The 55,371-nt window shown below is 70.9% G+C and carries 57 protein-coding genes (2 of these 57 running past the window's edge); 40 read left to right on the top strand and 17 right to left on the bottom strand.

Annotation, left to right across the window (positions count from 1 at the left end; genetic code table 11):
• Positions 1 to 103: the 3' portion of an iron ABC transporter ATP-binding protein gene (locus O1W71_RS07930; RefSeq protein ID WP_269267337.1), read on the top strand. Its footprint begins 656 nt before the window's first position; 103 of the gene's 759 nt are visible here — the last part of the coding sequence; its start codon lies off the left edge, out of view; the stop codon is at positions 101 to 103.
• A 95-nt stretch (positions 104 to 198) separates the two neighbouring features.
• Here the strand turns inward: O1W71_RS07930 and O1W71_RS07935 are convergent, their stop codons facing one another.
• From O1W71_RS07935 to O1W71_RS07945, 3 genes are all read right to left on the bottom strand, one after another.
• Entirely contained in the window at positions 199 to 417 is a 219-nt protein-coding gene (locus tag O1W71_RS07935; protein WP_112616669.1) for a hypothetical protein, read from the bottom strand.
• Positions 418 to 443: 26 nt separating this feature from the next.
• Positions 444 to 1,427, bottom strand: coding sequence for a DNA-3-methyladenine glycosylase family protein (locus O1W71_RS07940; protein ID WP_442924039.1), 984 nt, complete (start codon positions 1,425 to 1,427; stop codon positions 444 to 446).
• 76 nt (positions 1,428 to 1,503) lie between these two features.
• Positions 1,504 to 2,196, bottom strand: a complete 693-nt coding sequence (locus tag O1W71_RS07945) for a winged helix-turn-helix domain-containing protein (RefSeq protein ID WP_269267339.1) — start codon at positions 2,194 to 2,196, stop codon at positions 1,504 to 1,506.
• Between the two features lie 401 nt (positions 2,197 to 2,597).
• On the opposite strand from O1W71_RS07945, the gene O1W71_RS07950 reads away from it, so the two are divergent.
• The 8 genes from O1W71_RS07950 to O1W71_RS07985 all read left to right on the top strand — a co-directional run bounded on the left by O1W71_RS07950 (position 2,598) and on the right by O1W71_RS07985 (position 10,144).
• Complete coding sequence (locus tag O1W71_RS07950) at positions 2,598 to 3,164, top strand: toxin (protein ID WP_258524630.1); 567 nt, start codon at positions 2,598 to 2,600, stop codon at positions 3,162 to 3,164.
• Positions 3,161 to 3,454, top strand: coding sequence for a GNAT family N-acetyltransferase (locus O1W71_RS07955; RefSeq protein WP_112616677.1), 294 nt, complete (start codon positions 3,161 to 3,163; stop codon positions 3,452 to 3,454). The genes O1W71_RS07950 and O1W71_RS07955 overlap by 4 nt, the downstream gene beginning before the upstream one ends.
• 102 nt (positions 3,455 to 3,556) lie before the next feature.
• Positions 3,557 to 3,787, top strand: coding sequence for a hypothetical protein (locus O1W71_RS07960; protein ID WP_064956107.1), 231 nt, complete (start codon positions 3,557 to 3,559; stop codon positions 3,785 to 3,787).
• Positions 3,784 to 4,143, top strand: coding sequence for a hypothetical protein (locus O1W71_RS07965; protein WP_269267340.1), 360 nt, complete (start codon positions 3,784 to 3,786; stop codon positions 4,141 to 4,143). Before O1W71_RS07960 ends, O1W71_RS07965 begins: the two co-directional genes overlap by 4 nt.
• Positions 4,144 to 4,275: 132 nt before the next feature.
• Positions 4,276 to 5,739: an MFS transporter gene (locus tag O1W71_RS07970; RefSeq protein WP_269267341.1), complete on the top strand. Its 1,464-nt coding sequence runs from the start codon at positions 4,276 to 4,278 to the stop codon at positions 5,737 to 5,739.
• A gap of 62 nt (positions 5,740 to 5,801) precedes the next feature.
• Positions 5,802 to 6,950, top strand: a complete 1,149-nt coding sequence (locus O1W71_RS07975; protein WP_269267342.1) for an exonuclease SbcCD subunit D — start codon at positions 5,802 to 5,804, stop codon at positions 6,948 to 6,950.
• Positions 6,947 to 9,952: an AAA family ATPase gene (locus tag O1W71_RS07980; RefSeq protein ID WP_269267343.1), complete on the top strand. Its 3,006-nt coding sequence runs from the start codon at positions 6,947 to 6,949 to the stop codon at positions 9,950 to 9,952. The genes O1W71_RS07975 and O1W71_RS07980 overlap by 4 nt, the downstream gene beginning before the upstream one ends.
• Before the next feature lie 9 nt (positions 9,953 to 9,961).
• Positions 9,962 to 10,144: a hypothetical protein gene (locus O1W71_RS07985; protein WP_023952247.1), complete on the top strand. Its 183-nt coding sequence runs from the start codon at positions 9,962 to 9,964 to the stop codon at positions 10,142 to 10,144.
• Here the strand turns inward: O1W71_RS07985 and O1W71_RS07990 are convergent.
• Both O1W71_RS07990 and O1W71_RS07995 read right to left on the bottom strand, forming a co-directional pair.
• Positions 10,132 to 10,692, bottom strand: a complete 561-nt coding sequence (locus O1W71_RS07990; protein WP_269267344.1) for a phosphorylase family protein — start codon at positions 10,690 to 10,692, stop codon at positions 10,132 to 10,134. The two genes, O1W71_RS07985 and O1W71_RS07990, sit on opposite strands and share 13 nt — an antisense overlap.
• A gap of 2 nt (positions 10,693 to 10,694) precedes the next feature.
• On the bottom strand, positions 10,695 to 10,826 hold the full coding sequence (locus tag O1W71_RS07995; protein WP_258524632.1) for a hypothetical protein: 132 nt from the start codon (positions 10,824 to 10,826) through the stop codon (positions 10,695 to 10,697).
• Between the two features lie 143 nt (positions 10,827 to 10,969).
• On the opposite strand from O1W71_RS07995, the gene O1W71_RS08000 reads away from it, so the two are divergent.
• Entirely contained in the window at positions 10,970 to 11,551 is a 582-nt protein-coding gene (locus O1W71_RS08000; protein ID WP_269267345.1) for a hypothetical protein, read from the top strand.
• A 43-nt stretch (positions 11,552 to 11,594) separates the two neighbouring features.
• Here the strand turns inward: O1W71_RS08000 and O1W71_RS08005 are convergent, their stop codons facing one another.
• On the bottom strand, positions 11,595 to 13,664 hold the full coding sequence (locus O1W71_RS08005) for an NAD(+) synthase (RefSeq protein ID WP_269267346.1): 2,070 nt from the start codon (positions 13,662 to 13,664) through the stop codon (positions 11,595 to 11,597).
• A gap of 70 nt (positions 13,665 to 13,734) precedes the next feature.
• Between O1W71_RS08005 and O1W71_RS08010 the strand changes: the two genes are divergently transcribed.
• Positions 13,735 to 17,253, top strand: coding sequence for a TM0106 family RecB-like putative nuclease (locus O1W71_RS08010; RefSeq protein WP_269267347.1), 3,519 nt, complete (start codon positions 13,735 to 13,737; stop codon positions 17,251 to 17,253).
• 115 nt (positions 17,254 to 17,368) lie between these two features.
• Here O1W71_RS08010 and upp read toward each other — a convergent pair whose 3' ends face one another.
• The gene (gene upp / locus O1W71_RS08015; protein ID WP_023952235.1) at positions 17,369 to 18,004 is read right to left on the bottom strand and encodes a uracil phosphoribosyltransferase; all 636 of its coding nucleotides are present in this window, start codon (positions 18,002 to 18,004) and stop codon (positions 17,369 to 17,371) included.
• 87 nt (positions 18,005 to 18,091) lie between these two features.
• Between upp and O1W71_RS08020 the strand changes: the two genes are divergently transcribed.
• Complete coding sequence (locus O1W71_RS08020; protein WP_269267535.1) at positions 18,092 to 18,523, top strand: nucleoside deaminase; 432 nt, start codon at positions 18,092 to 18,094, stop codon at positions 18,521 to 18,523.
• Between the two features lie 9 nt (positions 18,524 to 18,532).
• On the opposite strand, the gene O1W71_RS08025 is transcribed toward O1W71_RS08020, so the two are convergent.
• A complete protein-coding gene (locus tag O1W71_RS08025; protein ID WP_269267348.1) occupies positions 18,533 to 19,651 on the bottom strand; it encodes an alpha/beta fold hydrolase in 1,119 nt (372 codons plus the stop codon).
• A 114-nt stretch (positions 19,652 to 19,765) separates the two neighbouring features.
• Between O1W71_RS08025 and proC the strand changes: the two genes are divergently transcribed.
• Positions 19,766 to 20,608: a pyrroline-5-carboxylate reductase gene (gene proC, locus O1W71_RS08030; protein WP_269267349.1), complete on the top strand. Its 843-nt coding sequence runs from the start codon at positions 19,766 to 19,768 to the stop codon at positions 20,606 to 20,608.
• A gap of 37 nt (positions 20,609 to 20,645) precedes the next feature.
• Here the strand turns inward: proC and O1W71_RS08035 are convergent, their stop codons facing one another.
• Together O1W71_RS08035 and O1W71_RS08040 are read right to left on the bottom strand one after the other, a co-directional pair.
• A complete protein-coding gene (locus O1W71_RS08035; RefSeq protein ID WP_023952231.1) occupies positions 20,646 to 21,317 on the bottom strand; it encodes a potassium channel family protein in 672 nt (223 codons plus the stop codon).
• A complete protein-coding gene (locus O1W71_RS08040; RefSeq protein ID WP_112616695.1) occupies positions 21,310 to 22,752 on the bottom strand; it encodes a TrkH family potassium uptake protein in 1,443 nt (480 codons plus the stop codon). The genes O1W71_RS08035 and O1W71_RS08040 overlap by 8 nt, the downstream gene beginning before the upstream one ends.
• Before the next feature lie 100 nt (positions 22,753 to 22,852).
• Between O1W71_RS08040 and O1W71_RS08045 the strand changes: the two genes are divergently transcribed.
• From O1W71_RS08045 to O1W71_RS08070, 6 genes are all read left to right on the top strand, one after another.
• Positions 22,853 to 23,260 carry an ArsR/SmtB family transcription factor gene (locus O1W71_RS08045; protein ID WP_023952229.1) on the top strand — a complete coding sequence of 136 codons (408 nt, stop codon included), beginning with the start codon at positions 22,853 to 22,855 and terminating at the stop codon, positions 23,258 to 23,260.
• 100 nt (positions 23,261 to 23,360) lie between these two features.
• Positions 23,361 to 23,552 (top strand): helix-turn-helix domain-containing protein, encoded by a 192-nt coding sequence (locus O1W71_RS08050; RefSeq protein WP_094262527.1) that lies wholly within the window; start codon positions 23,361 to 23,363, stop codon positions 23,550 to 23,552.
• 83 nt (positions 23,553 to 23,635) lie between these two features.
• Positions 23,636 to 23,734 carry a 30S ribosomal protein bS22 gene (locus O1W71_RS08055; protein ID WP_003792170.1) on the top strand — a complete coding sequence of 33 codons (99 nt, stop codon included), beginning with the start codon at positions 23,636 to 23,638 and terminating at the stop codon, positions 23,732 to 23,734.
• Between the two features lie 114 nt (positions 23,735 to 23,848).
• Positions 23,849 to 24,142 carry a rhodanese-like domain-containing protein gene (locus O1W71_RS08060; protein WP_269267353.1) on the top strand — a complete coding sequence of 98 codons (294 nt, stop codon included), beginning with the start codon at positions 23,849 to 23,851 and terminating at the stop codon, positions 24,140 to 24,142.
• Between the two features lie 16 nt (positions 24,143 to 24,158).
• Positions 24,159 to 24,437, top strand: a complete 279-nt coding sequence (locus O1W71_RS08065) for a glutaredoxin family protein (protein ID WP_269267354.1) — start codon at positions 24,159 to 24,161, stop codon at positions 24,435 to 24,437.
• Positions 24,434 to 24,736 carry a Dabb family protein gene (locus tag O1W71_RS08070; RefSeq protein ID WP_112616703.1) on the top strand — a complete coding sequence of 101 codons (303 nt, stop codon included), beginning with the start codon at positions 24,434 to 24,436 and terminating at the stop codon, positions 24,734 to 24,736. The genes O1W71_RS08065 and O1W71_RS08070 overlap by 4 nt, the downstream gene beginning before the upstream one ends.
• A gap of 36 nt (positions 24,737 to 24,772) precedes the next feature.
• Here O1W71_RS08070 and O1W71_RS08075 read toward each other — a convergent pair whose 3' ends face one another.
• Positions 24,773 to 25,966, bottom strand: coding sequence for a mechanosensitive ion channel family protein (locus tag O1W71_RS08075; RefSeq protein ID WP_269267355.1), 1,194 nt, complete (start codon positions 25,964 to 25,966; stop codon positions 24,773 to 24,775).
• Positions 25,967 to 26,055: 89 nt separating this feature from the next.
• Entirely contained in the window at positions 26,056 to 27,396 is a 1,341-nt protein-coding gene (aspS, locus tag O1W71_RS08080; protein WP_064956100.1) for an aspartate--tRNA(Asn) ligase, read from the bottom strand.
• A gap of 99 nt (positions 27,397 to 27,495) precedes the next feature.
• Here aspS and O1W71_RS08085 point away from each other — a divergent pair, with 99 nt between their 5' ends.
• The 6 genes from O1W71_RS08085 (at position 27,496) to ccsB (ending at position 33,215) form a co-directional block, all read left to right on the top strand.
• Positions 27,496 to 28,221, top strand: coding sequence for a DedA family protein (locus O1W71_RS08085; protein WP_112616707.1), 726 nt, complete (start codon positions 27,496 to 27,498; stop codon positions 28,219 to 28,221).
• Positions 28,222 to 28,288: 67 nt separating this feature from the next.
• Positions 28,289 to 28,930, top strand: coding sequence for a histidine phosphatase family protein (locus O1W71_RS08090; protein ID WP_269267356.1), 642 nt, complete (start codon positions 28,289 to 28,291; stop codon positions 28,928 to 28,930).
• Positions 28,930 to 29,544: a TlpA family protein disulfide reductase gene (locus tag O1W71_RS08095; protein WP_112616711.1), complete on the top strand. Its 615-nt coding sequence runs from the start codon at positions 28,930 to 28,932 to the stop codon at positions 29,542 to 29,544. Before O1W71_RS08090 ends, O1W71_RS08095 begins: the two co-directional genes overlap by 1 nt.
• The gene (locus O1W71_RS08100) at positions 29,541 to 30,380 is read left to right on the top strand and encodes a cytochrome c biogenesis CcdA family protein (RefSeq protein ID WP_114588157.1); all 840 of its coding nucleotides are present in this window, start codon (positions 29,541 to 29,543) and stop codon (positions 30,378 to 30,380) included. The genes O1W71_RS08095 and O1W71_RS08100 overlap by 4 nt, the downstream gene beginning before the upstream one ends.
• Positions 30,361 to 32,139: a cytochrome c biogenesis protein ResB gene (gene resB / locus O1W71_RS08105; protein ID WP_269267357.1), complete on the top strand. Its 1,779-nt coding sequence runs from the start codon at positions 30,361 to 30,363 to the stop codon at positions 32,137 to 32,139. The genes O1W71_RS08100 and resB overlap by 20 nt, the downstream gene beginning before the upstream one ends.
• Before the next feature lie 5 nt (positions 32,140 to 32,144).
• Positions 32,145 to 33,215: a c-type cytochrome biogenesis protein CcsB gene (gene ccsB, locus O1W71_RS08110; RefSeq protein ID WP_269267358.1), complete on the top strand. Its 1,071-nt coding sequence runs from the start codon at positions 32,145 to 32,147 to the stop codon at positions 33,213 to 33,215.
• 377 nt (positions 33,216 to 33,592) lie between these two features.
• Here the strand turns inward: ccsB and O1W71_RS08115 are convergent, their stop codons facing one another.
• Together O1W71_RS08115 and O1W71_RS08120 are read right to left on the bottom strand one after the other, a co-directional pair.
• Positions 33,593 to 35,647, bottom strand: coding sequence for a YhgE/Pip family protein (locus tag O1W71_RS08115; RefSeq protein ID WP_269267359.1), 2,055 nt, complete (start codon positions 35,645 to 35,647; stop codon positions 33,593 to 33,595).
• Positions 35,644 to 38,469, bottom strand: coding sequence for an MMPL family transporter (locus O1W71_RS08120; RefSeq protein WP_269267361.1), 2,826 nt, complete (start codon positions 38,467 to 38,469; stop codon positions 35,644 to 35,646). Before O1W71_RS08120 ends, O1W71_RS08115 begins: the two co-directional genes overlap by 4 nt.
• Before the next feature lie 126 nt (positions 38,470 to 38,595).
• On the opposite strand from O1W71_RS08120, the gene O1W71_RS08125 reads away from it, so the two are divergent.
• Positions 38,596 to 39,213, top strand: coding sequence for a TetR/AcrR family transcriptional regulator (locus tag O1W71_RS08125; RefSeq protein WP_023952201.1), 618 nt, complete (start codon positions 38,596 to 38,598; stop codon positions 39,211 to 39,213).
• 18 nt (positions 39,214 to 39,231) lie between these two features.
• Here O1W71_RS08125 and O1W71_RS08130 read toward each other — a convergent pair whose 3' ends face one another.
• Positions 39,232 to 40,221, bottom strand: coding sequence for an o-succinylbenzoate synthase (locus O1W71_RS08130; protein ID WP_269267536.1), 990 nt, complete (start codon positions 40,219 to 40,221; stop codon positions 39,232 to 39,234).
• Between the two features lie 47 nt (positions 40,222 to 40,268).
• Between O1W71_RS08130 and O1W71_RS08135 the strand changes: the two genes are divergently transcribed.
• The 3 genes from O1W71_RS08135 to O1W71_RS08145 are packed head-to-tail and all read left to right on the top strand — an operon-like array spanning position 40,269 to position 43,326.
• Positions 40,269 to 41,168, top strand: coding sequence for a 1,4-dihydroxy-2-naphthoyl-CoA synthase (locus tag O1W71_RS08135; protein WP_269267363.1), 900 nt, complete (start codon positions 40,269 to 40,271; stop codon positions 41,166 to 41,168).
• Positions 41,169 to 41,185: 17 nt separating this feature from the next.
• Positions 41,186 to 42,346 carry an AMP-binding protein gene (locus O1W71_RS08140; RefSeq protein ID WP_269267364.1) on the top strand — a complete coding sequence of 387 codons (1,161 nt, stop codon included), beginning with the start codon at positions 41,186 to 41,188 and terminating at the stop codon, positions 42,344 to 42,346.
• Between the two features lie 11 nt (positions 42,347 to 42,357).
• Positions 42,358 to 43,326: a 1,4-dihydroxy-2-naphthoate polyprenyltransferase gene (locus O1W71_RS08145; RefSeq protein ID WP_114588150.1), complete on the top strand. Its 969-nt coding sequence runs from the start codon at positions 42,358 to 42,360 to the stop codon at positions 43,324 to 43,326.
• Between the two features lie 18 nt (positions 43,327 to 43,344).
• Here O1W71_RS08145 and O1W71_RS08150 read toward each other — a convergent pair whose 3' ends face one another.
• Positions 43,345 to 43,605, bottom strand: a complete 261-nt coding sequence (locus O1W71_RS08150) for a DUF4229 domain-containing protein (protein WP_112616729.1) — start codon at positions 43,603 to 43,605, stop codon at positions 43,345 to 43,347.
• 53 nt (positions 43,606 to 43,658) lie between these two features.
• Here O1W71_RS08150 and O1W71_RS08155 point away from each other — a divergent pair, with 53 nt between their 5' ends.
• Both O1W71_RS08155 and menD read left to right on the top strand, forming a co-directional pair.
• On the top strand, positions 43,659 to 44,063 hold the full coding sequence (locus tag O1W71_RS08155) for a PLD nuclease N-terminal domain-containing protein (RefSeq protein ID WP_269267368.1): 405 nt from the start codon (positions 43,659 to 43,661) through the stop codon (positions 44,061 to 44,063).
• A 1-nt stretch (position 44,064) separates the two neighbouring features.
• On the top strand, positions 44,065 to 45,876 hold the full coding sequence (menD, locus tag O1W71_RS08160) for a 2-succinyl-5-enolpyruvyl-6-hydroxy-3-cyclohexene-1-carboxylic-acid synthase (protein ID WP_269267369.1): 1,812 nt from the start codon (positions 44,065 to 44,067) through the stop codon (positions 45,874 to 45,876).
• 34 nt (positions 45,877 to 45,910) lie between these two features.
• Here the strand turns inward: menD and O1W71_RS08165 are convergent, their stop codons facing one another.
• Complete coding sequence (locus O1W71_RS08165) at positions 45,911 to 47,203, bottom strand: isochorismate synthase (protein ID WP_269267370.1); 1,293 nt, start codon at positions 47,201 to 47,203, stop codon at positions 45,911 to 45,913.
• Between the two features lie 38 nt (positions 47,204 to 47,241).
• Here O1W71_RS08165 and O1W71_RS08170 point away from each other — a divergent pair, with 38 nt between their 5' ends.
• From O1W71_RS08170 to O1W71_RS08210, 9 genes are all read left to right on the top strand, one after another.
• Positions 47,242 to 47,772 (top strand): DUF402 domain-containing protein, encoded by a 531-nt coding sequence (locus O1W71_RS08170; RefSeq protein ID WP_269267371.1) that lies wholly within the window; start codon positions 47,242 to 47,244, stop codon positions 47,770 to 47,772.
• A 115-nt stretch (positions 47,773 to 47,887) separates the two neighbouring features.
• Positions 47,888 to 48,625, top strand: coding sequence for a bifunctional demethylmenaquinone methyltransferase/2-methoxy-6-polyprenyl-1,4-benzoquinol methylase UbiE (gene ubiE / locus O1W71_RS08175; protein ID WP_269267372.1), 738 nt, complete (start codon positions 47,888 to 47,890; stop codon positions 48,623 to 48,625).
• Positions 48,626 to 48,673: 48 nt separating this feature from the next.
• Complete coding sequence (locus O1W71_RS08180; RefSeq protein ID WP_269267373.1) at positions 48,674 to 49,729, top strand: polyprenyl synthetase family protein; 1,056 nt, start codon at positions 48,674 to 48,676, stop codon at positions 49,727 to 49,729.
• A 53-nt stretch (positions 49,730 to 49,782) separates the two neighbouring features.
• Positions 49,783 to 51,168: an FAD-dependent oxidoreductase gene (locus O1W71_RS08185; protein WP_269267374.1), complete on the top strand. Its 1,386-nt coding sequence runs from the start codon at positions 49,783 to 49,785 to the stop codon at positions 51,166 to 51,168.
• Positions 51,165 to 51,530, top strand: coding sequence for a hypothetical protein (locus O1W71_RS08190; RefSeq protein WP_112616743.1), 366 nt, complete (start codon positions 51,165 to 51,167; stop codon positions 51,528 to 51,530). Before O1W71_RS08185 ends, O1W71_RS08190 begins: the two co-directional genes overlap by 4 nt.
• Before the next feature lie 141 nt (positions 51,531 to 51,671).
• Positions 51,672 to 52,934: an extracellular solute-binding protein gene (locus O1W71_RS08195; RefSeq protein WP_269267375.1), complete on the top strand. Its 1,263-nt coding sequence runs from the start codon at positions 51,672 to 51,674 to the stop codon at positions 52,932 to 52,934.
• Positions 52,931 to 53,866, top strand: a complete 936-nt coding sequence (locus O1W71_RS08200; protein ID WP_269267376.1) for a carbohydrate ABC transporter permease — start codon at positions 52,931 to 52,933, stop codon at positions 53,864 to 53,866. The genes O1W71_RS08195 and O1W71_RS08200 overlap by 4 nt, the downstream gene beginning before the upstream one ends.
• A complete protein-coding gene (locus O1W71_RS08205; protein ID WP_094262209.1) occupies positions 53,866 to 54,714 on the top strand; it encodes a carbohydrate ABC transporter permease in 849 nt (282 codons plus the stop codon). Before O1W71_RS08200 ends, O1W71_RS08205 begins: the two co-directional genes overlap by 1 nt.
• 46 nt (positions 54,715 to 54,760) lie before the next feature.
• Positions 54,761 to 55,371, top strand: partial view of an ABC transporter ATP-binding protein gene (locus O1W71_RS08210; protein WP_269267378.1) — the start only. 685 nt of this gene lie beyond the right edge of the window; the window shows 611 of its 1,296 coding nt (coding positions 1-611); the start codon lies at positions 54,761 to 54,763; the stop codon falls past the right edge of the window.

The following is a 55,371-nucleotide window of genomic DNA, read 5'->3' on the forward strand; positions in this document are numbered from 1 at the left end:
ACCGCGCGAGATCATGCGCCCCGACGTGCTGGAGAGCGTGTTCCAGACGCCGATCGCGGTCCGCGACGACGGCGAGTACCCGCTCGCCGTGTACTTCCGCTGACCGCAGCGCACCGAGAGGGCTTCGCCTGGCAGTTGTGGCCGCATCCGGCGCGTGCAGGGGGCGGAAAGTGTCAGGTGAAGCGGCTTGCGCGGCGGTCAGAGCTGCGCGCCGTCGTCGTCGCGGTCGTAGACGCCCTCGTTGCGTCCCCGGCGCGACTCGTAGGCGATGAGCCATCCCACCGAGATCGCCGCGGCGAGCACGAGGCCGAGCCACACGTTGTTCATCACGAGGCCGAACACGATGCCGAGCAGGAAGACGAGGGCGGCGCCGAGCGCCCAATAGGTGTGTCCGCGCTGCCATCCCCGATTCGCCATACCCCGAGCCTACGGTGCCGCGCGGGTCAGCGGTCGCGGTGGTCTTCGGGATGCAGCCGCGGGCCGCGGCGCGGTTCGAACACGCCGCCGGCGTAGATGAGCCGGATGACGCGCTGCCGGTGGCCCCGCCACGGCTCGAGCAGTTCGAGCATACCGTCGTCGTCGACGCGGTGGCCCGTCAGGGCGTAGCCCACGGTGTGGCACAGGTGGTAGTCGCCGACGCTCACAGCATCGGGATCGCCGAAGGCGCGGATGCGGGTCTCCGCGGAGGTCCACGGCCCGACCCCTGGCAGTGAGGTCAGGATGCGTTCGTGCTCGTCGCCGCCGCGGGCACCGGCGACCGCGCGCTCGATCGACGCCCGTCGCTGTGCCGCGCGCACGACGGTGCGCGACTGCGGCGGCTCGAGGCCGGCGCGATGCCACGCCCAGCTCGGAATCAGGTGCCAGTCCGCGGGCGGCGCGAACATCGGACGCGGCGTCGGTCCCGGCGCGCGCTCGCCGTACCAGGTGACGATCGCGCGCCAAGCGCCGAAGGCCTGCAGGCCCGTCACCTTCTGCTCGAAGATCGCGCTCGCGAGGTCGTCGAAGACGAGGTCGGTCGCGCCCAGGCGGATGTCGGGATGCCGATGGTGGATGTCGGCGATGAGCGGATGCCGCGTCCCGTCGAACCCTTCGGGATCGTCGTGTGCGCCGCACAGCCGCGGCAGCTGCTCGATCGCCCACTGGGCGCCGGGACCCCAGGCGGCTGCTCTCACGAGCGAGCGGCCCACCCGCAGGGCGAGCGTCGCGACGCCGCGCGGCGTGCGGCTGGCGCGCCAGATCACGTCGCCTGAGACCGTCATCGTGGGATCGTGGGCGCCGTGCTGCTGGTGACGTACCGCGCGGGCGATGTCGATCGGCGCAGCCGGTCGGTACTCGGTCTCGATCGGGCGGGATGACGGCGGCGCGGCATCGCGCTCGTGGATCGCCGGGCGGCGACCCGGCATCCGTCCCGTCGTCACCGCGCTCATGCCGACACCCTACGTCGGAACCTCCGACATCCCGCCGTGAGCGACGTCGATCGGCGTCGGGGTGACGCGGCGCGAATCAGAAGCGGTCGGGCGACGGCGTGCCGTGGCCGTAGCGGATGACCACGTCGGCGTGGCGGTCGAACCGGTAGCCGACGCCGCGCACCGTGCGCACGATGTCCTCATAGCGGCCGAGCTTCGCACGCAGCCGGCGGACGTGGACGTCGATCGTGCGCTCGCCCGGCGCCTCGTCGTCGGAACCGTTGCTCCACAGCGACTCGACGAGCTCGGAGCGCTCGATGGTGCGCCCCTCGCGGAGCACCAGGTACTGCAGCAGCTCGAACTCCTTGAAGGTGAAGGCCGCCGACTCGCCGTCGATGAAGACGCGCTTGCGCGAGATGTCGACGGTCACGCCGCCGGGGACGTGGTCCTCCGCCGGAACGTCCTGCTTCGTGCGGGCGACCGCGCTGGGCTCGTGGAGGGCGAGGCGGACGACGTCGACGTCGCGTCCGCCGGCGCCGACCGGTGCCAGGGCGACCGTCGCGTAGGTCTCGGCGTGGGGGGCGAGCTCACCCAGCGTGCGGCGCAGCGCCTCGACGAGGGTCGAGAGCGAGACGCCGTCGGCGGCGGCCTTGGCCTCGTCGATGCCGACGTACAGAGCGAAGCCACGGGGTGCGGTCGAGGTCGCCGCGGCGGGCGCCGGGGGAGGCGTCTCGACGGCGCGAAGGTGGCGAGCGGGGGCGGCGGGGGCGAGAAGAGCGGTGTTCGACATGGGAGGTTCGTCCTCGGAACGTGAACCCGGGCTGTCAGCCTGCGGCGGGTTCGGGTGTGCGTTGCGTGAGGCCCAGCGGGGGCCGGTGAGCGAGCATCCGGATGTCGGCGTTGTGGGCCGGGCCACCGGAACTCGGGGATCCGCGGCCGCGTTCAGAAGCGGCAGAGGATCAGGCGGGGTTCACCTGTCAGCGGCACATTCGGCAACACATGACAGCACGCTGCGACATCATCATGATGTCGGCAGTTCCGTTCGCCTCCCGGGCGGACAGAGTGCGTGCGATGTCAGTCATGGGGTTGATTATGACGATCCGTGTCCGGATGTGTCAAACACACCAGCGCCGCGCGTCCTTCGATGACGGAATGTGACAGATTGCTCAATCCTCGCTACGGTGCACGATCGTGGCTACGCGGATCCGTATCGTCGGCACCTCCGGCTCGGGGAAGAGCGTGCTCGCGGACCGAGTTTCGGCGCGGACCGGGCTGCCTCGGCTCGAGCTCGATGCCGTCTTCTGGGACGCGAACTGGCGGATGCGAGACCTCGACGAGGCCCGAGCCCGGGTCCGGGAGTTCGTGCGGCAGCATCCGGACGGGTGGGTCGCGGACGGCAACTGGACGTCGCGCCTGGGTGACATGCTCGACCCGGGATCGCCGGACGGCGCCGACACGGTCGTGTGGCTCGACCTGCCGCGCCGACGGGTGATGCGCCAGGTCGTCGGGCGCACGCTGCGCCGAGTGGTGCGGCGCGAGGAGCTCTGGCACGGCAACCGCGAGCGCGCGGCGAATCTCTTCCGATGGCATCCGGAGCGGAACATCATCCGGTTCGCGTGGACCAACCATCCCGTCACGCGCGAGCGCATGCTCGGGCGCATCGCCGCGGGGGAGCGCATCGTGCGGCTGCGCGATCGCTCGGAGATCGACGCCTGGCTGGCCTCGCTGCCACCGGCCGGGCGTAGCGTGGGCGCATGAGCGATCTGACCTTCACGCATGAGAGGGATGCCTCCCGCTACACGCTGCACCGGGGAGACGACCTCGTCAGCGTGCTCGACTACCGCGACGACGGGCGCACGGTCGCGCTCACCCGCGCGTACACGATTCCGACTTTCCGCGGGCACGGCTATGCGGCGGAGGTCGTCGAGCGCGCCGTCGCCGACATCGAGGCGCTCGGTGACCGGACGATCAGCCCGGTCTGCTGGTACGTCGCCGACTGGTTCGAGGCGCACCCCGATCGCGCGGGGATTCTGCAGCCGCGGCGCTGACCCGCGAAGCCGCAGATACGTCTCCTGCCGCGCGGCTGTCAAGACGGTGCTCGCGAGAGGACGCCGGGGCCAGACTGGGGCGATCGATCGAAGGAGACAGTCATGAACCGCGATCTACCCGAGGGCGTCGTCGATCCTGACGGCGCCGGTGCCACGTCGCTCGCCGCGAGCGAGGCCGAGGACGACGCCGTGCGCGACGCGGACAGCCCCGCCGACGTCCCGATGCCCGATGGCGACAGCCCCGACGGTTTCGTCGAGAGCGCCGAGATCCAGCAGGGCCTGGACCCCGACCTCGTCACCGACGAGCAGGCAGACGAGGAGGAGCAGCGATGAGCGGTCAGGCCGACGAGATCGATTCGAGCGTCTCTGACTCCGCGACGCAGGACGCGCCCGAGACCGGCCGCGGCGGCACGCGGTCGACCACTGCGGGCGCCGGCGGCGACGTGACGCCTCCGAAGGAGGACACCCCGGTCTCGCCTCCGGGCGTGCAGGACGGCCCCGCGCTGTCGATGCACGACACGACCGAGCAGGAGCGCCTCGACGGGCTCGTCGCGCAGCTGCGGGCGGATCTCCCGGGCGAGAACCGTGCGACGGTCGAGAAGTACGTGCGTCAGCGCGTCTCGGAGGTCGGCCTGAGTGTCGGCGACGACGAGATCGCGCGAATCGTCGACGATCTCGCCGCCGACTGACGGATGACGGTACGAATGCCCCGGGTGGGACCCCGGGGCATTCGTCGTGTCGAGGCGGTGCCCTGTACGACGCTCGGCCCGAGAGTGCAAGGGCGGGCCTGCCGCGCTCGTGCGGGCATACCCTGACCCACGATGAGTGACACGGCGAGCATCCCGCTGTCGGTGCACCAGCGGTGGCGGGCCTTCTGGGTCTGCGTCGCCGTCGCGGCGCTGACGATCCTCGACCTGACCAAGGTCAACGTCGCGCTGCCCTCGATCGAGCAGGCCTTCGGTGCGGGTTCCACCGAGCTCCAGCTCATCGTGTCGGGCTACGTCCTCACGTTCGGGCTGACGCTCGTACCGGCGGGACGCATCGGCGATCAGCGGTCACGGCGCGCACTGTTCGTGATCGGGCTCTCGCTGTTCACCGTGACGAGCGTCGTGTGCGCGCTCGCGCCGAACACGGACGTGCTCCTGGCGGCACGGCTGGTTCAGGGCGTCGCCGCCGGCATCCAGATGCCGCAGGTGATCGGATTGGCCCAGGAGATGTTCCAGGGGGCTGAGCGAGGCAAGGCCTTCGGGCTGTTCGGGGCAACGATCGGCATCTCGACGGCGTTCGGCCCGATGCTCGGGGGCCTCATGATCGCGCTGGGGGGCGCCGAGGACGGCTGGCGCTACATCTTCTGGATGAACGTCCCGCTGACCGTCGCGGTCCTGGCCGGTGTGATCTGGCTGCTCCCGAGAACCCGGGAATCGCGACCGGCCCGGCTGCAGCTCGACCCGGTCGGTCTGCTGCTGTTCGCGCTCGTCGTGATCGCCTTCCTGGTGCCGTTCCTGCTCACCACGGGCGCGCAGGGCGACGACCCGCAGCGCTGGTGGTCGCTCGTGGCCTTCGGGGTCTTCGCCGCCCTGTTCGTGTGGTGGGAGCGGCGGTACGCGGCACCCGGCAAGCATCCGCTGATCCCGCTCGAGCTCTTCGCCATCTCGTCGTATCGCAACGGCACCCTCATCCAGGCCGTCTACTTCATGGCTCTGCCGGCGATGTTCCTGCTGACGACGCTCTTCCTGCAGCTGGGCGTCGGCCTCGAGCCGGTGTTCGCGGGGATGGTCTCGATCGGATTCGCCGTCGCGAGTGCTGGTGCCTCGTACGTCGGAGGCAGGATCGTGACGCGCGTCGGACGCCCGCTCGTCGTGGGCGGTCTGATCATCATGCTCTCGGCCGTCGTCGCACTCGCTCTCGTCGCGTACTTCGTGCCGCCCGGGATCGTCGAGTTCGCGATGGCGGGAGTTCTGACCGTGGGGGGCTTCGGTGGTGGCCTCGTCATCTCGCCCAACCAGACCCTCACCCTCGCCGACATCCCCGTGAAGCAGGGCGGCCTGGCGGGCTCCGTCGGTCAGCTCGTGCAGCGGATCGGCACCGCGGTCGGAACCGCCGTCGCGCTGTCGCTGTTCTACTCGACGGTGTACCGCCTCGAAGGCGGATCAACGCCGCGGATCGACGTCTACCACGACGCCTACGCCCTGGGGATGGTCTCGGTGGGCCTGTTCCTCGCGCTCGCCCTCGTGCTCGGCGTGGCGGACCTCTCGTCACGGCGGCGGCGAGCCCGCGGGGCCTGAGTCTCGCCGCTTCTCCGCGGGGCACCGCGGCGATGTCCGAGCCTCCTCCTACCCTGGTCGGCATGCGGATCCTCCACACCTCCGACTGGCACATCGGGCGGACCTTCCACGGTCATTCGACGCTCGATGCGCTGCGCGGCGTGCTCGAGGAGCTCACGGCTCAGGTCCGCGAGCACGAGGTCGACGTCGTCGTCGTGGCGGGCGATGTGTTCGACTCGGCCGCGCCGGCGGCGGGCTGCTACGCCCTCCTCTCCGACACGCTGCGCGGTATCGCCGACACCGGCGCGCGCGTCATCGTCACGAGCGGCAACCACGATTCCGCCGCGCGCCTCGGCTTCCAGGCGGGGCTGCTGCGCGAGGGCATCCACGTCCTCACCGACCCGGCCGCGGTGGGCACTCCGATCACGATCGCGGATGCCGACGGGCCGGTGCACTTCTACGGCATCCCGTATCTCGAGCCGGCACTGCTGCGACACCTCTGGCCCGAGGCCCGGTCGCAGGCGGCCGTGATCGATCGCGCGATGGGGCTCGTGCGCGACGACCTGGCGGTGCGCGGTGGTCGGTCGGTCGCAATCGCCCACTGCTTCGCTGCGGGGGTCGAGCCGACGCCGCACCTCGAGCGAGACATCCAGCAGGGTGGTCTCGACGTCGTGCCGCTGTCCGCTTTCGCGGGCGTCGACTACATGGCGCTGGGGCACATCCACGGACGCCAGCAGCTCGCCCCCGCCGTCCGCTACGCGGGCGCGCCGCTCCACTACAGCTTCGGCGAGGGTGAGAAGCCCCGGGGCTCGTGGCTGGTCGATCTCGACGCCGACGGCTTCGCCGATGCTCGGTGGCTCGAGCTGCCGGTCCCGCGTCGGGTGGTCACCCTCCGCGGGCCGCTGGCCGACGTTCTCGCCGATCCCGCGCACGAGCAGCACGCCGATGCGTGGGTCTGCGTCGAGTACACCGACACGCTGCCCGAGCGCGATCCGATGCGTCGTCTGCAGGAACGCTTCCCGTTCTGCGCGAAGGTGGTGCACGCCCCGTCGGATGCCGCGCCGAGCGACGCGCGCACCTACGTCGACCGCGTGCGCGCCGCACGCAGCGACGCCGAGCTCGTCGAAGCGTTCCTCGTGCACGTCCGAGAGGGGGCCGGGGCCGACGAGCGCGAGCGCGAGCTGCTGGCCGACGTCCTCGACGAGCGGATCCGCGTGGAGGCGATGGCGTGAAGCTCCATCGCCTGGAGCTGACCGGCTTCGGTCCGTTCCGCGAGAAGCAGACCGTCGACTTCGACGCCTTCGATCGCGACGGCGTCTTCCTCATCTCGGGGCGGACCGGCGCGGGCAAGTCGAGCATCCTCGACGGGGTGAGCTTCGCGCTCTACGGCTCGGTGCCGCGTTACGACAACGGTGAGCGGCGTCTTCGCAGCGACCACAGCTTCCTGGGCGACCCGACCGAGGTGAGGCTGGAGTTCACCGTCGGCGGGCAGCGTTGGCGCGTGACCCGAGCGCCGGAGTACGAGCGGCCCGCGAAGCGGGGCGACAAGCTCACGACCGAGATCGCGCGCGCCGAGCTCGAGCAGCACGTCGACGGTGAGTGGGTGGGCCGGGCGGCGAAACCCCGCGAGGTCGCCCTGCTGCTCGACGAGGTGCTGGGGCTGAACGCGCAGCAGTTCCAGCAGGTGATCCTGCTGGCGCAGAATAAGTTCTCGCGATTCCTCCTCGCCCGCAACGACGAGCGGCAGCAGCTGCTGCGCACCCTGTTCGGCACGAAGCGGTTCGAGCAGTACAAGGACGACCTCGAGGAGCGTCGCCGCGCCGCGCAGCGCGAGCTCGACGCCGCCGGTGATCAGGTGCGGACGCTTCTCGAGCTGGCCGAGGCCGCGATGACGCAGCAGAGCAGCGCCCTCGGCGACGACGGCGCGACGGACGAGGCGGCGCCGCTCGACCTCGCCGGTCGACGCGATGTCGTCGAGCGAGCACACCGTCGCGCCGATTATCGCGTGGAGCAGGCCGACGAACTCCGCCAGCAGGCGGAGTCACGGCAGGCCGCTCTCGTGGCGACGCATGCCGAGCTCGTCGAGCGGATGCGGGTGCTCGACGACCTCGCCGCGGCGCGGCGACGTCTGGACGACCTCGACGCGGTCGCCGATGAGGTAGCTGCGGCTGAACGCCGACTCGAGCGTGCGCGTGCCGCCGAAGCGCTCCGCGCGACGCTGGAGCAGGCCGACCGGTCGGACGAAGCGGCGGGGCAGGCCCGCGCGATGGCGGAGCGGGCCGAGAAGCGCTGGACCGCAGCGGGCGGAGGCACCGACGACGACATCTCCGCTCTGGTCGAGACCCTGACCGGCGACATCGCGCGCTGGACCGACGCGCTCGCCCGTGAGCACGAGCTGACGGACGCCATCGACGCGCGAGACGCGACCGCGGCCGAGATCGCCCTCCTTCAAGAACAGGCGACGCTGCTCGACGAGCAGCACGCCCTTCTGCCCGCGGAGCGCGAACGCGTCGCGGCCGAGCTCGCGGCAGAGACGCTCGCGGCGGCGCGCATCGACGAGCAGCGCGCGCGAGTGGGTGATCTCACTGCCCAGGCCAAGGCCGCCGACGAGGCGGGACGCCTTGCTGGCAAGCTCGGCGAGGCCGAGGAGCATTACCTGCGGGCGAGCGGTGCCGCGGATGCGGCAGCCGCCGCCGTCACCGACCTGCTGCGGCGTCGGGTGGCCGGTCGCGCGGGAGAGCTCGCCGCCGAACTCACCGAGGGCGAGGCCTGCCCGGTCTGCGGGGCGCTCGAGCACCCGCATCCCGCACCCTCGGCGGACGACGGTGTGACGGACGACGATCTGGCCGACGCCGAGTCGGCGCGGGATGCCGCCGCCGCCGAGGCCCGCGACGCGGGCGAGCGCGCCGCCCTGCTGCGCGCAGAGCTCGCCGCCGCGACAGCGCGCGCGGGCGCACGCGGGAGCGATGAGCTCGCGGACCTGCTCGCTCAGGCCCGGGACGAGCTGGCATCCTCCGAACGCGCCGCAGAGCGAGTCATCGCTCTCACCGAGAAGCGCGACGTGCTCGACCGTCTCGACGCGGAGGCCACCGAGGAACGCTCTCGCCTCGCGGCCACCCTGGCCGATGCGCGCGAGCGCTCCGCCGTCGCGACGACGACGCTCGCGCGCCTGGAGAGGGAGGTGGCGGACGCGCGGGGTCCGTTCGCGACGGTCGCGGAGCGCATCGCGGCGGCGACCGAGCGGCGTGACCTCGCGCGTGCGGTGCTCGAGAGCCGGCGGGCGCTCGCCCACAGCGAGGCGACCGCGAGTGATGCGGCGAACGACCGGGCGCAGCGGATCGAGGCATCGGCGTTCGCGGACGTCGGCGAGGTGCGCGAGGCGCTGCTCCCTCAGAACGAGCGAACCGCCCTCACGCGGCGCGTCGCCGAGCACGCCGCGGACCTCGCGGCCACGCGCGCCCGCCTGCTCGAACTCGAGCTCGCTGCCGCGGGGCTGCCCGACGAGCGGCCCGATCTCGACGCTGCTGCGGAGGCGGTCGCCAGCGGAGACCGCGCGCGGAGTGCGGCGATCGCGGCGCACCGCGATGCCGTCAACGCCGCCGAGACGATGCGCGACCTCCTCCTGCGCATCGACGACGCGTTCGTCGCGGTGGCCGGTCTCGCCGAGCGGACGGCGACGGTGACCCGCCTCGCCGACACCGTCGCCGGCCGTGCGCCCAACACCCGGAAGATGGATCTCGAGACCTTCGTGCTCGCGGCCGAGCTCGAAGAGATCGTCGCCGCCGCCAACCTGCGCCTGCGCGACATGTCGTCGGGTCGTTACACCCTCCACCACAGCGACGCGCTGCAGGCCCGTGGCGCAGCATCCGGACTCGGGCTCGAGGTGCTCGACGCGCACACCGGCCGTCTCCGCTCGCCGCAATCGCTGTCGGGAGGAGAGACCTTCCTCGCCTCCCTCGCCCTCGCGCTCGGTCTCGCCGAGGTCGTCACCGGTCGTGCCGGCGGCATCCGTCTCGACACGCTCTTCGTCGACGAGGGCTTCGGGTCGCTCGATCCCGAGACCCTCGAGCTTGCGATGCGCACTCTCGACGAGCTGCGCGCGGGCGGCCGGACCGTCGGCGTCATCAGTCACGTCGAGGGCATGAAGGAGCAGCTCGCCGCACAGATCGTCGTCGAGGCGACGCGCGAGGGCCCGAGCATCATCCGGCAGGAGGCGCTCAGCGAGCGCGACTAGGCTGGCGTCGTGAGGACTTTCTGGACCGTCGTCGGAGTGATCGCCGCGATCTTCGTCGCGTGGGTGATCGTCGACATCGTGCTGCGCCTGGCCGTGTTCGCGGTCAAGCTCGGGCTCGTCGCGGTCGTCGCCCTCGTCGTGTTCCTGCTGCTGCGCCGGCTGTTCGCGCGCAGCAGCGATCAGACGCCGTAGTCGGCGCGGATCCGCTCGTACAGAGCCCGGCTGCACGCGGCCACGGCCTCATCCCACCCGGTCGTCGCGCCGTCCTGGGCATCATCCGACACCGCTTTGAGTACCCGGATGGGGATGCCGAACCGCTGCGCGACCCAGATGTAGACGTACGTCTCCATGTCGACCAGCTGGGCGCCGAGTGACTGGATGAGGGCGACCGCCTCGGCATCGTCGACGAAGACGTCACCCGTCGCGATGCGCACCCCGGCGCCCCCGGCCTCGACGCGCTCGGGCATCGAGAGGTGTCGCCCGCGAACGCCGGCCAGATCGAACACGTCGTGCTGAACGGCGTCGCCGACCTCGTAGATGCCGGGTCCGAGAGCGCCGGTCACCGCCCCCGCCGTCCCGACGACGACGATCTCGTCGTACACGGTGCGATCGAGAGCGCGGGTCAGCTCATGCGCGGCGAGCAGCTTGCCCGGGCCGGTCAGCAGGATGTCGAACCCCGGGATGTCGGCGGGGAAGCCGGTCAGCTCGTCGCGGTGGGCGACGACCAGGAGGCGTCGCACGGTCAGGCACCGCCCCGAGCGATGATGCCGAGGATGCCGGAGATCAGCAGGTAGGCGCCGATGCCGCCCACCACGACCCAGATCGCGATGCGGGCGGAGGACGGTCGCTTGTCGTCGCCGTTGTCGAGGCTCATCCCGCCAGCCTAGGCGAGGTCGCGTCGACCGGAAGCGCGAGCGGCCAGGTGGCCGGATTGACCCGGCGGCACACCCTGGTACGGGCAGGCGTGATCGTTAGACTCGAACTGAGGTCAGACCATCCAGAGGCGGGAGCGACGACATGCAGACGGTACTTCTCGATACGCCCGCGGGCATCACGGCCCGGCTCGGCTGGGACCCGGCGATCACGGTGCACCACCGGCGGCGCATGATCGCGCGCGAGCTCGTCGCACAGGCGCTCGGCTGCGACGATAAGGACGTGCGGATCGAACGCGAGGCGCCGCGCGGTTTCGGGTATCACACGCGCCTCGTCGCCTCACGCGACGGAGTCGAGGTGCCGCTGGCGATCACGACGGCCAGCTTCCGCGCGGCGACGGTCGTCGCGGTCAGCGACCCGGGACTTCCGCTCGGCATCGACATCCGCGACGCGCACCCCGAGCCGGCCGATCTGGCCCGGATGCGCAAGCACTCGCGCCTGTTCTCCGGGGCCGACACCCTCGAGCTCGTCGACCACTGGGTTCACGTGCAGGCCGTGCTCGAGGCCGACGGTCGCGGTGTCCGTGTCGCGCCGGAGCAGGTCAGGCTCGACCCGGGCCGGCACCGCGGCTGGATCCCCGATCGCAACATGAAGTACACGCTCGTCGACATCTCGCGCGACGGGTGGCTCATCACCCTGGCCTACGGCACCCTCCCGACGGCCTGACCCGAGTCTTTCCGATCAGGCCGGTCACTCGACCCGGTCCGGGTCAGTCGACGAGATCGGGCAGCGCCCGACGGAGCTCGGCGAGCCACGCCTCGGCGTTGCCGTCCGACGGCGCGCGCCAGTCTCCTCGCGGCGACAGCGAGCCTGCTGCGGCGACCTTGGGTCCGTTGGGGATCGCGCTGCGCTTGAACTGCGCGAAGCCGAAGAACCGCTTGATGAACACCTGCAGCCAGTGGGTGATCTCGGCGAGGTCGTATGCGTACCGGCTGTCGCGCGGGAAGCCGACCGGCCAGTCGCCGGCGTCGGCATCCGACCAGGCATGCTGCGCGAGGAAGGCGATCTTCGACGGGCGGAAGCCGTAGCGCAGCACGTGATGCAGGGCGAAGTCGTGCAGGGCGTAGGGCCCGATCGTCGACTCGGTGGACTGCACCTTGCCGTCTTCGCCGGCGGGCACGAGCTCGGGGCTGATCTCGGTGTCGAGCACCGACTGGAGCACGGCGACCGCCTCATCGGACAGGTCGGTGCCCGTGCCCTCGCGATGCGCGATGACCCACCGGATGAGGTGCTGCATGAGCGTCTTGGGAACGCCGACGTTGACGGCGTAGTGGCTCATGTGGTCGCCGACGCCGTAGGTCGCCCAGCCGAGCGCGAGCTCCGAGAGATCGGAGGTGCCGATGACGATGCCGTTCAGGCGGTTCGCGAGGCGGAACAGGAAATCGGTCCGCACCCCGGCCTGGACGTTCTCGAACGTCACGTCGTACACCGGCTCGCCGGAGGCGTAGGGGTGTCCGATGCCGCGCAGGAGCTCGTTCGCGGCGGGGCGGATGTCGATCGTCTCGATCGTCGCGCCGATCGCCTCGGCGAGGGCGACGGCGTTCGACTTGGTGTGGTCGCTCGTGGCGAAGCCGGGCATCGTGTAGGCGAGGATGTCGCTGCGCGGTCGCCCCATGCGGTCCATCGCGCGGGCGACGACGAGCAGCGCATGGGTGGAGTCGAGTCCGCCCGAGACGCCGATGACGGGGCGGGGGCCGCCGATGGCTCGCATCCGCTGCTCGAGCCCGGACACCTGGATGTTGAACGCCTCGTAGCAGTCCTGGTCGAGACGCGCCGGGTCGTCCGGGACGAACGGGAAGCGGTCGAGGGTGCGCCGCAGGCCGATGTCCTCGGCGGGCGGGTGCAGGAACGTCTCGACGGTGAGGAAGTCGGTCGCCGTCGTGCGGCGGTTGTCGTCGAAGGTGCCCTGCCGGTACCGGTCCTGGCGCACCCGGTCGAGGTCGACGTCGGCAACGCTGCGCCGCGGCCCGTCGGGGAAGCGCTCGGTCTCGACGAGGAGCGAACCGCCCTCGTAGATCATGGTCTGGCCGTCCCACGAGACGTCGTTGGTCGATTCGCCGAGACCCGCCGCGGCGTAGGCGTAGACGGCGAGGCATCGCAGCGACTGCGACTGCACCAGCGTGCGGCGGTCGTCGGCCCGGCCGATCGTGATCGGCGAGCCCGAGAGGTTCACGAGCACCGTCGCTCCCGCGAGTGCCGCACGCGACGAGGGCGGCACCGGCACCCACATGTCCTCGCACACCTCGGCGTGCAGGACGAGCCCGGGCACGTCGCGGACGTCGAAGAGGAGGTTGGTCCCGAACACGGTCTCGTGCGAGCCGATGCGGATGCCTTCGCCGTCCCACTCCTCACCCGCGGCGTACCAGCGCCGCTCGTAGAACTCGCGGTAGGTGGGCAGGTGGGCCTTCGGCGCGACACCGAGGATCTCGCCGCGATGAATGACGACGGCGCAGTTGTACAGGCGGCTGTGGTGGCGGAGCGGGGCACCGACCACCAGCACCGGCATGAGATCGACGGATGCTTCGACGATGCGCTCGATCGCCGCGTCGACGGCATCCAGCACGGCGTCCTGCAGCACGAGGTCCTCGATGGCGTACCCGGTGAGGCAGAGCTCGGGGAACACGGCGACCGCGACGGAGTCGGCGTCGCACGCGTGCGCCTCGGCGAGCACGGCCTCGGCGTTGGCGGCGGGATCGGCGATGGCCACCGGAATGGTGCAGGCGGCGATCCGCGCGAAGCCGTGGGCGTACGCGCTGGCGAAGGGGAGCGACTCGTTCACCCTCCTCAGTCTGGCACCGGCGTCGGCGGTGTCGCACCCCGCGGTTAGGGTCATTGAACGGAAGGGGATCATGCGATACATCGAGGACGAAGGCCGGGTCGTCTGGAGCGCGAGCGACCTCAAGGCCGCGGCCGAGTGCGAGTTCGCCTGGCTGCGCGCGATCGACGCCAAGCTCGGACGCGTCGCGGCGGTCGACGAGCCCGACGACCCGACGCTCGAGCGGGCCGGACGTCTCGGCGACCGGCACGAAGAGCGCCAGCTCGCGGCGTACCGCGCCGAGTTCGGTGACCGCGTGACCGAGATTCCCGAGACACGGTCATCGGATGCCACGGGCCTGGCACAGGCTGTCGCGCTCACGCGCGAGGCCCTCGCATCGGACGCGCGAGTGATCTACCAGGCCGCGTTCTCCGACACCGACTTCGTCGGGTTCGCCGACTTCCTGCTGCGCGACGACGACGGCCGGTGGATCGTGCAGGACACCAAGCTCGCGCGTCACGCCCGTGTCACCGCGCTGATGCAGCTCGAGGCGTATGCCGTCCAGCTCGATCGCGAGGGCGCGCGCGTGGCCGATCACGTCGAGCTGCTGCTCGGCGACGGGACGGTGTCGCGGCACGCCCGGGCCGACATCGCCCCGGTGTTCGTCCTGCGTCGCGAGCGCCTGCGCTCGCTCATCGCCGATCGTGCTGTCGCTGCGGGCGCGGCAGGTGAGCCCATCGCGTGGGGCGACGACCGCGGCGACCTGCGGATCGCGGCGTGCGGACGCTGCGCGACCTGCGACCTCGAGGTCGTGGCCGCGCGAGATCTCCTGCTCGTCGCGGGGATGCGGCCGATCCAGCGCGAGCGTCTGCGGGCCGCCGGAGTCACGACGATCGACGAGCTCGCCGCGGCACGCGAAGCGCCCGCGCGGATGTCGTGGGACACGTTCACCGGGCTCCGCACCCAGGCGCGGCTGCAGCTCGAGAGCCCGGCGGGAGGCGTCACGGCCGCGGTCGACGGCGAGACCGAGAACGCCCCGAGCGCTGCGCCCCTGCCGACCTACGAGGTCGTCTTCCCCCAGGCGCTCGGCGCGCTTCCCCGGCCCGACCTCGGCGACCTGTTCTTCGACTTCGAAGGCGACCCGCTCTACACCGAAGGGCCGGGCCGCCACTGGGGCATCGACTACCTGTTCGGGTGGGTCGACCTGCGCGAGCAGTACTCCGCGCTGTGGGCTCACACGTTCGCCGAGGAGAAGGCGGCGTTCCAGACCTTCCTCGAGTTCGTCGCCGTGCACCGCGCCGCGCACCCGGCGATGCACATCTACCACTACGCACCGTACGAGCCGACGCATCTGCTCGCGATGGCCGCGCGGTACGGCGTCGGCGAGGCCGAGGTCGACCGGCTCCTGCGCGACGGCGTCTTCGTCGACCTGTATCCGATCGTCCGCCGGGCGCTTCGCGTGGGCTCCCGCTCGTACTCGATCAAGAAGCTCGAACCGCTCTACATGGGGGCCGAGGTCCGCACGAGCGATGTCCAGAAGGGCGATGACTCGATCGTCCGGTATGTCGAGGCTCGAGCGCTCGCCGAGGCCGGTGAGGCCGACGGTGCCGCCGCGATCCTCGCCGACCTCGCCGACTACAACCGTTACGACTGCGTCTCCACTCGGCGCCTGCGCGACTGGCTCGTCGACCGGGCGCGAGAAGCGCAGCTGCGGCCGTCGGCAGACGTCGAGCCCGAAGAGCGCGCCTACGAGCCGTCGCCGCGAGCGACGACGCTCACCCGGCTCGCGGATGCCGTTGCCGCCGACGACCCGGCGGGCACCGAGGCTCCGGCCGCCGTGGCGCTCCGGCTCGGCGCGGCAGCGATCGACTATTACCCGCGCGAGGCGAAGTCGTTCTGGGCCACCCACTTCCTCCGTCTGCGCGAACCGCTCTCGATGTGGGAGGACACCCGTGATGTCGTCGCCGTCGCGGCGGAGCGCAGCCGCGTGCTCGAGGACTGGCATCGCCCCGAGGGCGCCCGAACCGACCGGCGCATCCTCGAGCTCCGCGGCGAGGTCGCGCCGGGCACGCGGCTGAGCGTCGATTCGTCCCCCTTCGCGATCTACGAGTCGCCCGCGCCGTTCCCGACCGAACCGCGGCCGCGCTTCATCCACGCCGACCGGCGCGTCCGGGTCGTCGAGGTCCTCGACGACGGCGCGATCGTCGAGGAGCTCGCTGCGGGGGCGTACATGTGGTCGGAGCTGCCGATCGCGCTGACCCCGGCGGCCCCGCCTCCCGCGGGCAGCCAGCAGGCGGCGATCGACACGTGGGCCGACGGCGTGATCGCCGCAGCGCCCGAGCTGCCCGCCGACCCCGCGACCGATCTCCTGCTGCGCCGGCCGCCGCGGACGCTTTCGGGCGGATTGCCGAGCGATGGATCGGACCCGGTTGCCGATATCTCGCGCGCCATCGTCGACCTCGACCGCAGCTATCTCGCCGTCCAGGGCCCGCCGGGGACGGGCAAGACCTACGTCGGGTCGCACGTCGTCGCGCGTCTGGTCGGTGAACGCGGCTATCGCGTCGGTGTCGTCGCGCAGTCGCACGCCGTCGTCGAGAACATGCTCGATCGCATCGCGGCGGCGGGTGTGCCCCGCGAGAAGATCGCCAAGGCGGTGAAGGGCGAGCCGACCGGTAACGAGGCCTTCACCGTCATCCCGAAGAACGGCGTGGCGGAGTTCACCGCGACCCGTCCGGATGGCTACGTCATCGGCGGCACAGCGTGGGACCTCACCCACGCGGGTCGCATCCCGCGCGGCAGCCTCGATCTGCTCGTCATCGACGAGGCGGGCCAGTTCTCGCTCGCCTCGACGATCGCGGTCTCGGTCGCGGCATCCCGCCTCCTCCTCCTGGGCGACCCACAGCAGCTGCCGCAGGTCAGCCAGGGTACGCATCCCGAGCCGGTCGACACGTCGGCTCTCGGCTGGATCATGGACGGCGCGCACGTCATCCCCGCCGACCGCGGGTTCTTCCTGGCCGAGACCCGGCGGATGCGGCCGGAGGTCGCCGAACCGGTCTCCGTGCTGGCCTATGACGGACGTCTCGCCGCGCACGCGTCGACGGCGGATCGGCTGCTCGAGGGCGTGGCCCCGGGCGTCATGCCGGTGCCCGTCGCCCATCGGCGCAACGCCACCGCCTCTCCCGAAGAGGCCGAGGTCGTCGTACGCCTGGTCGGCGATCTCCTCGGCCGCGCGTGGCTGCCCGACGCCGCGCTCGCACCGCGTCTGCTCGAACAGCGCGACATCATCGTGGTCACGCCGTACAACGCGCAGCAGGTGCTCGTAGAAGAAGCGCTCGCCGCAGCGGGCTACGCCGAGGTGCCGGTGGGAACGGTCGACCGCTTCCAGGGTCAGGAGGCGGCGGTGGCGATCGTGTCGCTCGCGGCATCCTCGGGTCGCGACGCACCGCGGGGACTGGAGTTCCTGCTGCTGCAGAACCGCCTCAACGTCGCCGTCTCACGTGCTCAGCACACGGCGTACATCGTCTACGGCACCGGCATCCTCGACGATCTGCCGCGCACGCCCGAGGGCGTCGCGCGGATGAGCGCGTTCGCTCGCCTCGTCGGGGCGGTCTGAAGCGCGCTGGTCGCTCTCATCGAGCGCACTTCCCACCGACAGGCGCAGCTTGAACTGCGCCTCATTCGCGGAGGTGCGCTCGATGCCCCGGGTGGGGTGCAGGTGCGGGTGCGGGTCAGTCGACGGTGCCGTAGAGGCGGTCGCCGGCGTCGCCGAGACCGGGCACGATGTAGCCACGCTCGTCGAGACGCTCGTCGAGCGAGCCGAGGACGAGGGTCACGTCGCGGTCGCCGACCTGCTTCTCGATCGCAGCAAGGCCCTCGGGAGCACCGAGGATGCAGATCGCGGTGACGTCCTGCGCGCCGCGCTTGAAGATGAAGTCGATTGCGGCCCCCAGCGACCCGCCCGTGGCGAGCATCGGGTCGAGCACGAAGCACTGGCGGTCGCTCAGGTCGTCGGGCAGGCGCTCCGCGTAGGTGGTCGGCTCGAACGTGACCTCGTTGCGTGCCATGCCCAGGAAGCCCACCTCGGCCGTGGGGAGGAGCTTGGTCATGCCTTCGAGCATGCCCAGCCCGGCCCGCAGGATCGGCACCACGAGGGGGCGCGGCTTGGCGATCGCGAGACCGGTGGTCCGGGTCACCGGGGTCTCGATCTCCACCTGCTCGGTGCGGACGTTGCGCGTCGCCTCGTACGCGAGCAGGGTGACGAGCTCTTCAGTGAGCTGGCGGAACACCGGCGACGTGGTGTTCTTGTCGCGCAGGACCGAGAGCTTGTGGGTGATGAGGGGGTGGTCGGCGACGTGAACACGCATGTGATGATCCTACGCGGACGGCCCGTGTGTCCTCGGCTCTACGCTGGTGCGGTGACCCTCACGGCATCCGCTGGCGACATCCGCAGCATGGCGCGCGCCCTCGAGCTCGCAGAGGCGGCTGCGGCTGCCGGCGACATCCCCGTGGGCGCGGTCGTGACGGATGCCGCGGGCACGGTCATCAGCGAGGGCCGGAACCTCCGCGAGGAGACCGGCGACCCGACCGCTCATGCCGAGATCGTCGCGCTGCGCGCCGCGGCGGTCGCGACCGGGTCGTGGAACCTGTCGGGGTGCACTCTCACCGTGACGCTCGAGCCCTGCATCATGTGCGCGGGCGCGCTGCTCCAGGCGCACGTCTCGCGACTCGTCTTCGGGGCGTGGGACGACAAAGCCGGAGCCGCCGGGTCGCAGTACGACCTCGTGCGCGACCGTCGGTTGCCCGTGCGGGCGGAGGTCGTCGCGGGCGTGCGCTCCGCGGAGTCGTCGGCCCTGCTGCGCACGTTCTTCGTGCAGCAACGATGACGGGTCCGGTCAGTCCCAGGAGCTGAGGATGATCGCCTCGGTCGGGGGAGCCGGCGAGATGGGGGTTCCCAGGTAGCCCATCGTCGACAGGATCGCGGTGCGCACCTTGCCCGGGCGCTCGAGGTGCACGGCGTGCCCGACGCCCTCGATGACCACCTCGGTCACCTGACCGCCCGCCTCGCGGTACCGTTCGAACACGGCACGGGTCTGCGCGACCATCTGCTGAGCCGGTGCGGCCTCCACGCCGGGCCAGCCGGGGATCGCGCCGATCTCGCCGAGGTGACTGCTGTCGGCGAACGAGCCGTCGGCGACGATGACGTCGGCGCCGCCCCGTACCCACAGGATCGGGGGAGCGTCGTAACCGGCCGCCAGGTCCACGATCGACGAGACGTCGAAGTGTCCCGGGGCGAGGGCGTTCTGAACGCCGAGCCGGCCCGCGGCGAAACCGGGCCAGTTCTCGCTCGGAACACTGTCGCCGGGGTAGTTGCCCTCGGCCGTCGAGGTCGTGAGCATCGCCTCGACCCACGTGTCCTCGTTGTCGGACTCGTAGTCGGGCGAGACGAACGACGTGCGGAAGAACGAACGGGCGGTGCCCTCGTCGTCGCCCGCGTCGCGAGCCGTGAGGCGGTCGACGAGGGCCGGGCTGACGGCGCCCGCGCCGCATCCGGCGTCGTCGTCGGTCAGGCGCGTGCCGTCGAGGCGGGTACCGCCGAAGCCGTTCGGCGACACGGGCGAGAGCAGGCTCAGCGAGAGCACCCGGTGATCGAGGGCGTACTGCATCGCGACCGCGGCACCCAGGCCCCAGCCCACGAGGTGCACGGCACCGAGGCCCAGAGCCTCGAGCGTCGCGCGCACGTCGTCGGAGAAGTCGCGGACGCCGCGGGTCGCGTCGACGGGAAGCCGTTCGGTGTCGCCGAAGCCACGGAGGTCGATGGCGATCGGGCGGACGTCGCTCGGCAGGTCTTCGATGATCTCCTGCCAGAACAGGCTCGACCCGGGAGCCGTGTGAAGCAGCACGAGCGTGCGGTCGGCCGGCGTCTCGGGGTCGTCTGCAACGCGTTCGAGGATGTTCACCGCCAGGCGCGACGTCTCGATGGTGCGTGGCGTGATGCCGTCGAAGAGGGGCATGGCGGGATCCTTCGCTCTGCTCTGCGCGGCGAGCGCCTCCGCGCCCGCGGACGCTTCGACTCTACCTCGCGCCCGTTCCCTCCGCTGGGAAACGGCCGGACTTAAGATGGCCGCATGCCCGACCTCGTCGCCCTGCCCCCGCTCGCCATCCTCGGAGCCGGTTCGATGGGGGGTGCGGTGCTGTCGGGGCTCGTGGCCTCGGGCGCCGCGGCCGGGGGAGTGACCGTCACCAACCGCACCGCCGAGAAGGCCGCCGCCCTCGCCGACCTGCCGGGAGTGACGAGCGTCGCGCTCGCCGACACTCCCACGGGCAACACGGATGCCGCCGCCGCGGCCGATGTGGTCCTGATCGGCGTCAAGCCCGCGATGGTGCCCGACCTGCTGCGCGAGATCGCGCCGGTGCTGCGCCCGGGGGCGGTGGTGGTGAGTCTCGCCGCGGGCGTCACAATCGACACCTTCGCCCGGATCCTGGGGTCGGATGTCGCGGTCATCCGGTCGATGCCCAACACCCCCGCCGTCGTCGGAAAGGCCGTCACCGGGCTGGCCGCCGGCCCCGCGGCATCCGACGATCACCGGGCGACCGTGCGTGCGCTGTTCGAGACGTGCGGCGTCGTCGTCGAGTTGCCCGAAGAGCAGATCGACGCCCTGTCGACCATCTCCGGCTCGGGCCCCGCCTACGTCTTCCTGCTGATCGAGGAGCTCACCCGCGCCGCGATCGACAAGGGCTTCGCCGAGCCCGAGGCGCGGGTGATGGCCGAGCAGACGTTCATCGGTGCGGCCGCCCTGCTGGACTCCTCGGGGGAGGACCCGGCCGAGCTGCGCCGGCGCGTCACGAGCCCGAAGGGCACCACCGAGCGGGCGATCGCCGTGCTGCAGGAGGCCCGCCTCGACGACGTCTTCGCTCGCGCGACCGACGCGGCGCTGGCCCGCGCCCGCGAGCTCGCCGCCGGAGCCTGACCCCGGCACACCGCGACACCGCGGCGACCAAACCGGGTCAGCGGTCGAGGGAGGCGAAGCGCTCGATGTCGGAGTTGGTGCCCGAGACGATGATGAGGTCGTGGTTGGTCACGACGGTGTTGGCCTCGGCATAGCGGAACGGCTTGCCGGGGCTCTTCACACCGACGACCGTGACGCGGTACTTCGTCCGCACGCCCGACTCGTTGAGGCCGACGCCGCGGATGAACTTCGGCGGGTACATCTTCGCGAGCACGAAGTCGTCGTCGAAACGGATGAAGTCGAGCATGCGCCCGCTCACGAGGTGCGCGACGCGCTCGCCGGCCTCGCGCTCGGGGTACACGACGTGGTTGGCGCCGACGCGGGCGAGGATCTTGCCGTGCGACTGCGAGACCGCCTTCGCCCAGATCTGCGGGACCTTCAGGTCGACGAGGTTCGCGGTGATGAGGACCGACGCCTCGATCGACGAGCCGACGGCGACGACGGCGACCTGGAAGTCCTGCGCACCGATCTGCTTGAGCGCGTCGAGGTTGCGGGCGTCGGTCTGCACAGCGTGCGTGACGCGCTCCGACCACTTCTGGACGAGCTCGAGGTTGTCGTCGATCGCGAGCACCTCGCGGTCGAGGCGGTCGAGCTCTCCCGCGCAGGCGGCGCCGAAGCGCCCCAGCCCGATGACCAGGACGGGAGCGTCGCTTCGGATCTGCTCAACCAACGATCGGCCTTTCGACGGGCAGGGCGTACAACTGCGAACGGGATGCCGCGGCCACCGCTGCAGCGAGAGTCACTGTACCAACGCGGCCCATGAACATGACGAGGGCCATGACGTACACCGCGGGGTCGGGCAGTTCGGCCGTCAAGCCTGTCGACAGGCCGACGGTCGCGAACCCGGAGATGACGTCGAACAGCACCTCGTCGACGGGGGCCTTGGTGATCTGCGCGATCGTGACGGTGCCGATCGCGACGATCGTGGCGCTCCAGGCGACGACCGAGAGCGCGACGCGCTGCACGTCGCTGGGGATGCGGCGGCGGAACACCTGCACCGACGGGCGCCCCTTCGCCTCGGACCACACGGCGAGGGCGAGCACCGCGAGGGTGGTGACCTTGATGCCGCCCGCGGTCGAGGCCGAGCCGCCGCCGACGAACATGAGCATCGATCCGACGATGAGGGATGAGCCGTGCATCTCGCCGATGTCGATGATCGAGAAGCCGCCCGACCGGGTCATCGCCGAGATGAAGAACGCCTGGAACGTGGTGTCCCACGCCTCCATCGACCCGAAGGTCGCCGGATTGTCGTACTCGAGGAGCAGGAAGACTCCGGCGCCGGTGAAGAACAGGATGATCGTGGTGATGATCGTGAGCTTCGCGTGCAGCGACCACGCCCGCACGTGCCACTGGTGGCGCCAGAGCGTGAAGATCACCGGGAAGCCGATCGAGCCGAGGAACACCCCCGCCATGAGCACGGTGAGCATCACGTAGTCCTGGGCGAACGGCTGCAGGCCCTCGGCATTCGGCGAGAAGCCGGTGTTGGTGAAGGCCATCGCCGCGTAGTACGGGGCCTCCCACAGCGCGGTGAGCGGATCGACGCCGCCGAACAGCAGCGAGGGATACAGCAGGATCGCCAGCCCCGCCTCGATGACGAGCGTCGACAGTGCGACGGTCCGCAGCAGCAAGCCGACCTCGCCGAGGCGGACGGCCTGACCTTCGTTGACGGGACCGCCGTGCGCGCGCATCGGATTGCTGTCGCCGGCGGCGATGAGCTTCGCGCGCAGACCGAGGCGCTTGGAGATGACGAGGCCGAGGATCGACGCGAGGGTCAGCACGCCGAGCGCACCCACGTTGACGCCGATGTAGATCAGGACGTGACCGAACGGCGACCAGTGCGTGGCCATGTCGACGGTCGCGAGCCCCGCGACGCAGATCGTCGACACCGCGGTGAACAGCGCGTCGGCGAACGGCGTGGCCCGGCCTGACGCGGATGCCGCCGGCAGAGAGAACAGCGTCGTGAAGACGAGGATCAGCGTCGAGAAGATCAGCACCGCGAACCGAGACGGCGACGCGGTCGCCAGATCACGCCCGGCGTCCCAGGCGCTGCGCCCGAAACCACCGAGGCGGTGGAGGACGATCGCGCCGACGGACCTGTCCGCCATGCGTGTTCCTCCCCACGATCGCAGCTGCTGCTCCCGGCGCCGCAGTAGGTCGGTGCCGATGTCATGGTACTCGGGCGCGTGCGCCGACTAACCTGATGGCATGGCGGACATCTTCGACGTGATCGCCGACGGTACCCGTCGGGACATCCTGCGGCTCTTGCTCGATCGCGACTCCGATCCCCGCTCGTCCGGCACGAGCGTCTCGCAGATCGTCAGTGAGCTCGGGGTGAGTCAGCCGACGATCTCCAAGCATCTGAAGGTCCTCCGGGGTGCCGAGCTCGTCACGGTCCGAGAGGAAGGGCAGCACCGGTACTACAGCCTGTCGCCCGAGCCGCTCGACGTCGTCGACGACTGGCTCGTCCCCTTCCTGTCCTCCGAGGCCTACGACGCCGAGCCCGTCGCCGCCCTCCCCGAACAGGCCGTGGCTGCGGCCGAGCTCGTCGGCCGGGCTGCGGCATCCGCCAAGCACGCCGTCACGAGCGTGTTCGGCAAGCGCTCCGGTCGCTGACGCGGCGGCATCCGTGCCCGGTCCGCAACACGTGTCACTCCGGTTTACACGCGTTGCGCCGCGCCCCTAGAGTGTTCGCATCCGGGGGAAAGGGATGACGATGGCCGAGCTGCCCGATGTGCGCTTCCTCACCGTTGCGGAGGTGGCCGAGATCATGCGGGTGTCGAAGATGACGGTGTATCGCCTCGTGCATTCCGGCGAGCTGCCGGCTGTCCGCTTCGGTCGGAGCTATCGCGTGCCCGAATCTGCCGTGCGCGACGCCGTGCAACGGCCGATCGCCGACGTCGGCTAGACTGATCCGAGGCATTTTTCGCGAGGTGCCTGTTCCCGGACGCAGACGAGATGCGTCCAGACCCTGACATAGTGAGGTTTTCCGTGGGTTCTGTCATCAAGAAGCGCCGCAAGCGCATGGCGAAGAAGAAGCACCGCAAGCTGCTTCGCAAGACTCGCCACCAGCGCCGCAACAAGAAGTAAGTCGCGGCGACGTCACTGAGCGCCCCATTCGGCTCCGGCCGAGGGGCGCTTCGTGCTTTCCGGATGCGGCCGCCCCACTGCGCCGCGGCCTAGGCTGAACGTGGAGGAACGAGCATGAAATCCATCACCATCGACGAGCTCCGCGCGGGCCGCGACATCCCCCTCATCGACGTCCGCGAGGATCACGAGTTCGCCGCGGGGCGGGTCCCCGGCGCGATCAGCATCCCGATGTCGCAGCTCGGTGAGCGGATCGACGAGCTGCCCGACGGCGCCTTCGATGTCATCTGCCAGGCCGGCGGACGGTCAGCCCAGGTCGTCGCCGCCCTCGAGGCACGCGGCTACGACGCCACGAACGTCACCGGCGGCACGGGTGAGTGGGCCTCGCGCGGCTTCGAGCTCGAGCGCTGACAGCGGCGCGCCACCGATGTCCACGCTGACGCTCATCTCCAAGCCCGGCTGCCACCTCTGCGACGTCGCCCGCGAGATCGTCGACACCGTCGTGGCCGACCTGCCCGGTGACGCGGACGTCGAGGTCGTCGAGAGGTCGATCTTCGACGACCCGGCGCTCTTCGAGCAGTGGTGGGAGAAGATCCCCGTCGTGCTGATCGACGACCGCCTCCACGCGCACTGGCGCGTGTCGGCCGACCGGCTGCGCGCCGCGCTGACCGACGAAACCCCGACCCCGACCGAGGAGTCCGCATGACCATTCGCCACGTCGTCGCCTGGAAGCTCGCTGCCGAAGACCCCGAGACCCGGGCCGAGCACGCCGCCGAGGTGGCGCGCCGCATCCAGGGTCTCGTCGGTGTCGTCCCCTCGATCCGCTCGCTGAGCATCGGGCCGAACGCGGCTTACGCCGATGTCAACGGCGACGTCGCCCTCGTCGCCGACTTCGACGATGTCGCCGGTCTCGAGGCATACCAGGTGCACCCGGCTCACCAGGAGGTCGCCGCCTTCGTCCGCGGCGTCGTCGCGAGTCGCATCTCGGTCGACTTCGAGGTCTGAGCCACCCGGCCTCGACCGGCTCGCCCCGAGGGGGTCTCAGTCCCGCCGATCGCGCTCGGCGAGCTCGTCCGTCATGACCACCGGGATCGCGTTCGTGAACGTGCTCGCCCGTCGTTCGGCCTCGGCACTGCCGGTGAAGAGCCCGTCGTTGGTCGGGGTGGGGTCGTGCGTGATCGGGTGGTCGGTGTGGTGCCCCGGGGCCGTGGCATCCGACATGACGATCCGCTGAACCGGAACGGCCTGCGGCATCGTGCGCTGCACCCACGTGACCATCGCTTCGCGCACGAGGCAGCGGAGGTCGAACAGCGTGGGAGCGTCCTTCGCGGTGACCAGGATGCGCACGCGGACGTAGCCGGCGACGGCATCCGTCACCTGCAGCACCGACGTCCGGCGATCCCAGAGGTCGGTCTTCTCGAGCACGTCGTGCAGGTGCGCGCGCATCGCGGCGGGCGAGACGTTCCAGTCGAGATCCATCTCGACGGCCCCCAGCAGCTCGGAGCCGCGCCGCGTCCAGTTCTCGAACGGCGTCGTGGTGAAGTAGGTGCAGGGGAGGACGAGCCGGCGGTCATCCCACAGGTCGAGCACGACGTAGCTGAGGGTGATCTCTCCGACGCGGCCCCATTCGCCGTCGGCCACGACGACGTCGTCGACGCGCAGGGCGTCGCTGAAGACGATCTGCAGCCCCGCGAAGACGTTGGCGAGCACCGACTGGGCGGCCAGTCCCGCGACCACCGACGCGATACCCGCGGAGGCCAGGACGCTCGCCCCCACCGCCCGCACCGAGTCGAAGGTCAGGAGGGCCGCGCCGATGCCGATCACGATGATGATCGCCACGGCCAGACGCCGCACAATGAGCATCTGCGTGCGGATACGGCGGGCGACGCGGTTGTCCGGCACATCGATGCGGTAACGGCCGAGTGCGATGTCGGTGACGACCAGCACGAGAGAGGCCAGCAGCCAGGCGCTCGCGGCGATGATGACGATCGTCAGCAGCTGGCTCAGGACCGACCGCCAGAGCTCGTCGGGGAAGGCGGTCTGCACGGCGGCCCACAGGACGATGGCGACGAGCAGCGAACGGAACGGCGCGCGCGAGCGGCGGCCGAGCACCTCCGGCCAGCGCTGCCGTCGGGCGGCGATGCTCAGCGCCACATGAGCGACCACAGCGATCACCGCGGCGACCGCGAGACCCACCAGCACCGCGATGGCGAACTCCATCCACCCGTCCCACATACGTCGTACTCCTTCCGTCACGGGAGAAGCCACGATACGGGCGGCGGCGGACGCTGCCTGAGCGCTTGCCGGGTGCGTGGGGTGTTGTGTTACGGGGCGAGGCGCGTCGGCCCGCGGAAGAGGTACGTGACCTCGCGGATCGACGATTCACCGAGCAGCAGCATCAGCACGCGCGCGAGGCCCATGCCGAAGCCGCCGTGCGGCGGGGCGCCGTAGCGGAAGAAGTCGAGGTAGAAGTCGAGGTGCTCGGGGTCGAGACCCTTCTCCTTCGCCTGCTCGATGAGAACGTCGACGCGGTGCTCGCGCTGCGCGCCGGTCGTGATCTCGACGCCGTTGAAGAGCAGGTCGTACGACTTGGTCAGCCCGGTCTCCTCGTCGCGCATGTGGTAGAAAGCGCGGATCTCGGGGTGGTAGTCGGTGATGAAGACGAACTGGTGACCGTAGGTCTCGAGCACGTGCGCCGAGATCTGGCGTTCGCCCTCGGGGTCGAGGTCGCCGTCGGTGCGCGGGATGTCGTAGCCGCGTGCCGCGACGATCTCACGGGCCTCGGCCAGGGGGATGCGGGGGAACGGGGTCTGCGGAACCTGTACCTCGACACCGAACAGTTCGGCGATCTCGTCGCCGTGCTTGTCCTTGACGGCCTGGAAGGCGAACTGCAGCAGCTCTTCCTGCATCGCAGCGACGTCCTCGTGCGAGTCGATCCAGCTGATCTCGGCGTCGATCGAGGTGAACTCGGTCGCGTGCCGCGAGGTGAACGACGGGTCGGCGCGGAAGACGTCGCCGATCTCGAAGATCTTGCCGAAGCCCGCCGACTGCGCCATCTGCTTGAAGAACTGCGGGCTCTGCGCGAGGTACGCCGTCTTGTCCTCGAAGTAGGGCACCTCGAACAGCTCGGCGGCCGACTCCGAAGCGGAGGCCATGAGCTTGGGGGAGTGGATCTCGATGTAGTCGCGCTCGATCCAGTACGTGCGCATCGCGTGCTCGAGCGTCGTCTGCACGCGGAAGATCAGGTTGTTGCGGCGCTGACGCAGGTCGAGGAAGCGCCAGTCCATGCGCTTGTCGAGACCGGAGTCGGCCGCGATGGGCGTCTCGGGGAGGGCGGCGGCCGCGATGTCGAGGGCGCCGATCTTGATCTCGACGCCGCCGAGCTTGACGCGCTCGTCGTGCTTGAGCTCGCCCGTGACGGTGAGGAACGTGCCCGTCGAGAGGTTCGAGATCAGCTCGGTGAGGGCGAGGGCTGCGGCATCCTGCTCGCTGCCGTCCTCGGCCGGGCGCGTCGCGGGGTTGACCAGCTGCACGGCGCCGGTCTCGTCGCGGAGGATGACGAACTGCACCTTCTTCTGATCGCGGACGGTCTCGACCCATCCGGACACCGAAACGGGGCCGTCGGGGCGGGCCTGCAGCTGCTGGACGAGAACGCGTTCACTCACGAGGGGAGAGTCTACGCGTCCAGCAATCTCCGACGTTGCCGTCATAGGCTGTGCGCGGGGCCCGGCCGGGCATCCGATCACCGAGCGCGAAGGCACCCGATGACCGTCATGACCCGCACCGCCTACGCCCACGCGTCGGAGGCCTCCGCAGACGAGGGCGGGTCGTGGCTGACCACGCTCGCCGACTGGACCGTCTCGCTCATGGACACGATCGGGCCGGCGGGGGCGGCGATCGCGGTCGGCATGGACAACCTGTTCCCGCCGATCCCCAGTGAGGTCGTCCTGCCGATGGCCGGGCTCGCGGCCTCACGCGGATCCTTCACGCTCGCCGAGGCGATCCTGTGGACCACGTTCGGGTCGGTCTTCGGAGCGTACATCCTGTACTTCCTCGGCCGCTGGCTGGGAGCGGAGCGGCTGCGCCGCATCGCCGACCGGATGCCGCTGGTGACCGGCGACGACGTCGTGCGGTCGGTCCACTGGTTCGAGAAGCACGGCTCGATCGCGGTGTTCTTCGGCCGGATGGTGCCGCTGTTCCGCAGCCTCATCTCGATCCCAGCCGGGGTCGCGCGGATGCACTGGTGGAAGTTCGGCCTGCTCACCACCGCGGGAAGCCTGATCTGGAACTCGATCTTCGTGATGGCCGGCTTCCTCCTCGGCGAGAACTGGCACATCGTCGAGCGCTACGCCGAGACCTTCCAGCTGATCGTGATCGTCGTCGTCGCGGTGCTCATCGTCTGGTTCGTCGTGAAGCGCGTGCGCGATCTGCGTCGCGATCGAGCCGCGGGCGCGGGGCCGGCGCCGGAGCCGAGCGTCGAGGGGTCCTGACCCACCGGCTGCCGGCCGATCGGGCGCTCAGGGTCCGCATAGGAGCCGCCGCCGTAGACTGGAGACCGTGCCCGCAGCCCGTCTCCATCTCGTGCGCCACGGTGAGGTTCACAACCCCCAGCGCGTGCTCTACGGACGGCTGCCGCACTTCGGACTGAGCGAGGACGGACGGCGCATGGCCCGTTCGGCCGCCGAGCACGTCGCGTCGCTCGACCGCCCGGTCACCGCCCTGATGTCGTCGCCGCTGCAGCGCACGCGCGAGTCGTCCGAGCCCTTCACCGAGCTCTTCGGCCTCGATCCTGTCATCGACGAACGAGTCATCGAGCCGCACAACGTCTTCGAGGGTCGGCGCATGCGCAACGCCCTCGTCAACCCCTGGAATTGGTGGCACCTGCGCACGCCGGCGACTCCGAGCTGGGGCGAGCCCTACCTCGAGATCGTCGCGCGCATGGATGCGGCCATGCGCGACCTGTGGCACTCGACCGATTCGGGCGATGCGGTGATCGTCTCGCACCAGCTGCCGATCTGGATCACCCACCTCGCGGTCGCCGGCGAGCCGCTGCGCCACGACCCGCGTCGGCGCCGATGCGCGCTCTCGAGCGTCACGAGCTTCGAGCTCTCCGACGGGGGAGAGCGCGCCGCGTGGCGCGAGGTCGCGTACGCCGAGCCCGCGTCGACCGCGGGCGCCGTCGATGTAGGAGCAGTCTGATGAAGCGCCGCCTTGTGGCCGCCGTCCTCGCACTCGGACTCGCGGCGGGCCTCGCCGCCTGCTCGAGCCCCAACGACGACCTCGCCGGGCAGTACCGCGACGGCGACAACAAGGGGTTCATCTCGGGCGATGGCACGACGACCGAGATCCCCGAGGCCGAGCGCGGCGCTCCGATCGCGTTCAGCGGCACCGCCGTCGACGGCTCGACGATCTCGAGCGCGGACTACGCCGGCAAGCCGCTCGTCCTCAACTTCTGGTACGCGCAGTGCGGCCCGTGCCGCGCCGAAGCGCCGCTGCTCGAAGAGGTCTACACCGATACGCAGGAGGTCGGCGCGGAGTTCCTCGGCGTCAACATCTACGACGGTCCCGAGCAGGCCTCGGCCTTCGAGCGGAACTACGGCATCAGCTACCCCTCGCTCCTCATGCAGGGCGACAGCGAGCTGAAGCTCGCGCTCGCGGCATCCGCGTCGGTCCAGGCGGCGCCGACGACGCTCGTGCTCGACACCGAAGGGCGCGTCGCGGCCCGCATCGTCGGCCAGCTGCGGGATGCCGGCATCCTCCGCACCCTCGTCGAGGACGCCGCGAAGGCGGGCGCCGGCGCGGGATCGTCGTGAACCCGGGCGAGATCGTCTTCGGCGGAGCCCTGTGGCTCGCGGTGCCGATCGCCGTGCTCGCGGGGCTGGTGTCGTTCCTGTCGCCGTGCGTGCTGCCGCTCGTCCCCGGCTACCTGGGCTTCCTCGGCAGCGCGGTCACGCCGCGCGAGCCCGCTGAGCGGGTCGCCAGCCGCGGTGAAGCTCGGAAAATGTCGGGAAGCTCGGAGGATGCCGCCGGATCGGTCCGCGTTTCGACGGATTCTCCGACGTCCGCGCCGGGCCGCGGACGCCTCCTGCTCGGTGTCGGGTTGTTCATCGCGGGGTTCACGGTCGTCTTCCTCGCGATGGGCGTCTTCGCGGGCACGATCGGCCGCGCATTCTTCGAGTACCAGGAGGTCATCACGCGCGTCCTCGGCGCCGTCGTGATCGTCCTGGGGCTCGTGTTCGTCGGCATGTTCGGCTTCGCGCAGCGGATCTACCGGCCGCAGCTGCGGCAGAACCTCGGCCTCGCCGGAGCGCCGTTGCTCGGCATCGCGATGGGCATCGGCTGGGCGCCCTGCATCGGTCCGACCCTCGCGGCGATCCTCTCGATCGCCCTCAGCCAAGCCGACCCGACCCGCGCGGGCGTTCTCGCCGTGGCGTACTCGCTGGGGCTCGGCATCCCCTTCGTCCTGCTGGCGCTGGGCGCGAGCTGGGCCACTCGCTCGGTGGCCTTCGTGCGCCGCCACATCCGCGTCGTGAACATTGCCGGGGGAGCGCTGCTCGTCGTCCTCGGCCTGCTGATGGTCACCGGCGTCTGGACCACGATCATGTCCGTCTTCCAAGGAGTGGTGGCCGGTGTCCCGACCTTCCTCTGACCAGGCCGATCCCTCGGCGCCGCTGCGACCGGGCGACCACTCCGACGCCGCTCCCGCGGCCGAACCCGCCGACGGCGACCGCGAGATCACCCAGCCCCAGCTCGGCTTCGTCGGGTGGCTGCGGTGGGGCTGGCGGCAGCTGACGAGCATGCGCACGGCGCTGGTCCTGCTGCTCCTGCTCGCGATCGCGGCCATCCCGGGGTCGATCGTGCCGCAGCGCAGCGCCGACCCCAACGGCGTCACCCAGTGGCGCACCGACAACCCCGATCTGTATCCCATCCTCGATGCGCTGCAGATGTTCGACGTGTACACCTCGGTGTGGTTCTCGGCGATCTACATCCTGTTGTTCGTCTCGCTCGTCGGGTGCGTCATCCCGCGCACGAAGCACCACTGGCAGGCCATGAAGTCGCGCCCGCCCCGCACCCCCGTGCGCCTGTCCCGGCTGGCCGATCACCGCACGGTCGGAGTCGCCCTGCGCGACGACGAGGATGCCGCGGCCGCGGCGTCGGCGGCCGTCGACGAGGCTCAGCGACAGCTGCGCAAGTCGGGTTACCGCGTCGAGCGGTACGACTCGGGCCAGGTGGCGTCCGTCTCGGCCGAGCGGGGCTATCTGCGCGAGACGGGCAACCTCGTCTTCCACGGCGCGCTCGTGGGCGTGCTGATCTCGGTCGGCATCGGCGGCGGGCTGACCTACACGGGCCAGACCGTCATCGTCGAGGGTGACACGTTCGTCAACTCGCTCGGTCTCGGGTATACCTCGTTCAACCCGGGCCGCTTCGTCGACACCGACCAGATGCCGCCGTACTCGCTGACCCTCGACAAGTTCGACGTGACCTACGGCCCGTTCAGCGGGGGACCGGGGCACGGGATGGCCGGTGACTTCCTCGCCCACCTCACGGTGACCGAGCCCGGGCAGGAACCGCGTGAGGGCGAGGTTCGGGTTAACCACCCGTACGGGATCGAGGGTGACCGCGTCTACCTGATGGGCAACGGCTACGCCCCGACGATCACCGTCCGCGACGCCGCGGGCGAGGTCGTCTTCAGCGAGGACGTGCCGTTCCTGCCGCAGGACAACAACATGACCTCGATCGGCGTCGTCAAGATCGCCGACGGGATGCCGAAGCAGCTCGGATTCGCCGGCTTCTTCTACCCGACGGCAGCGACGCTCGAGACGGGGGCCATCGCCTCCGCCTACGGCGACCTCACCAACCCGCTCGTGACCTTCCGTGTCTACGAGGGCGACCTCGGCATCGACGACGGGACGCCCCGCTCGGTCTACACGCTCGACCCGACCGGCATGGAGCAGATCGCCGGCGGCGACGCGGAGGCCGCGTCGCTCGAGCTCGAACCCGGTCAGACCGTCGACCTCCCGGGCGGTCGTGGCACCGTGACCTTCGAGGACCAGCGCGCATCCGGCGCTCAGGAGGCGGTCAAGCGCTACGTCTCGCTGTCGATCCACCGCGACGTGGGGGCGCCGTTCGTGCTCGTCTTCGCGATCCTCGCCACCCTCGGCCTGCTCGCGGGGCTCTTCGTGCCGCGCCGGCGCCTGTGGGTCAAGGCGACCCCGGTAGACGGAGCGATCCGCCTGGAGTACGCCGGCCTCGCCCGCGGCGAGGACCCCGCGATCGCGCAGGCGGTCGCCGACATCTCCCGCAGTCACCTCGCCGCCCTCGGGCGCGATGAGGTCGAGCTGCCGCCCGAGGCCGAGCGTCCGCGCCGTCCCCGCCCCGCCCGCGCGCAAGCGCCCGACGTAAACTGAGGATCATGCCCGAAGACCTGTCGCTGGATGCCGTCTCGGTCCTTCTCGTCTGGACAGCGGTGGCTGTCTACGCGCTGGCCTTCATCGCCTACGCGGTCGATCTGGCTCGTCGTTCCGACCTCGCGCTGAAGACGAAAGATTCCGTCCCCGCCGCGGCTGCGGCTGCGCCCGCCCTCGTCGCCGCCGGCGGCGCGCAGACGATCGGTGAGATCCGCGCCGCAGAGGCGCAGGCGGAGCTCGCCCTCAACGCCCGCCCCGCCGAGCGGCCGCGGCTGCTCTGGGCGCGCATGGGCACGACCCTGACCTGGATCGGGTTCCTGTTCCATCTGGGCGCGACCGTGCTGCGCGGCATCGCCGCCGAGCGTGTGCCGTGGTCGAACATGTACGAGTTCGCCCTCACCGGGCTGCTCCTCGTGGTGATGGTCTACCTCGTCGTGCTCTTCCGGTACGACCTCCGGTTCCTCGGTACCTTCATCACCGGGCTCGCGGTCGTGCTGCTCGGTGGCTCGGTCCTCAACTTCTACGTCGCGGTGGTGCCGCTCGCCGACCCGCTGAAGTCGATCTGGCTCGTCATCCACGTCTTCGTTGCCTCGCTGGCGTCGGCGTTCTTCGCGCTCGCGTTCGCCCTGTCGATCGTGCAGCTCATGCAGGCGCGACGCGAGGCACGCGCGATCGCTCGGGTCAGCGCCGAGGCTGGGGATGCGGCATCCGCGGGATCCGCTCCGCAGCGCGACGGTGTGCGGTTCCTGCGTACGCTGCCGAGCGCCGACGCCCTCGAGTCGCTCGCCTACCGCTTCGCGATCATCGGCTTCATCTTCTGGACCTTCACCCTCATCGCCGGCTCGATCTGGGCCAACGACGCGTGGGGCCGGTACTGGGGCTTCGACACGAAGGAAGTGTGGACCTTCGTCATCTGGGTGCTCTACGCCGGCTACATCCACGCTCGCGCGACGCGCGGTTGGCGCGGAAACCGCAGCGCCTGGCTGTCGATCGTCGGCTTCTCAGCGGTGCTGTTCAACTTCATCATCGTCAACCAGTTCTTCAAGGGTCTGCACGCCTACAGCGGCCTGAGCTGACCCCTCGCCGCGGTGCGCGGGCGTCGGCTCGGTTGGCAGCATGCGCCCATTCCTTTCGCTCGAAGGGGCGTGAACTGCCAACTGGGAGTCGCCCGGGGTGCGGGGCGTCGGCTCGGTTGGCAGTAGCTGCCCGTTCTCGTCGCTGGAGGGGGCATGAACTGCCAACTCAACCTTGCCGGGGTGCGGGGCGTCGGCTCGGTTGGCAGCATGTGCCCATTCCCGTCGCGCGTGGGGGCGTGAACTGCGCACTCAACCTCGCCGGGGTGCGCGGCGTCGGCTCGGTTGGCAGCAGGCGCCCATTCCTTTCGCTCGAAGGGGCGTGAATTGCCAACTCACTCGCTCCGCCCCCCCTCACGAGAAGGCGGGGTGAACGCGTGTCAGACGGCGGCGGCGGGGTGCAGCACGTCGCGCACCGAGGTGGTGCGCGCCCGGGCCGTGACGATGACCGTGACCACGAGTGAGATCACCGTCCACACGAGCAGCCCCGCAACCGCGGCTCCCGCACCGCCGGCCGAGGTGAGCACCGCGAGCAGGCCCTGGTAGGCGGATGCCGTCGGCAGCAGCCCCGCGATCTGCGACAGCACTCCGGGCACGGTCGAGACGACTCCCGTGGCCACCGCCAACACCGCGACACCGGCCGCGACCCATCGGCCCGCTCCGCCGAGCAGCGCGACGAGGGCCTGGTTCACGGCGGCGAAGGCGACACCCGCCAGGGCGGAGAGTCCGGCGAACGCGGCCCACGTCCACGGGTCGTACGAGGCCGCGAGCTGCACGACCATCGCGACCAGGACGCCCTGCACGAGCCCGACCACCGCGGCGGGGGCGAAGGCCCGCAGCGTCAGCAGGAACGACGGGCGACGTGAGGTCAGCGCGCCGCGGGGGACGGCCTGCAGTGCCACGAACGATCCGATCGCGCCGAGCCACAGGGCGAGGCCCGTGAGCAGCGGGATCGCCGAGGCGCCGAACAGGTCGGACCCGAGGCCCTCTGCCTCGACGGGTGCGGCCACGACGCTCGCGAGGTCGGTCGCCTGCTGGTCGGTGTACGACGGCAGCGCCGCCGTCGCGGTGTCGAGGCCGTCGGCGAGAGTGCCCGTGCCGTCGGCGACGGTTCCGACGCCGGTGGCGAGGTCGGTCGCACCGCCGGCCAGTTCGCCGGCGCCGGAGGACAGCTGCGCGGCGCCGTCGGCGGCCGACGCGGCACCCGTGGCGAGGGCCGACGCGCCGGAGGCCAGCTGGCCGCCTCCGGCTGCGAGAGCGTCCGCACCGTCGGCGAGCTCGGTCATGCCGTTCGCGAGCTGCGTCGCCGCACCGGCGGCCTGCTGCAGACCGGAGATCAGCTCGGGCGCAGAGGCCGCCAGTCCCGAGACCTGTCCGGCGATCTGCCCGGACTGACCGATCACACCGGTGACCTCGGGCAGGGCGCTCTGCGTGCGCGCGGAGACGGTGCGAAGGGCGTCGCAGACCTGCGCCGATCCGCCGTCGGCCTCGCAGCTCGCCGCGACGGCCGCGAGCTCGTCGGCGGCCTGAGCCACGCCGGTCGCGATGCGGTCGGAGTTCTCGGCGAGGTATTGCGCTCCGGCAACGGCCTCGGCGGGGATTTCGGGAACGCTCAGCCCGCTCAGCGATTGCGACAGCTGGGCGGCGAACTCATTGGTTCCGCCGGCGAGAGTGCGCGCGCCCTGCGCCCAGGTCGTCAGGCCCGTCTGGGTCGCCGCGGCCCCGTCGGAGAGCTGCGAAGCACCGGTCGCGAGCTGGCCGACCCCGTCCGAGAGGGTTCCCGCGCCGCTGGCCAACTGGCCCGCACCGTCGGCGAGCTGCGTGGCGCCGTCGGCTGCCTGCCGCCCGCCGTCGGCGAGCTGTCGGGCGCCCGAGGCGGCATCTCCGAGCTGATCTCCCAGCGTCGTGAAGCCGAGGAACACGTTCTCGAGATAGACCGTCGAGAGCTGCGAGCCCATGAGCGAGGTGGCCGCCTGTGTGATCTGCGCCGTGATGGCGTCGTCGACGACGAGGCTGTCCGGGGCGGTGTCGACCCGGATGGTGGCCTTCTCGGGCGTGCCGCCCGGGGTGGTCGAGGTGGCCGCGGCCGAGAAGCCGCTCGGGATCGTGACGACGGCGTCGTAGGTGCCGTCGGCGAGCCCGGCCCGGGCGTCCTCGTCGTTCGAGATGACCCAGTCCAGGTTGCTCGGGACCTCGTCCGACCCGGCCACCAGACCGGCGGTCAGCTGCCGGCCGAGGGGCGCGAGCTGACCGTTGACCTCGACCGCCTGGTCGTCGTTGACGATCGCCGCCCGCATGTTGTCGAGGCGCTCGACGGGGTTGTAGAGCGCTGCGACCAAGACGCCGCCGATGAGGACGGGCAGCAGGATGACGCCCACGATCGTGAGCCAGGTGACGGGCTTGCGCGAGCGGGCGCGCTCGATGAACAGGGTCATGACGGGATCACCTCGGTGTTCGGGTGCGACGGTTCGGACGCGGATGTCGCGGATGCACCGCCGTGCAGGGGGAGGGTGTGGGGCGCCGGGCGATGGGCCTCAGCGAGGATGTCGAGCACGCCGAGCTCGCGCCGGACGATCGCCACGACGGTGAGGGCACCGGCCCCCGCGTGGCGTTCGTCGAGGTCGGATGCCGCATCGCGGAGCACCGCGGCGGCCTGATCGCGGTCAGCGCCGGCGAGGGCGTCGAGTCCGTCGACCACGACGACCGTCGCTCCGCCCGAGGTGGCGCGACGCAGCTCGGCCACCGGGTCGGTCGTGTCGTCGAGCAGCGCGAGGCCGACGTGCGAGCGGACCCACGGCGCCCGCTCGGGCAGCAGGTGCCCGCCGACGCGGAGCAGCCCCCCGTCGACGCGGAGCCGCCCGGAGACGGCGAGGGCGAAGGCGCGGCCGACGCGCGGATCGGGGTGGGAGACGACGAGCGACTCGCCGGGCTCGACCCGGAAGGTCGCGTCGGAGAAGACCGCCGCGTGGCCGTCGTCGTCGGCGTGGACGGCGACATCCTCTCCGACCAGGGCGGCGGAGGTGTTGCGCTCCGGCCACTCGCGCAGCGAGAGCTCGCGCTCGACGGCCTCGCCCTCGATGTCGAAGTGGGGGAGGATGCGGTCGAGCCAGCGCGGCATCCACCACGCCTTCTCGCCGAGCAGCGCCATGACGGCCGGCACGAGCGTCATGCGGATGAGGAATGCGTCGACGGCGATGCCGACGGCGAGCCCCAGTGCGATCGGCTTGATCGACGAGTCGCCCTCGGGGACGAACGCGGCGAAGACGGCGAACATGATCACCGCCGCGGCCGTGACGACGCGCGCCGACGAGGTGAAACCGGAGCGGACAGCCCCGACGGCGGTGAGGCGATCCGCGCGGCCGCCCCGGTCGCGGCGGGCATGGACGTAGTCCTCGCGCATCCGCGAGACGAGGAAGACCTCGTAGTCCATCGCGAGGCCGAACAGGACGCCCATGAGGATGATCGGCATGAAGCTGATCACGGGCCCCTCGCGGGTGACGTGCAGCAGGTCGGCGAACCAGCCCCACTCGAAGACGGCGGCGACGACGCCGAAGGCGGCGAGCACCGACAGCAGATATCCGAGCGCGGCCTTGATCGGCACCCAGATCGATCGGAACACGATCGTCAGCAGGATGAGCGAGAGCCCGACGACGAAGACACCGAAGGGCAGCAGGGCTTCGCCGAGCCGATCGGAGATGTCGATACCCACGGCGGTGAACCCGGTGACCTTGAGGTCGACACCGTACTCGTCGAGCAGGCGGTCGTGCTGTGCCCGCAACTCGCGCACGAGGTCGGCCGTCTCGGGGGAGTCGGGTGCGGTCTCGGGCACGATCTGCACGAGCCCGGTGTCGGCGGTCTCGTTGGGGGTGGCGAGCGCGACCTCCTTCACCCCGGGAATGGTGGCGATGTCATCGCCGATGTCCTGCATCAGGGTCAGCGGATCGTTCGAGGTGACGATCGTCCCGGTCATGATCAGCGGACCGTTCGCGCCGGGACCGAAGTGCTCGGCGGTGAGGTCGTACGCCTGCCGGGCCTCGCTCGAGGGCGGCTGCACCCCCGCGTTGGGGAGGGCAAGGGTCAGGCTCGCCGACGGGATCGCGACGACGCCGAGACCCGCGATGACCGCGATCGTGGTGACGAGCGGATGCCGCGTGACGCCGCGCACCCAGCGCTCCGAGAACGATCGACGGGGCGCGGCCGGTCGCTTCCGCGACCGCTTCGCTCGGCGGGGCCAACCGGCGACACGAGCTCCGGCGAAACCGAGGAGCGCGGGAGTGAGGGTGACGGCGACGACGACGGCGATCGCGACGGCAACGGCTGCAGCGATGCCCATCGTCGTGAGGAAGGGGATGCCGGCGAAGCTGAGCCCGATCAGTGCGATGAGCACCGTGATGCCCGCGAACGCGACGGACGATCCCGCGGTTCCGGTCGAACGGGCGGCGGACTCCTCCGGGTCCATGCCCGCACGCACCTGGTCCTGATGTCGGGCGGCGATGAAGAGCGAGTAGTCGATGCCGACGGCGAGGCCGAGCATGACCGACAGCAGCGGGGTCGTCGACGACACAGAGGCGAACTGCGTCGCCACGAAGATCATCGCCGTCGCGAGCGCGACCCCGATGAGAGCGCTGACGAGCGGGAACCACGAGACGGCGAATGAGCGGAACGTGACGATGAGGACGAACAGTGCCACCAGCACACCGATCACCTCGACGATCGACAGCGCCGGGATCGAGGTCGAGAACAGGTCACCGCCCAGCGCGATCTGCGTGCCGTCGGGGAGGTCCGCCCGCATCCGGTCTGCCACCGAGGTGAGCGCGTCCTTCGTCTCTGCGCTGACCGAGGTCGCCTCGCCGTCGAACTGCACGCGGACGATCGCGGCCCGGTCGTCCTCCGAGACCAGGCCGGAGACCGTCTGGTCGAACGGATCGGTCACGGCAAGGACGTCATCACCCAGGTCGCCGAACGCGGTCACGGTGTCGGCGATCTCGCCGGCGAACGGCTCGTCGCGCACGCTGTCTCCCTCGGGGGCGACGACGACGAGCTGCGCGCTCGTGCCGCTCGCCTGGGGGAACGTGCGGTTCAGCAGCTCCAGCCCCTCCTGCGCCTCGGTCCCCGGGATCGAGAAGGAGTTGTCGGTGCCCTTGTTCAGCAGCGCCGCTCCGCCGCCGGCGATGACGAGGATGAGCAGCCACGAGACGAGGACCCGCCAGGGGTGACGGAACGACCAGCGTCCGAGGGTGAACAGGAGTGTGGACACGGGCGCTCCAGGTCTGATCGATCGTCATGGTTGTTCGATACAGCGCTGTATCCGATACACCAATGTATCCTAGGTTGATCACCCATCGATCAGGCTGGACGATCGGTGTGAAACACGAGGAGCACCATGGACGCCGAGGCACGCACAGCCACCCGCAGTCGCGAGAACACGCGCGCCCGGCTGCTCGATGCCGCCGCCGAGGTCTTCGCCGAGGTCGGTCTCGACGCGGCATCCGTCGAGGCCGTCTGCGACCGTGCCGGATTCTCGCGCGGCGCCTTCTACTCGAACTTCGACTCCAAGGGCGAGCTCTTCCTCGCCCTGGTCGAGCGGTCCTCCAGCGAGAAGCTCGACCTGGTCGCCGACCGCGTACGCACCCTCGATCGCACCGCGGCGCCCGATCCGTCCCTGCTCGTTCCCCAGATCGTCGACGTCTCGCTCGGGGGCATGGAGCCCCGGCTGGTGTCGGAGCTGCGCACGCAGGCACTTCGCGACGAACGGATGGCCGAGGCCTACCTTCGCCTGCAGGACGGCATCGTCGAGCGGGTGCGGGTGATCGTCGACGACATCCGGAAGGTCTACGAGCTGCGCTTCCGGCTGCCGATCACGGAGGTCGCGCAGCTCATGGTCGATCTCTCCGATGCAACGTGCGAGCGGGCGGCGGTCGAAGGGCTCGGCGAAGCGGAGACGACACGGCTGCTGCACGAGCGCATCGGGCAACTCGCGACCGCGCTCCTCGACGCCTGAGGCCCGAGCGACCTGCGCTCAGCGCGGCTGTGCGAGCACCGCGTGGCAGCGCTCGAGCCGCTCGCGCCACCACCGCTGCCGCTCCGCGGACGGGGCGAGCGCGGCGACGGCATCCCGGTCGACCGTGACCCGTCCGGTCGCGAGCTCACCCGAGAGCGGACGCAGGGCGGGGGTCGCGACATCGGCGGCGAACAGCGAGGCCGTTCCCAGGCCGCAGTCGAAGTCGAGCTCGGGCAGGGCCGCCGCCAGGGTGACCCCCATCGACAGGCCGACGCTCGTGTCGAGGGCGCTCGAGACCACCGCGGGTAGACCTGCCTCTGCCACCAGAGCGAGCGCACGCCGGACGCCGCCGAGCGGCTGCGCCTTGATGACGAGCAGATCGGCGGCGCCGGCCCGCGCCACCGCGAGCGGGTCGTCGGCCTTGCGGACGCTCTCGTCGGCGGCGACGGGAATCCCCATGTAACGCACACGGCGGCGCAACTCGGCGAGCTCCTCGACGCTCGCGCACGGCTGCTCGACGTACTCCAGGTCGGACTCCGCCAGGGCGTGGAGCGCGTGCTCGGCCTCGTCGAGATTCCACGCGCCGTTCGCGTCGATCCGCACACGTCCCTCGGGGCCGAGCGCCTCGCGGACCGCCCGCACGCGGGCGACGTCGTCGGCGAGCACCTGGCCGCGCTCCGCGACCTTGACCTTGACCGTGCGGCATCCGTCGTACCGCGAGAGCACCTCGGCGACGCGCTCGGCCGCGACGGCCGGCACGGTGGCGTTCACGGCGACGCGCTCGCGGACCGGCGCGGGCATCGCGGTCCAGCCGAACTCGAGCGCGGCGGCCAGCCAGGTCGCGGCCTCACCGTCGTCGTACTCGGTGAACGGCGAGAACTCCGTCCAGCCCTCCGGCCCCTCGAGCAGCAGCGCCTCTCGCACGTCGACGCCGCGGAAACGCGTCGTCAGCGGCAGTGCCACGACGTGCGATCGGTCGAGCAGCTCGGCCAGGGAGGGGAGGGGCAGTGCGGGGTCCACGCGTTCATCCTCCCACCGCGGCATAGGCTGGCGGCATGGTCTCGGAACTGTTCGATCCCGCGGAATGGTCGCTCGCCCCCGGGGCGGACGCCTACACCGACATCACCGCTCACGTCTCGACCGACGGGCGCATCGCGCGCATCGCGTTCGACCGTCCCGAGGTGCGCAACGCCTTCCGCCCGCACACGGTCGACGAGCTGTACCGCGCGCTCGACACCGCACGCCAGGACCCGCGCATCGGCGTCGTTCTGCTCACCGGCAACGGTCCGAGCGCGAAGGACGGCGGCTGGGCGTTCTGCTCGGGCGGCGACCAGCGCATCCGGGGCCGCGACGGCTACAAGTACAGCGACGACGAGAGCGCCGTCGCCGACCCAGCGCGCGCCGGACGCCTTCACATCCTCGAGGTGCAGCGCCTCATCCGGTTCATGCCCAAGGTCGTCATCGCCGTCATCCCGGGCTGGGCTGCGGGCGGCGGGCACTCCCTGCACATCGTGTGCGACCTCTCGATCGCCTCGGCCGAGCACGGCCGGTTCAAGCAGACCGACGCGGATGTCGGGTCGTTCGACGCCGGGTACGGCTCGGCGTACATGGCGCGGCAGGTGGGCCAGAAGATCGCCCGCGAGGTGTTCTTCCTCGCGGAGGAGTACTCGGCCCAGCGCGCCTACGAGATGGGCGCGGTGAACCGTGTCGTCCCGCACGCCGAACTCGAACGCGAGGCGATCGCGATGGCCCGCACGATCCTCGGCAAGTCGCCCACCGCGATCCGCATGCTGAAGTTCGCCTTCAATGCGATCGACGACGGAATGGTCGGCCAGCAGGTGTTCGCGGGCGAGGCGACGCGGCTCGCCTACGGCACCGACGAGGCCGTCGAGGGGCGTGACGCCTTCCTGCAGAAGCGCGACCCCGACTGGTCGCCCTACCCCTACCACTTCTGAGATGGCTCGCCTCTGACATGGCGGTCGACCTCGTCCCGGTCGCGTCGGAGCCCCGCGCGGTGCTCCGGGCCCTTCGGCAGACCCTCGACGGTGCCGGGCCGGCGCTCGCCCTCGGCGCGCCCGCCGGCACGAGCGCTCCGGCGCAGGCGCCGCCCGGAACCGTCGCCGTCGTCACGACGTCGGGGTCGACGGGGATGCCCAAGAGCGTCGTGCTCAGCCGTTCGGCCCTCATCGCCAGCGCCGCGTCGACCGCGGCCCGCATCGGCGAAGGGCGCTGGCTCCTCGCCCTGTCGCCCGGGTACGTGGCGGGGCTGCAGGTGATGGTGCGCAGCCTCCTCGCGGGGCACGAGCCGGCCGTCCTCGCGGGGTCGTTCTCGCCCGCCGCCTTCGCCGCGGTCACCGCGTCGACGCACTCGAGCGTCGGCGGGCAGCGCGCGGCGACGTTCACCTCGCTGGTACCCGCCCAGCTGGCCGATCTGCTCGACGCGGCCGAGACGGATGCCGCCGTCGCCGACGCCCTGCGGGCCTACGAGGCGATCCTGGTGGGCGGGCAGGCGCTCCCGGCGTCGCAGCGCGAGCGCGCCACGCGGTTGGGGGCGCGCATCGTGCGCACCTACGGCTCGACGGAGACGAGTGGCGGATGCGTCTACGACGGCGTCCCGCTCGACGGGGTAGGGGCGCGGATCGTGGCCGGCGAGGTGCAGCTCTCGGGCCCCATGCTCGCCGACGGCTACCTCGGCGAGCCCGACCGCACGGCGGCATCCTTCATCGTGGATGACGGTGTGCGCTGGTACCGCACCGGCGACGCGGGGGAGTTCGACGAGAACGTGCTGCGGGTGACCGGGCGCGTGGACAACGTCATCATCTCGGGTGGCGTCAACGTCTCGCTCGACCGCGTCGAGGCCGTCGTCCGGGAGCGAGCCGGACTCTCGTCGGCCGTCGTCGTCGCGACGACCGACGAGCGATGGGGGCAGGCGTCCGCCGTCGTCGTCGAGATCGCAGCGCTCGCCGAGATCGGTGCCGACGAGTCGGCTCTGCTGTCCGAGATCCGGGACGCGGTCGGCGACCGGCTCGGCAAGCCGGCGCGCCCCGCACGGGTCGTCGCGGTCGAGCGCATGCCGGTGCTCGCGAGCGGAAAACCCGACCGTGCGGCGTTGCGTCGCATTCTCGCGATCTAGGATGATCCCTCGTGGCTCGCTCGTCTCGCTCCCCGAAGTCGTCTCGTCCCGCGCCGCGCGGCGGTAACCCCGCCAAGCGCGGCCTCGTCTCGGCTCCGCCGCCGCGGAAGGCGACGGCTCGCGATTGGATCGGCGCGGCGCGGCTGCGAACCCTGCCGCTCGCGATCACCCCGGTTCTCATCGGCACGGGGGCGGCGATGCTCGTCGACCGCGACCTGCACTGGGTCATCGCGCTGTGCTGCCTCGTGGTCGCGGTCGCACTGCAGATCGGCGTCAACTACGCCAACGACTACAGCGACGGCATCCGGGGCACGGACGATGTGCGCGTGGGTCCCGCGCGACTCACCGGCGGCAAGCTGGCGAAGCCCCGAACGGTGCTCACCGTCGCCCTCGGGTTCTTCGGCCTCGCCGCCGTCGCCGGCATCGCGATCGTCGTGCGGACGGGGCACTGGTGGATGCTGCTGGTCGGGGCCGCCTGCGTCGTCGCGGCGTGGTTCTACACGGGTGGCAAGCGACCGTACGGCTACGCGGGTCTCGGCGAGCTCTTCGTCTTCGTCTTCTTCGGCCTTGTCGCGACCGTGGGCACGACCTTCGTCCAGGCCGGATTCGTTCCCCAGGAGAGCTGGTTCGGCGCGGTGGGCGCTGGGCTCCTCGCGTGCGCCGTGCTCCTGGCGAACAACCTGCGCGACATCGACCAGGACCGCATCGCCGGCAAGCGCACCCTGACGGTCCTGATCGGCCGGACGGCGACGCGCATCGTCTTCACCCTGTTCGTCCTGGCGCCGTTCGCGATCGCCGTGCTGCTCGCCCTGGTCTATCCGATCGCCTGGCTGAGCCTCTTCGCGCTGCTGCCGGCTCTGTCGGCGATCCTCATCGTCTGGACGTACCGCCAGCCGCGTGAACTGGTCGTCGCCCTCGCGCTGACCTCGTTGACGTCCGTCGCGTACGGCGCGTTCCTGTTCTGGGCCTTCGTCGGCTGAGGCCCGGAAGACCTGAGGTCAGGACGCGGCGTCTTCGGCCTCGGCGTCGGTCTGGGCGCCGGAGCGGCGGCGCGTGCGTCGTTCGGCGAGGCCCGAGGCGACATCGTCGAGCGGCCGGCGCAGGAAGATCATCGACAGGCTCAAGCCGATGAGGGCGGCGAAGATCGCTGAGAGCCAGTAGTACTCGCGCATGATGGGGAACAGCATCATGATGCCGAACGGGACCAGGAAGGCGAGGAGCCGCAGCACCGAGTAGACGACGGCCGAGCGGGCATTCATCCGACCATTCTACGTCCGGGCCGAGGGGGTCGCCGGACGCCTAGGATGGGGGGATGGCGCGGCTCCTGCTCATCGGTGTGCTGCTGGCACTCGCCTTCTGGGTGTACAGCATCGTCGACTGCGCGCTGCAGGACGCGACCGGTCACCGCGGCGTCAGCAAGCCGGTCTGGATCCTCATCGTGGTCCTGCTGCCCGTGCTGGGCGGCATCCTCTGGTTCGTCGTCGGACGCGCCCGCCGCACGAGCGCTCCCGTCCGCCGAGCCCCGGACGACGACCCCGACTTCCTCGGCAGCCTCGGGTCGGTGCGAGACCAGGACGAGCGCATCCGCCGTCTCGAGGAGGAGCTCGCGGCGCTCGACGCCGAGGCCGACGACCCTCGCGACGTTCCGCCCGCTTCCTCGTCGTCGAGCGACGACGACGCCGAAGGCCCGGCCGGCTCACGCGGCCCGCGCGCCTGAGATGAGCGGCGCCGAACACGCTCCGACGCCGGCGGATCGGGCGCCGGCGACCGACGCCGCCGCTGCACTGCTCGGTGCTCTCGTCGCCGGGGGAGTGCGCCACGTGGTCCTGAGCCCGGGATCGCGCTCCCAGGCGCTCGCGCTCGTGGCGGCGGAAATGGAGCGGCGGGGCCTCATCCGTCTGCACGTCCGCATCGACGAGCGGGTCGCCGGGTTCACCGCGCTCGGTATCGGACGTGACACCCGGATGCCGGCGGCTGTCGTATGCACGTCGGGAACGGCGGTCGCCAACCTGATGCCTGCCGTTCTCGAGGCGCACCACTCCGGCGTGCCGATGCTGCTGCTGACCGCCGACCGGCCGCCGGAGCTGCGCGGCATCGGGGCCAATCAGGCGACGCATCAGCCCGGGATGTTCTCGCGCTTCGTCCGGCTCGAGGTCGACGCCGTGACGCCGCAGGACATCGACGACGCCCCCACCGCAGCGCAGTCGGCGGAGATCGCCGTCCTGGCTGCCGACGCGCTCACCGCGGCGCTCGGCGACCGGTCGCGGCCGGCCGGCCCCGTGCACCTAAACCTGCCGTATCGGAACCCGTTGTCGGGCGGCCTCCCGCCGTGGCTCATCGACGCGGACGCCGAGCCCGCGCCCGCCCCGGCCGCCCGCGGCGCCGAGCCGGGCGAAACAGTCGACGCCACAGTGTCGGGCGCGCACTATCAGGGCGGCGGGGGGATCGGCCAAGCCGAACCCCCGATGCCCCTCGAGCCGGTGGAGCTCACCCGCGGGCCGAACACGCTCGTCGTCGCGGGCGCGGATGCCGGTCCGGCGGCGGAGGATCTCGCTCAGGCGGGAGGCTGGCCGCTCGTCGCCGAGATCGTCAGCGGTGCGCGGTTCGGGCGCAACCTCGTCCACGGTTACCGTGCGGTGCTCTCCCGCCCCGATCTCGCCGACGCCGTGGAACGGGTCGTCGTGTTCGGGCACCCGACGCTCAGCCGCGAGGTGGCCGCATTGCTTTCGCGACCGGAGGTCGAGGTCTGGGCCGTGCGCGGCCCGGGAGAGGACCTCAATCTCAACGGAACGACGACAGCGGTCGCCGCGGTGTCCGTTCCGCCCGGAGAGGCGGACCGGGCCTGGCTCGGCGCCTGGATGCGCGCATCGCGTGAGGAGGCCGTCGACCTGAGCCCCGCGGCGCCCGATGTCGACGGGCTCGCGTCGGCGGTGCCGCAGGAGCGACTCGGCGCGATCTCGGCGGAGATGGCCGTTCTCAAGGCTCCGCTCGACCGTGAGTCGCTCGTCGACGCCGTCTGGCGGGCGAGCTGGCCGCACGATCGTCTGCTGTTCGCCTCGTCGAGGCTCGTTCGCGTGGCCGACACGGTGCTCGGTGGCAAGAAGGTGCCCGTGCACGCCAATCGGGGGCTCGCGGGCATCGACGGCATCGTCGCCACCGGAATGGGTATCGCGGTCGGGAGCCAGGACGACGCACGGGCGGGCGTGACCCGCGTGCTCACCGGCGACCTGTCTCTGCTGCACGACGTCGGCGCGCTGCTGCTTCCCGGCACCGAGGACGAACCCCGGATCCAGGTCATCGTCGGCAACGACGGCGGGGGCACCATCTTCGACGGGCTCGAGGTCGCCGACACCGCACCGCCGAAGGCCGCCGACCGGGTGCTCTTCACGCCGCATGAGGCCCGGCTCGAGCAGCTCGCGCTCGCCTACGGGTGGGAGTACCGCCGCGTGACGACGCGCTCCGCGCTCGACCAGGTGCTCACCTCGCCGGTCGGCGGACGTCAGCTCATCGAGGTCCCGCTCGCCCGCTGAGTCGCTCCGCCCGGTGTGCGGCCCGTGCGCCCGCTCAGGCCAGCGCGTCGATGATCGGCCGGAACTTCACTCGCGTCTCGAGCATCTCCGACTCGGGGTCGCTCGCGCCCACGATGCCCGCACCGGCGTAGGCGGTGAAGGGCATCGAGGCGCCGCCGTCGGCGCGGTCGCCGGGACGGAACTGCGCGCACCGCAGCGCGATGGCCCACTCGCCGTCGCCGTGCGCGTCGATCCATCCGACGGGTCCCGCGTACCGTCCGCGGCTGAAGGGCTCGAGGCGGCGGATCTCGTCGAGTGCGTTCGGGGTCGGTGTGCCGGCGACCGCCGCGGTGGGGTGCAGCACGGCGACGAGGTCGAGGGCGGAGGCATCCCCGGCGAGCTCGCCCTCGACGTCGGTGGCCAGGTGCCAGACGTTCGGCAGCTTGAGCATGAACGGCTGCTCGCCGGCGACGAGCGACGAGGTCGACGGGCGGAGTGCGTCGAGCACGCTGCGCACCGCATAGCCGTGCTCGTCGAGGTCCTTCGTGCTGGTGGCGAGGGACAGGGATGCCGCCGTGTCGGCGTCGGCGTCGGCCCCGCGTGCGATCGTCCCGGCGAGGACGCGCGCGGTGACGGTGCCGCCCGACACCGTCACGAGAGTCTCGGGGCTTGCACCGATCAGACCGTCGACCGCGAACGCCCACGTGTCCGGGTACGCCGACGACAGTGCGCGCACGAGGCGCCGGAGGTCGGCATCCGCGGGAACGGTGCCGGCGAGATCACGCGCCAGGACGACCTTCTGCAGGTCGCCGTGGAGGATCGCGTCGACGCCAGCGCGCACGATCTCCTGGTAGCCGTCGGGTGTCAGCGCTCCGGGGCCGGTCGTCGCCGACCAGTGCGGGCCGAAGCCGGTCGCGGCGGGGAGGGCGGCATCCGGGTCGGAGCCGTCGGCGGTGATCGCGGTCACCCAGGCGCGTGACCCGCGGCGACCCACGACGAATCGAGGCACCGCGAAGTGCAGCGGCGGTGTCATGGCGTCGGCGCGGTCGTCGGGGCGGGGATCGAACGGCAGAGCGCCGAACGCGAGGAGTCCCGATCCGGGCAATCCGACCGGATCGTCGATCTCGGCGGCGGCGACCGTTCTGCGCCACCAGTCGGCGGCTTCGCGTGGACCGGGGTTCGCGTCGGCTGAGTCGAAGGCCGCGGCAGTGCCGCGCGCCACGAGGATGTCGCCGCGTCGCGACCACACCGTCGGGTGCTGCGGGTCGGCGAACACCAGCAGCTCGTCGGGTGCCTCGATCTCGCGAGTGACCACGCGCAGCCGGGCGGCGGGCGCAGAATCGTTCACTCGACCAGCCTAGACTCGGCGCGTGATGCTCCGCCCCCGTGCCGGGAACACCGGTGACCTTCCGCTGGCGCAAGTGGAACGGCGGAACCCACTGGGTGCACGCCTGCACCTACCTCGGCAGCGACGAGCACGGCGACTGGTTCGGCCAGCGCCCCGGCGACCGCAGCAACCGGCCCGGACGCGACTTCGTCGCGACGCATCCGTGCGTGATGCTTCTGCCTGCCGTCGGCGAGTGGGTGCTGACGATGAACGCGCCGCCGCATCCCACCCGCGTGTACATCGACATCGCCTGGGACGCCCGGTGGGACGAGGGCGGCGAGCCCACGGCGATCGACATGGACCTGGATGTCGTCGACTCCGCCACCCGCGGCATCTGGATCGACGACCGCGACGAGTGGGACGAGCATCGCGTCGCCTACGGGTACCCGCGGGAGATCGTCGCCGAGCTCGAGGCCCTCGCCGTCGACCTCGAGGCGGCCGTCACCGCGCACCGACCGCCCTTCGACGCTCCCACGGCCGCCCACTGGCTCGGCATCCTGGCATCCCTCCCCGCCCCCACGGGCTCCTGATTCCTGTCCGGCCGCCGAGGTCCCACTTCGGCCGGGAAAGCCGCGCCCATACCCGGCCGAAGTGAGACCTCGCGGGGCGGGGCTGAGCGGGGACAGCCGCGCCTAGACTCGGAGCGTGACCAGCGAGCCCAACCGCGCCGACCTCGGCAAGGACCCGTCGCGTGTGAGCGGCATGTTCGACCAGGTGGCCGGTGCCTACGACCGCACCAACGACGTCCTGAGCCTCGGCCAGGACCGCCTCTGGCGCATCGCGGCCACCCGCGCGATCGACCCGAAGCCGGGGGAGCGCATCCTCGACCTCGCCGCGGGAACGGGTGCGAGCTCGGTCTCGCTCGCCCGCAGCGGTGCCGAGGTCGTCGCCGCTGACTTCTCGCCCGGCATGATCGCCGAGGGCGTCCGCCGGTACGGAGCGCAGGCGCCGGGCGGCGGCATCTCGAATCTGTCGTTCGTCGAGGCGGATGCCACGAACCTGCCCTTCGAGGATGCCGAGTTCGACGTCGTCACGATCTCGTTCGGACTCCGCAACGTCAACGAGCCGAAGAAGGCGCTCGCCGAGATGCTGCGCGTCACCAAGCCCGGCGGCCGCCTGCTCATCAGCGAGTTCTCGCAGCCGCCCTCCCGTGCCTTCGCGGGGCTCTACCGCTTCTACAACGACCGGGTGCTGCCGCTCGTCGCGCGCGCGGTGAGCTCCAACGCCGAGGCCTACGACTACCTCAACGAGTCGATCCGCGACTGGCCCGACCAGCGCACCCTCGCCGGGTGGATCCGCGAGGCCGGCTGGGACGAGGTCGCGCACCGCGATCTGTCCTTCGGCATCGTGGCGCTCCACCGCGCTGTCAAGCCCGCGGTCTGAACCGGCTCGCGCGGATCGGCGCGGTCGCCCGGCCGGTAGGCTGGAGAGGTGACATCGAGCCCATCCGCGCCGCGGCTGGCGAAGCACCTCGGGATGACCGAGCGCATCTTCGCCGGACCCCGCACCCGCAAGCTGCTCGCGACCGTCGAAGCCGGGCTCGAGCGCGTCGAGTCGCGCCTCGGCGATGAGCTCACCGTCAGCGACGCGCTCGTCGACGCCAAGACCCGATACCTCTACGAAGCCGGCGGCAAACGGTTGCGGCCCATGCTGGCTCTGCTCACCGCGCAGCTCGGCGACGGTGCGACCGAGGACGTCATCGCCGGCGCTGCGGCGCTCGAGCTGACCCACCTCGGATCGCTGTACCACGACGATGTCATGGACGGCGCCGACAAGCGACGCGGCGTCCCCAGCGCGCACGAGGTGTGGGGCAACAACGTCGCGATCCTCACCGGTGACCTGCTCTTCTCCCGGGCGAGCCAGCTCATGGCGCGCATCGGCGAGCGAGCCATCCGCGTGCAGGCAGACACCTTCGAGCGCCTGGTGCTCGGTCAGATGCACGAGACCATCGGCGCTCAGCCGGGCGATGATCCCGTCGAGTTCTACATCCAGGTGCTCGCCGACAAGACCGGCTCGCTCATCGCCGCTGCGGCGCAGGTGGGCGTGCTCTTCTCCGGCGGACCGGAGGAGCTCGCCGAGCCGCTGCTCGCGTTCGGCGAGAAGGCCGGCGTCGCCTTCCAGCTGCTCGATGACGTCATCGACCTCTCCGCCGACCCCGAGGCCACGGGCAAGGTTCCCGGAACCGACCTGCGTGCCGGGGTGCCGACGATGCCCTACCTGTTGCTGACGCGCGCCGACGATGCCGCTTCGCGCGAGCTCGCCGCGACGATCGACCGCGGCGTCGCCGAGATCGCGGAGGGAGCCGATCCCGCGATCCTCGACGAGCCGCTCGCCCGGCTGCGCGATCACGCCGTCACGGCCGAGACGCGGGAGCTCGCCGAGAAGTGGGCCGACGACGCCGTCGCGGCCCTCGCGCCGTTGCCGACCGGCGCCGTGCGCGACGCGCTGACCCGGTTCGCCGAGGTCGTCGTCGACCGCGCCAGCTGACAGAGACCCCCGCTGCGCCCGCGCTCGGGTGCCACCAGGAACGAGGAACACCCATGACCAAGCTGAGGCTGGCCATCGTCGGAGCCGGGCCCGCCGGCATCTACGCCGCGGATCTGCTGCTGAAGGCCGAGCGCAAGTTCGACGTCTCGATCGACCTGTTCGATCACCTGCCCGCCCCCTACGGGCTCGTCCGCTACGGAGTCGCGCCCGATCACCCCCGCATCAAGGGCATCATCAACGCCCTCCGCGACGTGATCGACAGCGGCGACATCCGCCTGTTCGGCAACGTGCGCTTCGGCGAGGACATCACGCTCGATGACCTGAAGCACCACTACAACGCCGTCATCTTCGCCACCGGCGCGGTGCGCGACGCAGCCCTCGACATCCCCGGCATCGACGCCGACGGCTCTTACGGCGCGGCCGACTTCGTCAGCTGGTACGACGGTCACCCCGACTTCCCGCGCGAATGGCCGCTGGATGCCGCATCCGTCGGTGTCATCGGCAACGGCAACGTCGCGCTCGACGTGGCTCGACTGCTCGCCAAGCACGCGGACGACCTTCTGGTCACGGAGATCCCCGACAACGTCTACCAGGGTCTCCGCTCGTCGGCCGTGACCGATGTCCACATCTTCGGACGCCGCGGACCCGCGCAGGTCAAGTTCACGCCCCTCGAGCTGCGCGAGCTCGGCGATCTGCGCGACGTCGACCTCGTGGTCTACGACGAGGACTTCGACTACGACGAGGCCTCGAAGGCGGCGATCGCGTCGAACAAGCAGGTGATGGTCATCGACCGCGTGCTGCAGTCGTGGCGTCAGCGCCCGGGCGTCAACGGCGCCGGGGGAGAGGCCTCACGTCGCCTGCACCTGCACTTCTACGCCAAGCCGGTCGAGGTCAAGAAGGATGCCGCGGGCCGCGTCGCCGCGCTCGTCTACGAGCGGACGCGTCCCGACGGGCAAGGCGGGGTCGAGGGCACCGGCGAGATGCGCGAGGTCGCCCTCCAGGGTCTCTACCGCGCGGTCGGGTACTTCGGGTCGCCGCTGCCGGGCGTGCCGTTCGACGCCACGCACGGCGTCATCCCGAACCACGAGGGTCAGGTGCTTCACGAGGACTCGAACGAGCGCGTGCCGGGCGTGTACGCGACGGGATGGATCAAGCGCGGACCCGTCGGACTCATCGGCCACACGAAGTCCGACGCGATGGAGACCGTGCGCCATGTCATCAACGACCAGGGGTCGTGGTGGCAGCCGGTGGACCCGTCCGAGCAGGGAGTCCTCGATCTGCTGACCGAGCGCGGCGTCGCCTGGACCGACCTCGACGGGTGGCACCGTCTCGACGAGCACGAGATCGCTCTCGGCGCCCCTGCCGATCGCGCGCGTGTGAAGGTCGTCGACCGCGACGACATGGTCGCCATCTCGCGCGGCGAAGAGGTCGGGCGATGACCTTCCGCAGCAAGGAGACGCTCGACTCGTGGATCGAGGAGTTCCGGCAGTTCGGATACTCCCTCGCCGTGAAGGTCATCCCGCAGGACGGCAGTCTCGGCCGCGACACGGGGCTCGTCGCGATCAACATGATGAACGCGCAGACCGTGACGTACATCGAGCCGGACGTGCCGGGCGGAAACACCTGGCGCATCACGTTCGAGGCGCGCGAGACCGAACTGCGGCTCGGAGCCGGCGCCGCGCTCGCCCTGTCGACCGAGCTCGCGATGGTGTCGACCCTCTGCGCGTTCCTCGAGACGAAATCGCACGCGTTCGCGGGCGACGACCCCGCTGAGATCGTGAGCCCGGTCGCCGAGAACTGACCGGCATCCTCGTCCGCCCGGCGTACTACAGCGCGTCGGGTTGGGCAACCCGTGGTCGCTGCATTCCTCCGACGCCATGATGGGGGAACGCCCGGTGCCGTGAGCGCGCTGGGTCGCGACGATACGGAACGAGGAGGCCCGATGCGCACGACCCGGGTCCTGGCAGCCGCATCGGTGGTCGCGCTCGCAGCGACGCTCGGCGCCTGCGCCCCCGATGGCGGTGTGCCCACGCTCACCTGGTACATCAACCCCGACGACGGCGGGCAGGCGCGGATCGCCGCCGCCTGCACGGATGCCGCTGACGGCGCGTATCGCATCGAGACGTCGCTGCTGCCGCGTGATGCGGCGTCGCAGCGCGAGCAGCTCGCCCGGCGTCTGGCAGCCGGCGACACCTCGCTCGACATCATGAGCCTCGACCCGCCGTTCATCCCGGAGCTCGCCGAGCCCGGCTTCCTCGACGACGTCCCGGGAGAACTGCAGAACACCGACGGCATCGTCCAGGGCGCGGTCGACTCCGCGAGCTGGGGCGGCGAGCTGGTGACCGTTCCCTTCTGGGCCAACACGCAGCTGCTCTGGTATCGGCAGTCGGTCGTCGAGGCGGCGGGCCTCGACATGTCGCAACCGGTCACCTGGGACGACATCATCGCCGTCGCCCAGGAGCAGGATCTGCGGCTGGGCGTTCAGGGCGCGCTGGCCGAGTCGCTGACGGTGTGGATCAACGCTCTCGTCGCGTCGGCCGGCGGCGAGATCCTGAAGAACCCCGAGGCGCCCGCCGACGAGCTCGAGCTCGGGCTCGACAGCGACGCGGGACGAGCCGCGGCGGAGATCATCCACCGAATCGGGGCCGACGGGCTCGGCGGGCCGGGTCTCCCGACCGCCGACGAGAACGCCAATATGAACCTGTTCCAGGGCGAGCAGGGGTCCTTCATGGTCAACTGGCCGTTCGTGTGGCCGGCGATGACCGGCGCCGACCCCGCCATCGCCGATGACCTCGGCTGGGCGGTGTATCCGCGTGTCGATGCCGACAAGCCCGCCGCGCCTCCCGTGGGCGGCATCAACCTCGGCGTCGGCGCCTTCAGCACGAACCCCGACCTCGCCTGGCAGGCCGTCGAGTGCATCGTCCAGCCCGAGAACCAGTCGGAGTACTTCGTCACCGACGGCAACCCGCCGTCCAACGCCGCTGCCTACGACGACCCTCGTGTGCAGGAGGAGTTCCCGATGGCCGACACCATCCGCGAGTCGCTCGACCTCGGTGTGCCGCGCCCGCAGACGCCGTACTACAACGAGATCTCGATCGGGCTCCAGCGGACATGGCACCCGCCGGCAGCCGTGAACCCCGACACCACCCCGAGAACATCGAGCGAGTTCATCCTCGCCGTCCTGCGAGGGGAGCGTCTGCTGTGAGCACGCGGGAGAATGCATCGCCGCGGCCCCGACGCTCGGCCCGGGCGCGTGCGGAGGGACGACTGGGCTGGATGCTGGCCGGACCGGCATTCGTCATCATGCTGCTGGTCACGATGTACCCGATCGGGCAGGCCCTGTTCGATTCGCTGTTCAGCCTGCGACTCACCGCCCCCGATGAGCGGTCGTTCGTCCTCTTCGAGAACTACCGGGTGGTGCTCAGCGACCCCGCGTTCTGGCGGTCGATGGGGGTCACCCTCTTCATCACGGTCGTGACCGTGCTGTTCGAGCTCACCCTCGGCTTCCTCCTCGCGCTGGTGATGCACCGGGCGATCAAGAAGCTCCGCGGGCTCGCGCGGACCGCGATCCTCGTGCCGTACGGCATCATCACCGTCGTCGCGGCCTTCGCCTGGTTCTATGCGTTCGACATCAACTCGGGCGGGTACGTCAACAACTGGCTCAGCTGGATCCCCGGGTTCGACCCGGAGCTCAACTGGTTCGCCGAGCAGGGCACCTCCCTCGTGGTGATCATCTTCTCCGAGGTGTGGAAGACGACGCCGTTCATCTCGCTGCTGCTGCTGTCGGGCCTCGCGCAGGTGCCCGGCGATCTGGAGGAGGCCGCGAAGGTCGACGGGGCCACCGGGTGGGAGGTCATGCGTCGCGTCATCCTGCCGAACATGAAGGCCGCGATCATGGTCGCCGTGCTCTTCCGCACGCTCGAGGCGTTCCGCATCTTCGACAACATCTACATCATGACCGGTGGCGCCAATGACACCGAGGCGCTGTCGCTGCTCGCGTACAACACCTCGATCGGGCGCCTCGAGATCGGGCTCGGCTCGGCGATCTCGGTGCTGCTGTTCCTCAGCGTCCTGATCATCGCCGCGATCTTCATCAAGGGCTTCAAGGTCGATCTGGCGACGGGACGGAACTCCTGATGCGCACGCTCACCTGGCCGCAGCGGATCGGATGGGCCGCGATCATCATCGCGGTGCTCGTCTGGTCGCTCTTTCCCGTCTTCTCCATCCTCATGACGTCGTTCAAGACGCCGTCGGGTCTGTTCTCGGGAACCCTGCTCCCGCAGGAATGGACGCTCGAGAACTACACCGAGATCCTCGCGCCGGGCGGCGGGGCACAGGACCTGTTCCTGCCGGCGCTGCGCAACTCCGTCGGCATCTCGCTCATCGCCACCTTCGTCGCGGTCGTTCTCGCCACGCTGTGCGCCTACGCGATCGCGCGACTCGAGTTCCGCGGCAAGCGCATCATCCTCGTCACCGCGCTCGCGGTGTCGGTCTTCCCGATCGTCTCGATCGTGACGCCGCTGTTCAACCTGTGGCGGGTCATCGGCCTCTACGACACCTGGTTGGGTCTCATCATCCCGTACCTCTCGCTGACGCTGCCGATCGCGATCTGGACGCTCGCGGCCTTCTTCCGCCAGATCCCCTGGGAGCTTGAGCAGGCGGCGCAGGTCGACGGCGCGACGCCGTTCGAGGCCTTCCGCAAGACCGTCGTCCCACTCGCGGCGCCCGGAGTCTTCACGACCGCGATCATCGCGTTCTTCATCGCGTGGAACGACTTCGTCTACGGTATCTCGCTCACTTCGACGAGCGCGGCGCGCCCCGTACCCGCCGCTCTGTCGTTCTTCACCGGAGCGTCGCAGTTCGAGCAGCCCACGGGCGCGATCTCGGCGGCCGCCATCATCGTGACGATCCCGATCGTGGTGGTCGTCGTCATCTTCCAGCGCCGGATCGTCTCCGGCCTCACGCAGGGCGCGGTCAAGGGATGACCTCCAGCATCCCCGCCGCCGCCGCGTCTACCTCGAAGGGAACGTCATGGCCTCCATCACGCTGAAGAACATCGTGAAGACGTACGACGACGGCTTCACGGCGGTCAAGGGCGTCGACCTCGACATCGCCGACGGCGAGTTCGTGATCCTCGTCGGGCCCTCCGGATGCGGCAAGTCGACGCTCCTGCGGATGATCGTGGGCCTCGAAGACATCACAAGCGGCGAGATGCTCATCGACGGCGACCTCGTCAACGACAAGGCGCCGAAGGATCGTGACCTGGCGATGGTGTTCCAGAACTACGCGCTGTATCCGCACCTCACGGTGTACGAGAACATCGCCTTCCCGATGCGATTGAAGTCGAGCAACGTGCCCGACGACGAGATCGACGAGCGCGTGCGCCGGGCCTCGAGCCTTCTCGAGCTCGACGAGCACCTCGAGCGCAAGCCGGCGAACCTCTCGGGTGGCCAGCGTCAGCGCGTGGCGATGGGCCGCGCGATCGTCCGCAACGCTCGGGCGTTCCTGTTCGACGAGCCGCTGTCGAACCTCGACGCCAAGCTGCGCGGGCAGATGCGCACCGAGATCGCCCGACTGCAGCGCTCGCTGGGAACGACGACCGTCTACGTCACCCACGATCAGACCGAGGCCATGACGCTCGG

The sequence above is a fragment of the Microbacterium sp. H37-C3 genome, from assembly GCF_027157935.1.
GTDB lineage: Bacteria > Actinomycetota > Actinomycetes > Actinomycetales > Microbacteriaceae > Microbacterium > Microbacterium plantarum.

What these genes read in the sequence shown, in the direction of transcription:
- O1W71_RS07935 (WP_112616669.1), bottom strand. Translation starts at nt 417, where the DNA reads ATGGCGAATCGGGGATGGCAGCGCGGACACACCTATTGGGCGCTCGGC.
- O1W71_RS07940 (WP_442924039.1), bottom strand. Translation starts at nt 1,427, where the DNA reads ATGAGCGCGGTGACGACGGGACGGATGCCGGGTCGCCGCCCGGCGATC.
- O1W71_RS07945 (WP_269267339.1), bottom strand. Translation starts at nt 2,196, where the DNA reads ATGTCGAACACCGCTCTTCTCGCCCCCGCCGCCCCCGCTCGCCACCTT.
- O1W71_RS07955 (WP_112616677.1), top strand. Translation starts at nt 3,161, where the DNA reads ATGAGCGATCTGACCTTCACGCATGAGAGGGATGCCTCCCGCTACACG.
- O1W71_RS07960 (WP_064956107.1), top strand. Translation starts at nt 3,557, where the DNA reads ATGAACCGCGATCTACCCGAGGGCGTCGTCGATCCTGACGGCGCCGGT.
- O1W71_RS07965 (WP_269267340.1), top strand. Translation starts at nt 3,784, where the DNA reads ATGAGCGGTCAGGCCGACGAGATCGATTCGAGCGTCTCTGACTCCGCG.
- O1W71_RS07970 (WP_269267341.1), top strand. Translation starts at nt 4,276, where the DNA reads ATGAGTGACACGGCGAGCATCCCGCTGTCGGTGCACCAGCGGTGGCGG.
- O1W71_RS07975 (WP_269267342.1), top strand. Translation starts at nt 5,802, where the DNA reads ATGCGGATCCTCCACACCTCCGACTGGCACATCGGGCGGACCTTCCAC.
- O1W71_RS07995 (WP_258524632.1), bottom strand. Translation starts at nt 10,826, where the DNA reads ATGAGCCTCGACAACGGCGACGACAAGCGACCGTCCTCCGCCCGCATC.
- O1W71_RS08000 (WP_269267345.1), top strand. Translation starts at nt 10,970, where the DNA reads ATGCAGACGGTACTTCTCGATACGCCCGCGGGCATCACGGCCCGGCTC.
- O1W71_RS08010 (WP_269267347.1), top strand. Translation starts at nt 13,735, where the DNA reads ATGCGATACATCGAGGACGAAGGCCGGGTCGTCTGGAGCGCGAGCGAC.
- upp (WP_023952235.1), bottom strand. Translation starts at nt 18,004, where the DNA reads ATGCGTGTTCACGTCGCCGACCACCCCCTCATCACCCACAAGCTCTCG.
- O1W71_RS08020 (WP_269267535.1), top strand. Translation starts at nt 18,092, where the DNA reads ATGGCGCGCGCCCTCGAGCTCGCAGAGGCGGCTGCGGCTGCCGGCGAC.
- O1W71_RS08025 (WP_269267348.1), bottom strand. Translation starts at nt 19,651, where the DNA reads ATGCCCCTCTTCGACGGCATCACGCCACGCACCATCGAGACGTCGCGC.
- proC (WP_269267349.1), top strand. Translation starts at nt 19,766, where the DNA reads ATGCCCGACCTCGTCGCCCTGCCCCCGCTCGCCATCCTCGGAGCCGGT.
- O1W71_RS08040 (WP_112616695.1), bottom strand. Translation starts at nt 22,752, where the DNA reads ATGGCGGACAGGTCCGTCGGCGCGATCGTCCTCCACCGCCTCGGTGGT.
- O1W71_RS08045 (WP_023952229.1), top strand. Translation starts at nt 22,853, where the DNA reads ATGGCGGACATCTTCGACGTGATCGCCGACGGTACCCGTCGGGACATC.
- O1W71_RS08050 (WP_094262527.1), top strand. Translation starts at nt 23,361, where the DNA reads ATGGCCGAGCTGCCCGATGTGCGCTTCCTCACCGTTGCGGAGGTGGCC.
- O1W71_RS08060 (WP_269267353.1), top strand. Translation starts at nt 23,849, where the DNA reads ATGAAATCCATCACCATCGACGAGCTCCGCGCGGGCCGCGACATCCCC.
- O1W71_RS08065 (WP_269267354.1), top strand. Translation starts at nt 24,159, where the DNA reads ATGTCCACGCTGACGCTCATCTCCAAGCCCGGCTGCCACCTCTGCGAC.
- O1W71_RS08070 (WP_112616703.1), top strand. Translation starts at nt 24,434, where the DNA reads ATGACCATTCGCCACGTCGTCGCCTGGAAGCTCGCTGCCGAAGACCCC.
- O1W71_RS08075 (WP_269267355.1), bottom strand. Translation starts at nt 25,966, where the DNA reads ATGTGGGACGGGTGGATGGAGTTCGCCATCGCGGTGCTGGTGGGTCTC.
- O1W71_RS08085 (WP_112616707.1), top strand. Translation starts at nt 27,496, where the DNA reads ATGACCGTCATGACCCGCACCGCCTACGCCCACGCGTCGGAGGCCTCC.
- O1W71_RS08095 (WP_112616711.1), top strand. Translation starts at nt 28,930, where the DNA reads ATGAAGCGCCGCCTTGTGGCCGCCGTCCTCGCACTCGGACTCGCGGCG.
- ccsB (WP_269267358.1), top strand. Translation starts at nt 32,145, where the DNA reads ATGCCCGAAGACCTGTCGCTGGATGCCGTCTCGGTCCTTCTCGTCTGG.
- O1W71_RS08115 (WP_269267359.1), bottom strand. Translation starts at nt 35,647, where the DNA reads ATGACCCTGTTCATCGAGCGCGCCCGCTCGCGCAAGCCCGTCACCTGG.
- O1W71_RS08125 (WP_023952201.1), top strand. Translation starts at nt 38,596, where the DNA reads ATGGACGCCGAGGCACGCACAGCCACCCGCAGTCGCGAGAACACGCGC.
- O1W71_RS08135 (WP_269267363.1), top strand. Translation starts at nt 40,269, where the DNA reads ATGGTCTCGGAACTGTTCGATCCCGCGGAATGGTCGCTCGCCCCCGGG.
- O1W71_RS08140 (WP_269267364.1), top strand. Translation starts at nt 41,186, where the DNA reads ATGGCGGTCGACCTCGTCCCGGTCGCGTCGGAGCCCCGCGCGGTGCTC.
- O1W71_RS08150 (WP_112616729.1), bottom strand. Translation starts at nt 43,605, where the DNA reads ATGAATGCCCGCTCGGCCGTCGTCTACTCGGTGCTGCGGCTCCTCGCC.
- O1W71_RS08155 (WP_269267368.1), top strand. Translation starts at nt 43,659, where the DNA reads ATGGCGCGGCTCCTGCTCATCGGTGTGCTGCTGGCACTCGCCTTCTGG.
- menD (WP_269267369.1), top strand. Translation starts at nt 44,065, where the DNA reads ATGAGCGGCGCCGAACACGCTCCGACGCCGGCGGATCGGGCGCCGGCG.
- O1W71_RS08185 (WP_269267374.1), top strand. Translation starts at nt 49,783, where the DNA reads ATGACCAAGCTGAGGCTGGCCATCGTCGGAGCCGGGCCCGCCGGCATC.
- O1W71_RS08190 (WP_112616743.1), top strand. Translation starts at nt 51,165, where the DNA reads ATGACCTTCCGCAGCAAGGAGACGCTCGACTCGTGGATCGAGGAGTTC.
- O1W71_RS08195 (WP_269267375.1), top strand. Translation starts at nt 51,672, where the DNA reads ATGCGCACGACCCGGGTCCTGGCAGCCGCATCGGTGGTCGCGCTCGCA.
- O1W71_RS08205 (WP_094262209.1), top strand. Translation starts at nt 53,866, where the DNA reads ATGCGCACGCTCACCTGGCCGCAGCGGATCGGATGGGCCGCGATCATC.